The sequence below is a fragment of the Novosphingobium sp. BW1 genome, assembly GCF_008107685.1.
In the GTDB taxonomy this organism is placed as follows: domain Bacteria; phylum Pseudomonadota; class Alphaproteobacteria; order Sphingomonadales; family Sphingomonadaceae; genus Novosphingobium.
In genome coordinates, this window is record NZ_VIRF01000046.1 from 1 (window position 1) to 45,060 (window position 45,060).

Consider the following 45,060-nt stretch of genomic DNA (forward strand, 5'->3'; position numbering starts at 1 on the left):
CTATGAAAGCCTGCCCGCCGCCTCCGCCCCCGCCTTTGCCGAAAAGCGCAAGGCGGTGGTCGAAAGCTTCCTCGGCTAGGAGCTCAGAGCAGGCGCGGGCGCGTGATCGCGGCCCAGCGCCTGCAACCGCTCGCGTACCTGCGTTTCCACCGCAATCATCGCCTCGAATCCGGCGGGCGGCGCATCGCCGAAGGCGTTGGAAGGCCAGAGCGTGAGCGCACGGCGGTCCTCCTCGATCTGGGGCAGCATTCCGGCAAGGAGGTTGCCCGCCGGTTGGCTGCGCGCACGGCGCAAGCCCTCGATATCGATGGTAGAGAGGTGGAATTCGTCGCTCACCGCCGCGCCAATGGGACGTCCTTCATAATCCCAGGCCGCCGAGGCCAGCTCCCCTTGCGCGATGTTGGCCATGCCGAAATAGACCGCGTTCTCAAAAGCGCGCACCGGGCGGCACAGCTCGGCGCCCGGACGGTTGAGATAGTCGATCCCCTGCATCGCCGCGACCGGATTTAGGATCACTTCGGCGCCTTTGAGCGCCATGGCCCGGATCGGCTCGGGCCAGTGCGGCTCGGCCCCGATGGTGACGCCCAGCCCGCCAAGGGGTGTGTCGAGCACGGGCAGGAACGCCTCGTGCCCGAAGGTCTCAACAAAGCGGTCGTAGACATCGACCGGGCTCGTGCGCAGCGAGAGCGAGTAGTTCTTGCGGTAGGCAAGACCAATCTCACCCTCGGGCGTCAGTACCGCGACCGAGAAGAAATAGCGGCCCGGAAAGGCCTCGTGCTTCTCGGCAATCTGCACCGCAGCATAGACGCCCGCCTTGCGCGCTGCCTCCCCCAGCCGCTCCATTTCCGGTCCCGGAAAGGTGACCGCTGCCCCCAGCCAGGCCTCGGGGCCAAGCGGGGTATAGCCGGTCATCGCGAACTGGGGAAAGACAACCAGGCGCGTGCCGTGCTCGCCCGCCGCGCGCGCTATGGCGTCGCACGCAATGGCGATGTTGGCGTCGAGCGCCCCGTCGAGCGGCATACCGTCCGCGCCAAAGACACTGTCCGTCGCCGGACGGCACAGCGCCATGGTGTAGGGCGCAATCCCGCTCATGCCAGCGCCGCCTTGGCTGCGGCCATCTGCGCTTTCAGTTCCGGCACGAGCTCACGCCCGATCAGCGCGGCGTCGGTGTCCTGTTCGGGGCTGCGCAGGAGGAAGCGGGTGATACCAAGCCGCCGATATTCCATCAGGCTGTCGGCCACCTGCTGCGGCGTTCCAACCAGAACCGAATTGTTGCCACGCCCCTTGAAGGCCTTGTTGAGCCCCGTCCACAGGCAGCGGTCGAGGCGGTCGCCTTGCTTGGACTGCGCAAGCATGCGCTGGAAGGCGCCCGCTGCGGCCTTGTCCTCGTCCTTGTCGTGCTTGCCCATGACGATGCCGCGCTCGCCGTCCGCGATGCGCCCGGTTACCTGCTGCTCCAGCTTCAGGGCCCGCTCCCAGGCCGCATCCTCGGTCTCGCCCAGAAGGATCACCATGGTCATCAGCACCTTGATATCGCGCCCGTGGCGCGCGGCGGCCGCATGCGCTTTGCGCGCCAGCTCGCCCGCGCCCTCGAACGTGTCCCCACCTTGCGCGTAGACGTCGGCGACCTTGCCGCACAGGTCGAGCGCCAGATCCGAAGTGCCGCCCCAATAGACCGGCATGGAGCCGCCGTGCGGACGCACCATCGCGAAGGCGTCGCGATACGTGTAGAACTCGCCGTCGAAGTCGAACGGCTGCTCGCTCGACCAGACCCGGCGCATGACCTCGACGTATTCGGCGGCGATGCGGTAGCGCTCTTCCTTGGTGTTGAAGGCGCCATCGGCCTGGACCTCGCGGTCATCGGCCCCGGCGATGACGTGGACCGCCGCGCGGCCCTCGCTCAGGCGGTCGAGCGTCGCCAGATGACGCGCAGCGTAGGTGGGCTGCACCGGCCCCGGGCGATGCGCCATCATGAAGCCGAGCTTGGAGGTCACACCCGACAAGTGTGCGCCGATGGCAAAACTCTCGGGCATGACCGCAGCATTGGCGATCAGCACCCGGTCATAGCCCGCCGCTTCCTGCTCCAGCGCGGCCTTGCGGATATAGGCCGGATCGAAGTCAGTCCCCTGCGGTCCGCTCGCTACCGATCCGGAACGGTGGTTGACGATGCCGACGATCTCCAGATCGTCCTGAATATCCGCGTACATGGCTGCTCCCTGGCAATGGCTGAACGCTCTTGCTGCCAGAGAGATATCGAAACTCCAGTCGAATTATTCGACTCGATATACGCAAAGCGCATAAGCGAGATGCCCGCAGGAGGTTGATGTCGCGAACAGTACACGCCCCCACATTGCGGATGGCGAACTCCCGCGCGCGACTTCGCGTTCACGCCCAACCACAACGAGGCCGCCCGGCCGAACTTCATCGGCGGCTTCAAGAAGTTCATCAATCGCGATATCGAGGCCCCGCTCGACCGCCGCTTCGATGCGGCGTTGGCCCCGGCCTACCAGGCCGCGCACGGCGCTCCTCCCGCCGCCCGGGAGGAAGCGGTCGCTGCGGTCGAGAACGCCCCCTTGTTCCAGACCTGGTCCGCGCTCACCTTTCACAGCCAGAACCTGATGTGGGACGCGGTGCAAGACACGACCGACCGCAGGTGCGCTTGGCCCATGGGACGGCTGAGGCAAACGGGCTTGCCATCGACTTTCTCAAGGCCAACGCGGCGGACACCGGACTTTCCGACGAGAGCGTGGACTTCATCACCTCGATCACCATGTCCCACGAGACGACCGCGGCGCAGACGCAGGAGATTCTCAAGGAAGGCTGTCGCCTGCTGAAACCCCGCGGCCTCGTCCGACATCTCGATGTGCCCTACCACGCCCACCGCATCCCGCTCATCAAGCGGGCTACCAACGACGGGCAGGTGCGCCACAACGGCGAGCCGTTCTGGACCGGCTTCGTCGAGCTGGACATAATGGCCGAGCGGACCAGTGCCGGGGGCGATCCCGACCACGCCTATGCCGACTACGAAAGCGCGGGCGCGGCCACTTATTTCGTCTTCGGAGGGCGCAGGGCCTCACCGTTGCCAGCGGGATCGAGGACCTGGCACTCTCACCGGAAGAGGACGATGCCCGCCGCGCGATGCGTGAGAAGCTCATCGCGGAGGTGATCGACCCGATCATCGAGCGGTCCATCTTTTCGCGATATGAACATCTGCTCCACGCAGCGTTTCCGCACGGCCCAGACCACGCCAAATCGGCCTCATCCACAACGACACATGATAAAGGGTAGAGTGAAAATGGCGCAGTATCTGAAGCGCGGCGCAAGCGCCGAGACACGGGCCGATGCCGACCGCAAGGTCCGCGATATCGTCGAAGCTGCGCTTGCTGACATCGAACAACGCGGCGATGCTGCCGTGCGCGACAGGTCAATCCGCTTTGATGGCTGGGACCGCGAGGACTATCGCCTGACGGACACCGAGATCCAGGCCTGCGTCGACAGCCTGACCCCGCAGGAACGCAAGGACATCGAGTTCGCGCAGACGCAGGTGCGCAACTTCGCGCAGGTCCAGCGCGCCTCGATGAAGGACGTCGAGGTCGAGACCCTTCCCGGCGTAATCCTGGGGCACAAGAACATCCCGTTGAACTCGGCAGGGTGCTACGTGCCAGGCGGCAAGTACCCGCTGCTTGCCGGCGCACACATGTCGGTGATCACCGCCAAGGTTGCGGGCGTGAAGCGCGTCCTCACCTGCGCCCCGCCGTTCCAGGGCCGCCCGGCCCGCGCCATCGTTGCCGCACAGGCGCTGGCCGGTGCCGACGTGATCTATGCTCTGGGCGGCATCCAGGCGGTGGGCGCCATGGCCCTCGGCACGGCCTCGATCGATCCGGTCGACATCCTGGTCGGCCCCGGCAACGCCTTCGTCGCCGAAGCCAAGCGCCAGCTGTTCGGACGCGTGGGCATCGACCTCTTCGCAGGTCCCACCGAGACGCTGATCATCGCCGATGAGGTAGGCTGCGATCCCGAGATCGCCGCGACCGACATCCTGGGCCAGGTCGAGCATGGCCCCGACAGCCCGGGCGTCCTTCTCACCAATTCGGAAAAGTTCGCGCGCGAGACCATGTCCGAGATCGAGCGCCTGCTCCAGATCCTGCCCACGGCCGACCATGCCCGCAAGGCCTGGGACACCTTCGGCGAGGTAATCGTGGCCGACAGCACCGAGGAAATGGTCGCGATCGCCGACGAGATCGCCTCCGAGCATGTGCAGGTCATGACCGCCGATCCGCAATACTTCCTCGACAACATGACCAACTACGGCGCGCTTTTCCTGGGCAGCCGCACCAATGTCAGCTTCGGCGACAAGGTCATCGGCACCAACCATACGCTGCCCACCAGGAAGGCCGCGCGCTACACCGGTGGCCTGTGGGTCGGCAAGTTCCTGAAGACCTGCACCTACCAGCGTATCGAGACCGACGAGGCCTCCGCGCTGATCGGCGACTACTGCTCGCGCCTCTGCGCGCTCGAAGGCTTTGCCGGGCACGGCGAACAGGCCAACATCCGCGTGCGCCGCTTCGGCGGACGCGAGGTGCCCTACGCCGGTCAGACCGAACCGACGCCCGAAACCGCAGCCTGAAAGTCACAAGATTGGATTGCGAGGGCTATCGCCCTCGTAATTTCCGAACTGTCGACCTCACCTTTCTCACGGCATCCTGGATCGAGAAGGGAGAGGTCGCCGATTTCGGGGTCTAGGGGCGATGGCTCCTTGAAGGCCTGTTTCCTGTTTGCCTCCTTTCCGGCTCATCCGAAGTTCGCGGAACCGGAGGCAGCTGCTCCTCCCTTCCTTCGTTCCGCGAACATTGCGAGCCTGAAGAATTGATCGGCGCGACCTCGCGCGATCTGATGGGCGCATGCCCTTCATACGCATTACCGGCTCGTATGTCGTCACCCCCCCTCCAGGCGCCCGAGCACACGACGTCCAGACCGGCAAACTTCTGACCACCTTGCTCACCTGGAACGGGGGCACGATGGGCCATGGCCACAAGGTCGAGATGCCGGTCGAGTACCTGGCGAGGAGGACATGCACGTGCCCGCGGGCACTTTTACCTGCCATCATTTTTTCTGGCGCACAGACGACATCGGCATCTGGGTCACGCGCAAGGGCGCGCTGATGGTGCGCATGAACGGCTATGCCAGAGGCCACGCCTCTGTCCCCGCGCGCTGCGAGGAAACGGTCTTTCCCGACACCAACGAATTCGGCGACTACTGAGCCCCCGAACAAAAAGGGCCACACCCGCATCTTCGGAAAGGCGCGGGCGCGGCCCTTTTTTGCGTCTCTTCCGGATCAGACGCCGAGGCGGCGGATCGGGGTGTCTTCCAGCGGGATCGAGGTGGTCTTGGCCTCGGTGAAGAAGTCCGCGCAGTGGCGTGCGCCATCGCGGCCGATGCCCGATTCCTTGTAGCCGCCAAACGGGGCGCGCAATTCGCGCATCATCGGCGTGTTGACCCAGATCGTGCCCGCGCGGATGCGTGCGCTGCAGGCCATCGCGGTGGCAAGGTCGCGCGTCCAGACATAGGAGACGAGGCCGAACTCGGATTCGTTGGCCATCGCGATCGCCTCGTCGAGGTCGGAATAGGTGAGGAAGGTCGCGAAGGGCCCGAAGATCTCCTCCTGGCAGATCCGAGCGGCATTGCTGGGCGCGCGCGCCACGATGGGCTCCATGAACCAGCCTTGCTCACGGGCTTCAGGTACGGTGCCGCCGTGCAGGATCTCGGCGCTGTCCTCGCGCGCCACTTCCAGATAATGCTGCACGTGCGCGCGGTGCGCCTCGAAGGCAAGCGGGCCCATCTCGGTCGCCGGATCGCACGGATCGCCGATGCGGATGGCCTTGGCGCGCGCGACGAAGGCGGAGATGAATTCCTCAGCAATCGATTCGTGGACGAGGATGCGCGAGCCGCCCAGGCACTGCTGGCCGTTGCTGGCGTATATGGCAAGCAGCGTGCCGTCGAGCGCACGTTCCAGGTCCGCATCGGGCGCGACGATGGCCGCCGATTTGCCGCCCAGTTCCATCGTCACCGGGGTCAGGCGCTCACCCGCTGCGGCCATGATGCGCCGCCCCGTGGCCGTGCCGCCGGTAAATCCGATCATGTCGATGTCCGGGTGGGTGGTAAGCGCCTCGCCGGTCACGCTTCCCCGGCCGTTGACGACATTGACGACGCCCTTGGGAAGGCCCGCCTCGTGCATAAGTTCGACCATGCGCAGGGTCGACTGGGGGGTGTATTCGGAAGGTTTCAGAACGCAGGTGTTGCCAAAGGCGATGCAGGTCGCAAGCCGCATCGAGCCCAGCGCCAGCGGCGCGTTCCAAGGCGCGATGAGCGCGGCGACGCCCTTGGCTTCGCGGGTGGTGTAGGTGAGGTATTTCTCGTTCTGCTGGAAGGTCTCGCCCACCATCATGCTGGCGACCTCGGCAAAGCGCTTGAAGTTCTCGGCGGCGCGGTCGATCAGCGGGCGCACGCCCGAGATCGGAAGGCCCGAGGTCCGCGCTTCCAGCTTGGCAAGTTCATCGCCGTGCGCGCGCAGCTTGGCGTCGATGGCCTGGAGCACATTACTGCGCGCCTCACTGCCAAGCGCACTCCACGCCCCGAACGCGGCGCGCGCGGCCTTGACCGCTGCATCGACCTCACCCGCATCGGCCTCGCGCAGGGCGCTCGCCTGCTGGCCACTCGTCGGATCGAATACGGGAAGCTCGAAGCCGTCCCCGGCCGGAAGGAAGGCGCCGTCAATGAAACTGGTGGCGGTCGTGGTCATGGCTCGAAGATCTCGACATCTAGCGGGAAATAAACAGGCAGGTGTGGCGAGCCCCCGCGCAGGGGCTCGCCATGAGCGATCAGAATTCGCTCATCAGGCGGCCAAAGCCCATCAGGCGGTCCTGAATGCCATTGGCGCGCAGCGCGTGCCAGTAGGTTGCGGTGTTGATCGCGATGACCGGCTTGCCCAGGTAAAGCTCGGCCGCAGCGGCCGCGCGGATACCCGAGATGTTGGTGCCGACCTGGATCAGCGCGTCCACGTCATCGCCATCGAGCGCCTTGAAGGTGTCAATGGTGCGGCGCTCCTCGACTTCGGCGATGGCCAGCCAGGAGGGGCACTGCAGCGGGATATCGCGCACCGTCTCGTAGCCATGATCGGCAAGGAAGTTCTTCACTTCCGCGTTCGCGGTCGGGAAGTAGGGCGAGAAAAAAGCGACCTTCTTGATCCCCGCCCCATAGGCCTTGAGCGCGGCAACAATCGAATCCGCGCCGGTCGAAACGCCAAGCCCTGAAATCTCCTCGACATTGCGACGCCACTTGTCGGCTCCTTCGGCCCCACCGAAGAAGGTCACTGCCGACATGCCCATGACGAGGTAGTCAGGTGCGCAGGTAAGCACGCCTTTGACCGCATCCACGGTGTTGTCGCTGATCTCCAAGGCGCCCGCCATGAAGGTCTCGTTCGAGACCGCCTTGGCGTTGTCGACGACGATGCGGCTGTAGTGATTTGTGACACCGGGCACGCGCAGGTCGTCAAAATCGGGCTGGACGCTGGTGTTGGTCGAGGGGCCCAGGACACCGAACTTGCGGCGGAAGCCCAGCTGGTCGCGGTTCACGCGTCCCGGTACAGTATCAATGCTCATGCAATTTTCTCCGCGTCGGCCAAACTTGGGAACATGGCCTGTTTCAGAAGGTATTCGCGGCACCTGACCGGATCGTTGGCGATCCCGGCCATACGTGCCAGGCGGGCGGTGTGGGCCTCTCCCGGAGCGTGCTCCATGAAGCTCTTGTTCTTGATCGGCTGGGCCTGGATGAAGGCCCTGGTGATCCCGGGCCGCCGGAGGTCGAACAGCGCAAGTTGCTCGCAATCGCCTCATCGCGCAGCAGGTCCTCGTCGCTGACGGCCTTGTCGCCGGGAACGAGGATGCGCCGCCCCCGGGCACGGCCAGCAACACGAGCCATTCCTCGGGATCGGCGATGTAGTTGACGAGCGCGATGTCGCGCAGGGTCTCCTCGATCGGATGCGCGGTCGCGCCACTGGAGAACCGGCGCTTTCAGGCCCTTGGCAATCAGCGGCTCGGCAGCATCGAGCATCTCGAGCGTGGCGGCGTGGATCGTGGAGGCGCGATGATCGCTCGCGAAGCTCTCGGTCTGCTCGCAGCACAGGACATCGATCTCCATGCTGGCAAGGTGCACCGCACCAATCGCGCCCACCGGCCCACCACCAACAATCAGAACTTCGGTTTCCCGCACGCATATCCCCTGTTGTCACGCATCTCGTCTTGCGAGCCCCAGGAATGCGGGCCGGGCCTGCGTGATGCCAGCTTCGGGAAATACGATGTTCGTGAAATGAACAATTTGGCTTGCATGTCTCGCCCGAAACACGACAAGATGTCCTTCATTCCAGAACGCTAAAACCTTAAATCCGAGAAGCCATTGACCGCCGATTCTTCAATACGCGTGATTGGCCGCGCGCTGGAAATCCTGCGCGTCATCAATCTGAAGGGCTCGCCGAGCCTCTCCGAAATCCAGCGTTCGGTGGACCTGCCCTATCCCACCGTGCTGCGGCTCGTGCGCGCGCTCGTGGAGGAGGGCGTGGTGGAGCGCGAGCCCTCGCGCAAGCGCTACCGCCCGACCCCGCTTGTCCAGGCGCTGTCTTACGGCTTTCAGGGCCACGACGCGCTCGTCACCGCCGCGCGGCCGCACATCGAGGCGCTGACCGGCATCGTGCACTGGCCGATCAGTGTCGTCACCCGCATGGGCAACATGATGGTCGTACGCGATTCCACCAGTACCCAGACCCCGCTGACCTTCAACCACTATTATCCCGGCTGGCAGGTGCCTCTGATCCAGTCGGCCTCCGGGCGGTCCTATCTGGCGCATGCTGCGCCCGATTCGCGCGCCTCCTTGATACGGCACGTGGAAGCGACCGGCTCGGAAGGCGACGTGCAGATGCTGCGCGTCTTCGAGAACAGCGGTGAGGCCGAGAAGATCCGCAAGCAAGGCTATGCCGCGATCTCGCGCACTGCCTATTCGGCCAATCCGGGGCGCACATCCTCCTTCGCGGTGCCCATCTTCGAGGGTGACACGCTGCTCGGCACGCTGACGCTGGTGTTCTTCGCCACGGCCATGACGGTCGAGGATGCACTGGCGAAGTACCTCGACCCGGTGCTCCAGACCGCACGGCGCATCGGCGAGGATATGGGTCGGAGTGTGCACGCAGGCGCCGCCTGATCCGCTCCCTCCCGCCCCACTTCCATCCGGGCTCGGCCCGTGGCTTCGATGGAAAAATATTCACCGCGCGATCATCAAGGTTTCGTGACTCGCAGTCCGACACCGGCCACGCAGTCTTTGCCCCAAGCCAGCAAGGCACCAGATCCAGGCTCGACAAGCCGAGACAACATGATCGACGGGTTCGGTATCATTGTGGTCAGAGCAGGCACGGCAGGCGTTCCAGCAGCGGCAGCGGCCGCCGTGGGCGTGGCCGAAGATGCCGACACTCATTTTGCCGACGCCATGCGCATCAACCACGCCACGGGCGACCACGTGTTGCTGCGCGACTGGATCGAACGCGCCCCCCGAAGCCATCGACTGGCTGTTGGAAACGGGCTGGAACTGTACACCCTTCGAGACCGTCTTCGCGCCCGAGCACGACCTCTACACGACGCCGCGAACCTACCGCAGCACCGAGCAGGGCCTCTCGCTGATCAAGGCCTACCGCATCGCGATTGCGCCCGCCATTGTAGCCGGGATCCTAGAGCTCTTCCTCAAGACCCGGGTCGAGGACGTGATCGACGAAGACGGCGTCGCCAAGGGCGTTGTCGCCACCCACAAGGGCAAGGCCGTGGTGCTCACCACCGGCGGCTTTGCCGGCAGCGACGAGCTCTGGCAGGAGGTCCACAGCGTGGTGCCGCTGCCCTACCACATCGACACTGTCGTCGGTGACGGCCTCAAGCTAGCCTGCAAGGCGGGCAGCACGAGCCGGTTCGCGGACACGCTGCTCCCTTCATTTGGCGGCACACGCGATCTGGGCGCTCCGGCCCGCGGCCTGGGTCCAAGCTTGGAAGAGCTGGCCAGTCGCTGCTCGCCTGATGGCTGCGGGCCGCGCAGCCCCCACGCCGGGGCTATGTCGAGGGGTCCCTTCGGGCCGATGCACTAGCGCCGTAGCGGCACGGGCCGCCCGCTCGTGCTGGTGTACCAGGCGGCGATGGAGCCGCTCACCTCGATGGGGCGGATCGAAAATGGGGAGTGCTACTTGCGCGCCGGTTTCCAGTCTCAGACGATCAACCAGCAGGCCTTTGTCGAGATCCTGGGCGATGCCTTTGAACAAGCTGACTTTCCGGCTGGCCGTCTCGACTGGTGGCGCGCCGATCTCGACATCCCGGTCGAGACCTACAGAGGCATTGCCAACAACCATACCGTGCCCGCCAAGGAGATCTTCGTCGATGGCCTTGCCCGGGCAGAAGGCCGATCCGGCTGCCTTTCGCCGTAACCTTCTTGCCGAGCATCCGCATGCAGCTGGGCTGCACGCTGGCGCAGGTCTTGTCGTTGAAGGCGTTGATGACAAAGCCCTCGAAGCCGACACCGTTCGAACGCATGCCAAGGCGGAAGTTGACGACCGCGGCATCGTCCGTCGTCGCATAGCTGCCTTCGCTGGCGTGGACGCCGTGCCGATCATCGTCTGGCAGAAGGCGCACGAGCCGCGCTCGATCGTGCTGTCGTTGATGGCGCCAGCCAGGAACTTCGTCAGCTCGTCGGTCGGCTGCGCGGTCACCATGTTGATCGCGCCGGCAAAGGTCTGGCGGCCGAAGTAGGCGCTCTGCGGGCCTCCTCCTGAAGGGGGTGGAAAAAGTACCGACTTTCACAGGCCGCCCTGATCTCTATGCAAGGGAAAACACCAGAGGAAGAGGAGAGGAACATGGCCCAGGACGCAATCCGCATGGATGGAAAGGTCGCCATCGTCACCGGCGGTGCGGGCGGGATCGGCGGCGCGACCGCACGCCTTCTGACCGCACGCGGCGCCAAAGTCGTCATTGCCGACATCGCCTTTGCCCGCGCGATCGACCTCGCGCGCGAACTGCCCGATGCGCATGCCATCGAGGTCGATCTGGAGACCCCGGAATCGATCGAGAACATGGTCGAGGAGGCACTCTCGCACTTCGGGCGCCTCGACGTACTGCACAACAATGCCGCGTTGCTTGGTCCCGACGTGGCGATGGCCGATACCGATGTCGAGAGCATGGACACCGATTTCTGGGACCGCACCTTCGCGATCAACGTGCGCGGCACCATGATCGCCTGCCGCACCGCGCTGCCGCACCTGCGCGCGAGCAAGGGCAACATCGTCAACACGGTCACCAACCTCGCCCTGCAGGGACATATCGTGCAGGCCGCCTATTCTTCCTCGAAGGCCGCGATCATCCAGATGACGCGCGCCATCGCGGCGAGCCACGGCATCCATGGCGTACGCTGCAATGCGGTTGCCCCGGGGATGACGGTGACGCCCTCGCTGCTCGAGGCGTTCCCCGCGGGTCTGCGTGAAACGGTCGAGGCCGAGACCCTGCGCGACCGGCTCGGCGCGCCCGAGGACATTGCCGAGGCGGTGGCTTTCCTTGCCTCGGACGCGGCGCGCAACGTGACGGGCGAAGTGCTGGTCTGCGATGGCGGGAGCACCAGCCACGTGCCCGGCCTTGCCCCTTTCCGCGCATTCCTGGCCACAGGCGGCTGATCGCGGCACGCCAGACAGCCTCCGGCGGGGCTGTCTGGCTTTTGTCTTGCGCAAGCCGGGTCAGACGGTCTCGAGCAGCATCGTGGCCGCCGCCGTGTTCGAGATCGGGATGTGGTAATTGCGGTGCGTCTCGCGCGCAGGCACCTCGCCCAGCGCGCCGCGTGCGGCGATCCAGTTGAGGATCTCCACACCTTGCGACCCTGACTTACGAACGATTTCCTTCGTGCTGTCGACGCAGATCGCCTCAGGGTTGGCGGCAAGACTGTCCATGCAGAAGCGGTCGTACTCGGGATTGACGAAGCCCGCACGTTCGCCGTCAAGCTGGTGCGAGAGGCCGCCTGTTCCGATCACCACGATCTTTTCAGCCCCCTGCCAGCTTGCCAGCGCGCGGTGAACCGCGCGACCGAGCGCGAGGCAGCGCTTGGCCGAAGGCAGCGGGTACTGCACCGTGTTGATCGCGATCGGCACCAGCTTCAGGGGCCATTCCTTGGCTTTGGGATAGGCGAGCTCAAAGGGGATCGAGAGCGCGTGGTCGACCAACATCGACTGGCAGGTGGTCACGTCGAACTCATCGCCCACCAGCTGCTCGATGATGTGCCAGCTGAGGTCCGGGTGGCCCGAAAAGGACTTGAACAGCGGCAGGCCCCAGCCCTCGTCCTCGTTGCGGTACTCGTGCGCCGCGCCCACCGCGAAAGTCGGCATCTTGTCGAGGAAGAAGTTGAGGCCGTGATCGTTGTAGAAGCACACCGCAACGTCGGGACGTTCGGCGCCGAGCCAGTCGCGCACGGGCGGAAAGCCGTCGAAAAACGGCTTCCAGTAGGGCTCCTCCTGATCGCCGCGCACAATAGCGCCGCCGATGGCGGGGACGTGGCTGGTGAAGTAACCTCCGATGATCCGGGCCATGGCCTCAGTCCTCCCCCGCCTTGCGGCCCTGCGCAAGCAGCATCGCCTTGAATTCGTCCACGCTCATGCCGGTCTGCTGCGCGCCCACGTCCTGCACGTTGAGGCCGAAGATGCCCGCCAGCTTGGCGAGGTAGTAGATGTTGCCGCCCGCCTCGATCATGGCGAGGACATTGCGCGCGCGCACCGCGGCAAGCTGTTCAGAGTTCAAACCATAGCGCTGGCAATAGGCGTTCTCGTCGGCGAGAAAGGCCTCGCGGTTGGCCGCTTCGTTGAAAGAGAAGCACATGGCGTTGAGGGCGTAGCCCCTGACCGCCGCGCAGCCGTCGAACAGGTGCGTGCCGAAGATCGGCGCGGTGTCGCCGGGCGGCGGCGGGGTATCGGGTGCTCGGGTCATTCGGGCTGTCCTCTTGTCCGGTCCTGCTAGATCGGAGATGAAGATAGGCGCTCGGCAAAGCCCCGTTTTTGATCGCAATCAAGCGCCTCGCAAAGACGCGCTGGATCGGATAATACTTAGGCTGAACTTATAGCTACTCAGCGGTCCACCCACCGTCCACGACAAGGCTTGTTCCAGTCATCATCGCCGAGGCATCGCCCGCCAGGAACAGCACCGCGCCCATCAGGTCCTCGGGCACGCCGATGCGGCCGATCTTGATCTTCTCCAGCACACTGGCCTTGAACGCGGGGTCCTCGAAAAAGGGTCTGGTCATGGGGGTTTCGATGAAGGTCGGGGCAATCGTGTTGGAACGGATGCCGTAGGCGGCCAGATCCAGCGCGAAGGCTTTGTTCATGCCCTCCAGCGCCCACTTGCTGGCGCAATAGAGCGATCGGTTGGGGCCGCCTACATGCCCCATCTGCGAGCCCATGTGGATGAGGCTGCCCTTTGTGCCCGTCGCCATCATCCGCTTTACGCAGGCCTGCGCGACAAAGAACGCGGCCCTGACATTAAGGTCCATGACCGCATCGAAATCCGCCTCGCTCGCCTCCCACATCGGCTTGGGACGGTTGGTGCCCGCGTTGTTGAGGAGCACATGGAACGGTTCGCGCGCGGCGAAGAAGGCGCGCACGGCTTCTGTGTCCGAGACATCGAGCGGTGCGGCTTCGGCCCGGTAGCCTGCCTCGCGCAGTTGGGCGGCAACCGCCTCGATCTCGCGCGCCGTGCGGGCGGCGAGAGTGACTTCGGCCCCCGCCTCGGCCAGCCCGGCGGCGGCGGCAAGGCCGATCCCACGTCCCGCCCCCGTCACCAGCGCGCGGCGCCCGTCGAGGCGGAAGCTGGGTGTTACAGGAAGCGACGTGGAGGGCGGGGTCATGACGGGTCCTCTCGTTCGGGCAGGGGCAATGGTGCGCGCGGACCGCCCTACCCCGGACGGCCCTTCCTGTCAGGCTCTGCGGGCACAGCTGTCCGGAATGCGAATTTCTCCCGCTCACGCGAAGGCAAGATCGACCACTGTGTGCCTGGTGCCCTGCGCGATCTCCAGCGCAACCCGTCCGCGCAAATCCACATCGCGCGCCGCCCCGTCAATGCGCAGCCCACGCCCCTGCTCCTGCCCGAGCGTAAGCAGGCTGGTGCGCGCAGGGCCCGCCGCGTGTTCGAGCACGAAGCGGCACCGCGTGCCAGAGGGCGCCACTTCGATGGCCTCCTCGCGCGCGAAGCGGACACCCGGCGCCAGCTGCACATCGAACGCAGCGTCCTGAAGCCGGACGTGGAAACGTCGACGCACCCCGTCGCGCGGGACCACGCGCACTCTCTCCTCTGCCTCCTCAAGGCTTCCGCCATGGGCGATGCGCCCCAGCAGCGGATCGTCGGCAAGGGTCGTTGCGGCCGCGCGCAAGGCGCCGCAGAACCCCAGGTCGATCTCGCACGAATAGTACCACGAGCCGTGCCAGTGGGGCTGGTCGAGCCAGGTCTGCCCGACCGCTGCGGGCTCGAACCCACCGCCGGCCGCGCCGTCGTTGGCCTTGCCCGGATACCAGTAGCCATGGTCGCTTTCGGGTGTCCCGCTGTTGAGCAGTGCCCAGCTGCTCAGCGTCGAGGCATGGCCGAGGCGCAGCAGCGCGTGCGGGTCCGGCGCATCATGGAGCGCGTAATCGAGCACCCCCCAGCCGCCCATCTGCGCCATGTAGGTCAGCGTATAGGCATCGCCGCCCTGGCCGCGGTAATCGCTGCCAAGGTAGTAGTAGGCGGGCTCGAGCCAGCCCCGGCAGAACAGATTGGCGGCGAACTGGCGCTCGCGAAAGGCGCGGGCGCGTTCGGGAGAGAACGTGCCGGGCCGCTCCAGCGCGTAGCGGGCCATGGCCTGCGTGGATTCAAAGCCGGTGGAATCAAAGGCGTATTCCGAGACGAACAGGTCCTCCACCTCCTCCACGAAGTGGCGCACCTTGTGCTCCCAGAAGCCGCGCAGCTGGCCCGCCCAGGCCTCCTTGCCTTCCGCTTCGAGCGCGTCGATGAGCTCGGGCAGGACGATCTCGTTGTAGTAGCCGATGTTGTTCGCGTCCCAGCCGACCAGCGTATCGGGCACGGTGAACATCGCGCGCGCGGTGCCAAAGGCGCGTTCAAGGTAGTCCCCCGCCGAAAGCCGTGTCGCGACGCCCGGATGAAACCGCGCGGCGCGGTACATCCCGAAGTACATGACCACGATGTGCGGATAGTCATAGGTGCGCCACAAATGCTCGCGCCCCTTGGGGCCGGGGTCTTCGCTCTCGCGGTTCCGCTTCCAGTCAAGGATACCGTAGATGCCATAAGGCCAGGGCTCCTCGGTCGTCTGCTGGAGGCCGCCCCAGACGAAGTGCGCGATATAATCGTCCAGCGCGTCGATCTCGGCCTGGACCGGGTATTCGGCGAGCTTGGCGCCAAGGAACGCAGGCTTGGAAAGGCCCGGGTCATCGCAGGTCACCTCGTAGATGCGCCAGCCCCCGATGCGGTCGTAGTTGTCGGGACCGAGCAGCACCTCGCACTGCATGTTCCATTCAGCCAGAAGCCCGTTGTACCACTTGGCGGGATCGGTGTGGCGGTGGCCGGCAATGAAGGCGCCGCGCTTGGCGATCATCGTCTCGACCGGCTCGGTCGCGAAGAATTCGAGCGTCGTGCGCGCGCCGTTTTCCTGCACCAGCGTCAGGTGGTTCTCACCCAGCCGTGCAAGTTCCACGCGGTAGAGCTGACGCCCCGCGCGCGTTCCCAATGCGGTGATCTGCGTGTCGTCGGGGTGCTCGGCCTCGATCTTGGCCACCGGAATGCGCGAGCCCAGCGAGAGCGTGACCGCAAGATCGCTGGGCACGGTCATGCCCGGACTCAGCTCGACATCGACAAGGCCGCGCTCCGCAATTGCGTGGCGCATCTCGGCATAGCCCTCGACCAGCGCAAAGGTCACGCCACGCTGCGCGCGCGCGCCTGCGGCAAGGTGCAGCGAGGTCGCGGGCAGGCGCCAGCGCGAATGGGCCTTGCGCACCTCCCCCACCGCGCGCGCGGCGTGGAAATAGACGTGGTAGCAGGGGCCGTTGCGGCGAAAACCCTCCCAGTATTCAAGCGCACTGCCTTCCTGCGGAAACATCGCCAGCCAGGGCCTCGCGCTGTCCTTGCGTTGCCAGAACACGTGCGAGCCCGCCCCGGAGATGAAGCTGTGCTTCAAAAGCCCCTGCGGGTCCTTGCCCTCGCTTGCCTGCAGTTCGTTGATCGCAAGGCCCAACGCCAGATCGCCCAGTTCGAGAGCCTCACCACCCGTGTTCGCCAGATCGAGCGTGAGGGCAAGGTCACTCCCCTCCAGCGCAAACCGCACTGTCAGGACAAAGCCTGACCCCAGCGCGTACCGGGTGGCGAGCGTGTTCGCCGTGGCCTCCTCGACTTCGCCCGCCAGCGCCGCCGTCGCGAAAGTTCGCCATTCGCCTGCGCCGAGGCGGAAGGTTCCGCGAACCTCGCCCAGACGTCCGCCTGCGAGGATGAAGTCGCCCAGCGCCTCGTGGCCTGAGGCGAGCAGGCTGGTGACACAACCGCCCTTGCACCCGGTTACGAAGGCCGCGCCCTCCTCTGCCAATGCGCGACCGACGCGGCGCACGCCCGGCTCGGCCGCGCGGGCGATGGACGGGGCGAGCGCGGGCAGCGCCAAGGCGCCGATACCACTTTTCAGAAGCGCGCGGCGCGTTTTCAGGAGCGCGCGGCGCGCGGCCGACGACGGGCGAGCACAGGCGCCCAAAGGTGCGCGGGGGGAAGTCATCCGGGCATCATTCATGTCTGCCAGGCAAGGGGGGCTACGTCCCCGTGCCTGTCGGGGAGAGGTCAGGCGAAACGGGAAAGGTCGAAGGGCGCGAGCGGCAGGCTGGTGCGGCGCCCGTCAAGCATTTCGGTCACGAGCCGTCCGGTGACAGCGGCCAGCGTCAGCCCCAGGTGCTGGTGGCCGAAGGCGTAGTAAAGATTGTCGGCCAACTGCGACCGGCCGATCGCGGGCAGGTAGTCGGGAAGGGTCGGGCGCGCGCCCATCCAGCGCTGGAAGGGCCCGGTGATCGGCAGGCCAAGCTCGGCGATATGGCGTTCCAGCCGCGCCCACTTGCGCGGGTCGGCGGGGGCATCGGCGCGCGCGAATTCGACGAAGCTCGCCGCCTGCACGCACGTACGGTAGCGCGTGACGATCATCGCGCGCTCCTCGTAGACGACGGGCGGCAGGTCCTCGGGCCAATGCTGCGCCTCGGCGCGCACGTGATAGCCGCGCTCGGCGATGATCGGCACCTTGTGGCCGACCGGCGCCAGCAGCGCGCCCGAACGTACGCCCGCGCAGACCACCACCTGGTCACACTCCACGCCCGCGATGGCAATGCGCCTGCCTTCGCGCACCAGACGCCCCTCCCCCTCGATCCGCGTGCCACCGCGCACGGCGAAGGCGGCGAGAAGCGCCGTGCGCAATTCATCAGGATCGGCGATCTGGGCGGTGCCGGTAAAGCGCACGCCACCGGCCGGTTGCGCCACCGCCAGGGCCGCAAGACGCGCCAGATCGGCTGCCGACGCGGGCGCGGCCCTGGCGGTGCCCGTGTCGGCCGACGCGAGATCGCGCGCACCTTCACGCGCGGCGCGCTCATCCCGCCAGGTCACCAGGTGCCCGTCTTCACGCAGCAGGTCAGGTGCGCCGATCTCCTCCACTTGCGCGCGCCAGGCCGGAAGCGCCTCGGCCAGTAGCCGCGACAGGGCCCTGCGCCCCGCTTCGAAGCGGGCCGCGCCCGACGCGCGCAAAAGGCGTGCGGTGAAGGGAAGCCAGGTCCCGATCTCACGCGGGGGCAGCGCGAGCGGACCGCCTGCGGCGAAAAGACGTCCCGGTACGCTGCGCACTTGCTCCATCGAGGCCAGCGGGGCGACCTGCTCGACCGCGATGTGCCCGGCATTGCCCCAGGACGGTGCGGCGGCACCGGGATCGTTGTCCAGGAGGGTTACGCGGTGGCCCGCCTTGAGCAGCGCCAAGGCTGCGGACAGGCCCACAACACCGCCCCCGATGATCCCCACGTGCCCCATCAAAAACTCCGTTGACCACAAGCTTATTTCGTATACGGTATATCTAATTCCATAAGGCAGCAAGACTCAATGACCTGCAAATTGTCCCTTCCCGCAACTCGGCCTGACCAGGGCGGAACCCTGATCAAAGGTTCATTTGCGGGCGCAGGAACATCCGTCTATATTATACGGTTGTCGCATGCCGCCTGCGGGCGTGATGCATTCCTGGAGATTTGAGTCGTGACAATTGTAGTTCGGACACTGGCAGAGCGGATTTTCGAAGTCATCCGCGAGAGGATCATCGAAGGCAAGCTTTCGGTCATGGAGCCAGTCCGGCAGGACGCGCTTGCCAAGGAGTTGGGGGTCAGCAAGATCCCCCTGCGCGAAGCGCTCGCCCGCCTGGAGCATGAGGGCCTCCTCACCAGCCAGCCCAACCGGGGCTGGTTCGTCCAGCCGATGACGAGCGACCAGGCCGAAGAAATTTACGAGCTGCGCCTCGCCTTCGAGCCTGTCGCCGCCGCGCGCGGTGCGCGCATGGCCACCGAGGAAGACCAGAAGGCGGCCATCGCCGCGTTCGAACGGCTCGATACCGCGGCCAATTCCGCGCTCAGTGAAGTGGGCGTGCGCAACCGCGAATTCCACGTCACGCTGGTGCGCCCTGGGCAGCGCCTGCTCACCACCCAGCTGACCGAGCGCCTCGAAGTGCTCGCCGAGCGCTATGTCATCGCCCATCTGGAGCCCGCTGGTCGCGGCAACCGCGCGCACACCGAGCACAAGGGGCTGCTCGAGGCCTGGCTCGCGCGTGACGAGGACGCCGTGCGCGCCCAGCTTACACATCACATCGCCAACACGCTCGAAGACCTTCGGGCCCATTTCGCCGTCAGCCCGACCGGCTGACGCACTGCACAGCAAGGGGACTGCATGCTCGGACCGAGAAAGACACTCGAATCTCTCGCTCATCGCGAAACCGGGCATAGCCTTGCCAAGACCCTGAGCTGGCCGCACCTCGTGGCCCTGGGTGTCGGCGCCATCGTCGGCACGGGTATCTACACGCTGACGGGCGTGGGCGCCGAGCGGGCGGGCCCGGCGGTGATCCTGGCCTTCGCCATTGCCGGCGCGGTCTGCGCCTGCGCGGCGCTCGCCTATGCCGAGATGGCGACGCTGATCCCGGCGGCGGGCAGCGCTTACACCTTCAGCTACGCGGCCATGGGCGAGACTGTCGCCTGGATCGTGGGCTGGAGCCTGATCCTCGAATACTCGCTTGCCTGCTCGACCGTCGCTGTGGGCTGGTCAGGCTATCTGGTCGGCTGGATCCAGTCGGCGGGCGTGGCCTTGCCCGAACTGCTGCTGACAGGACCGTTCACCGGCGGCCTCATCAATCTGCCCGCGGTCCTTGTTGCGCTCGCCATCATGGGCATGCTGATCGGGGGCACGCGCGAGAGCGCGACGCTCAACATCATCCTCGTCATCATCAAGCTTGCCGCGCTCAGCGTCTTCGTGGCGATCGCCCTTCCCGCCTTCCAGGCCGACAATCTCCAGCCCTTCATGCCCTACGGCTTTGGCAGCAGCGAGATCGGCGGCGCCAAGCGCGGGGTCATGGCGGCGGCGGCCATCGTGTTCTTTGCCTTCTACGGCTTCGATGCCGTGGCGACCTCGGCCGAGGAAGCCAAGAACCCGGGCCGCGACCTCACCATCGGCATTATTGGTTCGATGCTGGTGTGCACGGTGATCTACATGGCGGTGGCCTTTGCCGCCGTGGGGGCCCTGCCCTTCCAGGAACTGGGCCACAGCGCCGAGCCGCTGGCGCTGGTGCTGCGCGCGCTCGACCAGCCCTTTGCCGCGCATGTCATCGCGCTCGCCGCGATCATCGCCCTGCCTTCCGTCATCCTGGTGATGATGTACGGGCAGAGCCGTGTGTTCTTTGTCATGGCGCGCGACGGGCTGCTGCCCCGCGCGCTTGCCCGGATCAACCCGAAAACCGGTTCGCCCACGCGCATCACGCTGATGACCGGCATCTCCATCGCGCTTGTCGCGGGGATCTTTCCGCTCGACAAGATCGCCGAGATGGCGAACGCGGGCACGCTCATCGCCTTCATCGCGGTCGGCGCGTGCCTGATGATCATGCGCCGCCGCGAGCCGTCGCTGCCGCGCCTGTTCCGCTGCCCGCAACCCTACCTCGTCGGCACGCTCGCCATTGCGGGCTGCGCCTACCTGCTCTTCAGCCTGCCCACCGACACGCTCATCCGCTTCGCCGCGTGGAACGTCGCCGGGCTCATCTTCTACTGCCTCTACAGCCGCCCGCGCAGCAGCGCCGGGCGCGATCTGGCCGCGCAGCGCGCCTGAACCTGCATACCGGGCCGGACGCGGCCACGCGTCCTGCCCCCGCCACCCACGAACCCTGAGGAGACCTCCCGTGTCACGTTCCGCCGTGATTGCCGCCGCGCTTGCCGCCGTGGCCCTTCCCTTTGCGCCCGCCGCGCAGGCCAAGACCCCGTTTGACGGCGTCTGGCTGTTCGACGAGGCCCCCGACCGCCCCGGCGTCACCATGATGGAGGTTCGCTCCAGGGGCGATGCCATCGAGGGCGAAGTCACCAGCCAGTGGTATGGCCCGGTCACGATGCGCAACGCGCGCATGGAAGATGGCACGCTGACCTTCGAGGCCAACAACATCAACGACTGGGACCACCCCACCCGCACCTGGCACGTCGCCATGGCGGACGGAAAGGTCCAGCTGACCGGCCAGATCTGGTTCAGCGAGATCGACGAGACCGGCCACAAGGGCACCGCGAAGGACGCGCACGCGCGCGCCTTCCAGTTCACCGAACTGCCCGAGATGGGCGCCCCGATTCCGGGAAAACTCGCCCCCACCCCGCCGATGGGCTGGTCGAGCTGGAACAAGTTCGACGAGCACATCGACGATGCCACGGTGCGCGCGATGGCCGATGCCATGGTCGCAACAGGCCTGCGCGATGCAGGCTACATCTACATCAACATCGACGATGGCTGGCAGGGCACGCGCGATGCCAACGGGGCGCTGCAGCCCAACGCCAAGTTCCCCGACATGAAGGCGCTGACCGACTACGTCCACGCGCGCGGCCTCAAGATCGGCATCTACTCCTCGCAGGGCCCAAAGACCTGCGCCGGGTACGAGGGCAGCTACGGCCACGTCCAACAAGACGCGCAGACCTTTGCTGACTGGGGCTTCGATTACCTGAAGTACGACCTGTGCTCGGGCGAGTGGTTCTACAATGACCGCGACACCGTGGTGCGCAGCTACTACGAGATGGGCAAGGCGCTGCGCGAAACGGGCCGCGACATCCTCTTTTCGCTGTGCGAGTACGGCCGTTTCGAGGTTGGCAGCTGGGGCCGCGATGTCGGCGGCGAGCTGTGGCGCACGACCGGCGACATCACGGACGACTACAAGACGATGGCCGAAATCGGCTTTGATCATAATGGCAAGCCCGAGCACGCTGCCCCCCACGGCTGGAACGACCCCGACATGCTGGAGATCGGCAACGGCGGAATGAGCGCGGATGAATACCGCACGCACATGTCGCTCTGGGCCATGTCGGCCGCCCCACTGATGATGGGCCATGACCTGCGTGAGACGAGCGCGGACATGCTGGCGATCCTGGCCAACCGCCGTGTCATCACGGTCGATCAGGACACGCGCGGCATCCAGGGCCAGGCTGTACGCACCGAGGGCACGACCCAAGTCTGGGCCAAGCCGCTCGCCGACGGGTCGGTGGCGCTGGCCCTGTTCAACCGCGCCGAAAAGCCGATCTCCGCGACGATGAGCGCGGACGATGCGGGGCTCGCCAGCGTATCGAAGGTCGAGGATTTGTGGTCGGGCGCGGTCACTTCGGGCCTTTCCGGACGCTACGAAGTTCCCGCCCACGGCGTGGTGATGCTGCGCGTCACGGCCTAAGCGTACGAGGGGGCGGGCTGCCCGCCCCCTCGCTGCACATCAGAGCGCGGCCGCTTCCGCGCCGTGAGTCTGGAGCGCGTCTACAAAGAAGTCGAACTGGCGGCGCGTCACGTAGTCGATGGGGCCGCTTGAACGGCCGGTCGAATGCTCGCCCCCCGGCACAACCAGCAGGTCGAAGTCCTTGTCCGCCTTGATGAGCGCATCGACCACCTGCATCGTCGAGGCCGGATCAACGTTGCTGTCCTGCTCGCCCACCACCATGAAGAGGCGACCCCGAAGCTTGTCGGCGTGCTCCACGCCCGAGGCCGCGAGGTAGGACGCATCGACCGGCCAGCCGAGCCACTGCTCGTTCCAGCTGATCTTGTCCATGCGGTTGTCGTAGCAGCCCGCGAGTGCAAAGCCGGCCTTGTAGAAATCGCCATGGAAAAGGAGCGCGTTGAGCGTGCTCTGCCCGCCCGCCGAAGCGCCGTAGATGCCCACGCGCGAGATGTCGTAGGAAGGATCGCGCGCGGCGAGCGCGCGGTGCCAGGCGATGCGGTCGGGAAAGCCGGAATCGGCCAGGTTCTTCCAGGCGACGTCGTGGAACGACTTGGAGCGGTTGGCCGTCCCCATGCCATCGATCTGGACGAGAATGAAGCCCAGGTCCGCGAGCGCCTGCATCCCTATCACCTTGTCCCCGCCCGAATGGTAGCCAAAGGGCCAGAAGTTCTTGGGCACGAAGCTGTCGTGCGGCCCGGCGTAGATGTTCTCGATGACCGGGTACGATTTGGCCGGGTCATAGTCACGCGGGCGCACGACGAGGCCCCAGATATCGGTTGTGCCATCACGCCCCTTGGCGGTGAATACTTCCGGAGCGTGGAAGCCCGCCGCGGTAAGGCGTGTGATGTCCCCGCGTGCGATCTCGGCCACTTTCGCGCCGTCCTCGGCGCGGCGCAGCACGGTGACTTCGGGCGCATCGACGCGTGAATAGGTGTCGACGAAATGGCGCATATCAGGCGCGAAGCGGGCCTGGTGGTTGGCTGTCTCGGGCGACAGCGCGACAAGATGGCGCCCGTCGAAATCAACCCGGTAATAGTGCACGAAGTAGGGGTCTTCGCCCGGGTTCATACCGCTCGCGGCAAACCAGATCCGGCGCGCCGCATCGTCCACCCGGACAACCTCGCGCACGACCCAGTCGCCCTTGGTGATCTGGCGGGCCAGCTTGCCGCTCTTTCCATCGACAAGGTAGATATGGCGGTTGCCATCACGCTCGGAAGTCCAGATCAGCTCCTTGCCAAGACCATCGACGTCGTGGACGAAGCGCTTCTCGCCAAAGACGAAGGTGTCCGCCGTCTCCCTTACGGCGGCGTGCGCGCGGCCCGTGGCGGCATCGACGGCGATCACTTTCGCCTCCTGGAAGCCGCGCTGCATGTAGTCGAACTCGGCGCTCTGGCCATCGCGGCGCCAGCGCGGGGCAGACAGTTCGTAGGGGTCGGGAAAGAGTGCAGGGTCGATTTCGGTCACCGTGCCGGTTGCCACATCGACGAGCACCGGCTGCTCCTGGTCGATGGCATCGCCGGGCTTAGGATAAAGCTGGGTCTGAAGGCCCGGTTGCAGCTGTCCCGCAGGGGCCGCCTCGACCCGCAGGACCTGGCGCGCGAAGCCCGGGCGCACGCGGTAGATCATCAGGTGGCGGCTGTCGGGCGACCAGGCGATGGTCTCGGGATCGTAGAAATCGCCCTCGGTCCCTGTCGCCGTGCGCAGGCGCACCTCACCCCCTTGGGCGCTGCGCACGAGGAGGTTGCTGTCCTCGACCAGCGCCTCGAACGCCCCATCGGGCGAGACACGCGGCGTATTGTCGGCAGGCACCGAGAGATCGCGCACCACGCCAAAGCCGCGCGGACGTCCCGGATAGGCAATCTTGCGGCAGGTGTAATCGGCAAGGCCGCATTCGTAGGGCGTGTAATCGATGTAGAAGCGGATCGTCTGACGCGCGGCATCGGTGAAACTGAACTCGCTGAACGGCAGGTACAGCGGCGCGATCTGGTTGCCCAGCAGGCGGCCCAGCCCTTCGGCAAGGCGCGCGTGATCGAAGGACGGCGCGCGGGTCAGGTCCTCAAGCGTCACCGTCTCGAAGGCGAAACCACCCTCGACCGTGCGGCGGTAGGAGAAGGCCGCGCTGTCCGGCGTCCAACTGGCAGGCCAGGCGATGCCGCGCGTCAGGTACTGCCAATCCTCGCGCAGGTGCACCGAACGGGCGATCTCGGCGCGGGTCGGCTCGGCCTGAGCCGGAGAGGCGAGAAGCCCCGTCGCGAGCGCGGGCACGGCAACCGAGAGCGCCAGCGCAAGGCCAAGGAGCGGGGAACGGGACGTCGCGGACATGATGGGCAACCCTGTTGTCTTTGTGATGTGCCGGGCCCGCCAGCCGGGCCCGCTCTACAAACGCCAGGCGGGGGCGAGGTCATCCCCCGCCCCCGCCGTACTCGGATCAGGTGACCTGGAAACCGTCCCAGAACCTGTCCTCGCGGTCGATCCAGATGGTGTTGAACCCGGTGGCTATGGCCGAGCCTTCGATCGAGGGCACGATGGCCGGCGTGTCGCCCAGCATCACCTCCTTCTCGACGCGTCCGATGAACTGGCTGCCGATGTAGCTTTCATGGACAAAGCGGTCCACGACCTTGAGCTTGCCCTGCCCGACCAGGTGGGCAAGCCGCGAGGACGTGCCCGTCCCGCAGGGGCTGCGGTCGATGGCCTTGTCGCCGTAGAACACCGCGTTGCGCCCGTCCGCGCCTTCGCCGCGCGGAACGTCGGTCCACAGCACATGGCTGATGCCGCGGATCGTCGGGTCGAGCGGATGGACCGGCTCGAACTTGGCGCACACGGCCTCGCGCACGCGCGGCGAGAGGGTGAGGATCTCGCTCGCGCTCATCGCCTCAAGGCCCGTATAGGCGCCCTGTGGCTCGACGATGGCATAGTAATTGCCTCCGTAAGAGACATCGACGGTGAGCGGGCCGAGCCCTTCCACGTCGATCTCGATACCGCGCGCGGCGACATAGGACGGCACATTGGTAATGCGCACCGACGTGACCTTCGCGCCCTCGACGTTGTAGGCGATCTCGATGAGGCCCGCGGGGACCTCCACACGCAGGCTCCCCGGCGTTGCGGGCTGGATCAGGCCATGCTCGAGCCCAAAGGTGATGATGCCGATGGTCCCGTGCCCGCACATCGGCAGGCAGCCCGAGGTCTCGATGAAGAGAATGCCGATGTCGTTGGCGGGATCGGTCGGCGGATAGAGGAAACCGCCGGACATCATGTCGTGGCCGCGCGGCTCGAAGCACAGCCCGGTGCGGATCCAGTCAAAGCGCTCCAGGAAATCCTGGCGGCGCTCGGACATCGTGGCCCCTTTCAACAGCGGAGCCCCGCCCGCGACAAGGCGAACGGGGTTCCCGGCTGTGTGACCATCGATGCAGAAGAACGTGTGTCGCATCGAGGTTCCTGTATCAGGCGACGAGGGGATCGGCGAGCACGGGCCGCGTCGCGGCCGCCTTCTCGACCATCGCGATCACCTCGGCGCGGCGCGCACCGACCAGCGGCTGGCGCGGGGGCAGAACACGCTCCGAACCACGGCCCATGACCTGCTCGGCCAGCTTGATCGACTGGACGAGGTCATGCTCGGCATCGAGGTGCAGGAGCGGCATGAACCAGCGGTAGATCTCCAGCGCCTTGGCGTGGTCGCCGCGCTGGAAGGCATTGACCAGTTCCACCGATTCGCGCGGGAAGGCGTTGGTAAGGCCCGAGACCCAGCCCTGCGCGCCCAGGTACAAACCTTCGAGCGCCACATCGTCGAGCCCGGCGAAGAGCACGAAACGATCGCCGCAGGCGTTCTTCACGTCGGTGAAGCGGCGGCTGTCAGGAGCCGATTCCTTGACCGCAACGATATTCCGCACATCGACCAGCGCTTCGAGCACCTCGGCGGTGATCTGCGTGCGGTAGGCCGGCGGGTTGTTGTAGAGCATGATCGGCAGGCCGGTGTTGTCGGCAACGCCCTTGAAGTGGGCGACCAGCTCGTGCGGCTGGGGTACGTAGACCATGGGCGGCAGCAGCATGAGGCCGTCCGCACCGATCTTCTCGGCCTGCTGGGCCCAGCGCGAGGCGCGGCGCACGTCGTATTCCGAAACGCCGGTAATGACGGGAACGCGTCCATTCACGGACTCGACGATACCGGTCAGGATCTCGACCTTTTCGTCGAATTCCAGCGAGTTGTTCTCGCCCACCGTGCCAAGGGCGATGACGCCCGTCACGCCGTCGCGAATGAGATCGTCCACGACGCGCTGCGTATCGGCGACGTCGATCGACAGATCCTCGCGCACCTGCGTGGTAACGGCCGGGAAAACGCCCTTCCAATCAATTGACATGAAAACTGTTCCTCAGGGGTCGGTTAGGTTAGTTGAAATATCGTATACTATATTACTTCTACCTTGGCAACGAGTCTTTTGCACATGCGAAAGCCCGACCCGGACAAAAAAGGGGCCGCACCTTTCAACCGGTGCGGCCCCTCCTATGGTTCGGTGCTAGGCCAGTGCGCGCATCAGAAACGGAAGCGCACGCTGGACTGGATGGTGCGGGCAAGCGTGCGCACGCCCAGCGGCAGCAGCGCCTGGTTACCGTGGTAGCGGTACACATCGTTACCCAGGATGTTCGACGCCTCGACCGAGAGGGTCATGAACTTCACAGGGGTGTAATTGATCGCCGCGTCCAGACGCTCGGTCGCGTCCTGATAGGGCGAATATTCCGGATTCTGGTTCCAGATCCCCATGCGGTAGGACGAACGGTAGTTGTAGGCCACGCGCGCGCTGAACTGCGGGGTGTCGTAGAACAGCGCGGCGTTCGCAGTCCACTTCGAGGTGTTGGGCGAATCGAAGGCACCCGGGAAATCCTCAGGGTAGGGATACTCGATGCGCGCCTTGAAGATGTGGCTGGCATTGAGGCTCACACCAAAGTTGCGCAGGATGCCCGGGGCAAAGTCGAAGAAGGTCTGCACTGTGCCTTCCAGGCCGATGAACGTGCCATCGCCCGCATTGCGCTGCATCTCGACGTAGCCGAAATCGGAATCGAAATCGTCAAGGTCGATGCCGTAGTTGAGCATCTCGGTCGCATCCGCATTGTTGCGGTCATAGTACAGGAAGTTTGACGCCTTCTTGTAGTAGCCCGCCAGCGAGATCTGCCCGCCACGCCCGAAGTAGTATTCCGCACTCGCGTTGAACGACTGCTCGCGCTGCTGCTTGAGCGAGGGGTTTCCGGCGAAGACGATTGGCGGTGAGGCGCGCGTCTCGGCGAAATAGAAGGGACGCGAATTGTAGAAGCTGGGACGGAACACATTGGTGCTGTACGACAGGCGCAGCTGGACCTGTGGGTCGAAGTGCAGGATTGCAGTCGCGGTCGGCAGGATCGCGGCGTAGTTGCCCTTGCCCGGCGAGACCTGGACGATGTCGAGCCAGCCATTGTCCTCGTTGCCGGGACGGTAGTTGTAGCTGGTGGACGTGCCCCAGGTGTTGGTGAAGCGCGCACCAGCGAGGCCGTCGATGGGAATGCCCGCGAGCTCGAAGCCATAGTTGACCTGCGCGTAGGCCGCGAAGTTCTTCTCGTTCGATTTGAAGGTCTGGCCCTGATCGCTCGGCGGGTAGAGGCTGGAGAAGCGCTGCGCGTTGCCCGGATCGTACTGCTGAATGTACTCGCGGATCTCGGCGACGTTGGCGCGGGTGATCGCGCCCGGAATGCGGTACCACTCCATGGTCGAACCGCCGATGTCGGGTCCGATCATCGAGGCATCGCCAAAGCCCGGGAAGGTTTCGAAGGGCGCGAAGGTGCCATCGACGCGCGGGAAGCCGTCGCGGTAGCCGTAGTAACGATCCACCTTGCGCTGGTTGAAGCGGCCACCGACCTGCAGCGTGCGCAGAAAACCGTTGTCACCCAGCTCGATCGTCATGTCGGCCTGGGCGGCGAATTCCTTGTTGTTCGAACCGCCGCGGTTGTCCTGGAAGCGGTCAACGACGTACTGCGAAGGATCGGTCAGGTCCACGTTGTTGAAGGCAATCGAGGGCGCGCCGCGGCTGTAGATGTCCGAATTGAAGTCGACGTTGGCCGACGTCAGGTTCTCGGGCCGCAGGATCGTCTCGACGAAGTAGTTGCCTTCATTCGACCAGTTGTACTGGACGCTGCCGTGCAGGGTAACCCGGTCGGAGTGCCAGTTGGCCTCGAAGTTGGTGGTGTAGAGATTGGAGTGGAACGAGTTGTACTGCGTGTCGATGCCCGCGGGCAGGCCGTTCTCGTTGCTTACCGTGGCCGAGGCGACGGTGCGCCCATCGTCCATCAGCACGACGTTGCTCAGGTCCTGGACCTGCATGTCCTGCACGTAGAGACGCTCAACCGAACGCTGTTCTCGCGAGCCCATGTAGCCGCCCTCGAAGACGAACTCGAGGTTGTCGGTGGGCTTCCACTGCAGCACGCCGTTAATGGAGGGGCGTTTAGTGTTGCCGTTCTCCAGCCCGTAGTACGCACGGTAGGGGATGACCCCCATGGAGCCATCGGGCAGTTCACGCTCGAAGGGCGATTCGCTCTCGATGTAGTTCTCGCGGTAGATCGTGCGGGTCCACGAGGCGTTCACGAGGAAGCCGATTTCGCCGATGCCGGTATCAAAACGATTGGCCAGCAGCAACGAGCCGTAGGGGCTGACCTTCTCGGAAATGTCGTCGTAGGACCCGCGCACGCTGCCCGCGATGGTCCATCCATCCTCGAGGTCGAAAGGACGGCGCAGCTCGACGTTGACGGTGCCCGCGATGCCGCCTTCGACCTGGTCGGCACTGCGGGTCTTGTAGACGTCGACCTGCTTCAGGAGTTCAGCCGGGATGTCCGCGAGGTTGAGCGAGCGCCCGTCACCCAGATTGGTCTGGTTGCCGTTGACCGTGGTCTGAATCTCGGAAAGACCGCGAATGGTGACGCTCTGCCCCTGCCCCCGCGCGCGGTCGATCTGGACGCCGGTCACGCGGGCAAGCGCTTCAACAACGTTGTTGTCGGGCAGCTTGCCCACGTCCTCGGCGACAACCGAGTCGACAATCTGCTTGGAGTTGCGCTTCTTGTCGGTGGCCTCCTCGACCGCCCCGCGCACGCCGTTGACGATGATCGGATCATCGCCTTCCAGGCTGGTCGCGCCCTCGGTGACATCGGCTGCGGCCGCCTGCGCGACCATCGGCACCGACGCCATGGCAACCAGCGTCATTGCGCTCGTTACTTGCAGAAATCCCCTGAACCTCATTTTCATTCCCCTTCACCGGAGTATTCCTGTTACCCCTATATATCGTATACGAACTATAATATTTGGTATGAGTCAAGGGATTTGTCATGCTTGAGAAACACGCTCCGGCATGTCTCATGCCCCGTAGATATCCTTGATTTTCAGAAAAATGGCGGAACCGGTGTGTCCAGCCCCGCCATCTTCATGCTACCTTCAGGCAAAATTTTGTCCGGCAAATAGGATCAGCCGCAGGGCTCCGGCGCCGGGGCGTCCGCCGCACGCGGACGTGGCAGCGCGGCCTTGGGCGCGAGTGCCTCGAACTCCTGCACGGCAAGGCCTGCGTGTTCGGAACCCTCGCCCGAGGCCTGCAGGACCGCGCGCAGGCACCGCGTGGTGACGGGCGCAAAGGCGACCTCCTGGAAACGGCCCGGCTGCGTGCCGTAGGGCCCCTCGGCCTTGACCGGCGCCCAGCCCTTGCTCGCCGCGTCCCAGTATTCGAGGTGCCAGCTTTTAGGCGGTGCAACGCCCACGGACGCACCGGCGGGCTGGTCGTTCCAGAACCACAGGCGCGCGCCGTTCAAAGTCACCGGCGTGTCCCAGGCATAGGAAATCCACTGGCTGGGCGGATTGTCCGGACGCCAGCTGCCCCACATCTCGGGCGGCAGCGGGTTGGCCCTGGCCATCCCGTCGTTGAGCGCGGCAATCCAGTACTGGACCGGAACGGGCGTGTTCGAGGCTCCTGGCGTCGCGGCGGCCGCCACGTTACGCGTGGGCACAGGCGCGGGGCCTTCGCGGCGGGTGGGCACGACCTCGCGGATGCGCGCCGGGCTGACACTGTCGTCCCACTCCATCGGGTCCAGCGCGACCGAGCGGCGGAAGTGCCCCCCCCCTTGCGCATCGGCGGTGTGGTAGGCGAGATACCACTGGTCCTTGAACTTGACCGCACCCGGGTGCGAGGTGGTGGAGGAGACGGGCCTCAGCACCACGCCACGATAGGTCCAGGGCCCGAAGGGCGAAGGCGCCGAGCCATAGCCGATGCAGGCGTGGTAGACCGCCGGTGTGCAGTCGGAATCGGGGCCTGCCCGGTTGCCCGCGTAGAGCATGTAATACGTACCCTTGCGCTTCAGGATCCAAGGCGCCTCAAAGAAGCCGGTAAGCCCCGTGATCTCGCGCTCGGGCCCCTTGGTGTGGACCATGTCCTGTTCCAGCTCGATCCCGCGCACCTGCCCGAACGTGCCCCAGTAGAGGTACACCTTGCCATCGTCGTCGATGAGGACGGTGGGGTCGATGTTCTGGATGTTGTTGGCCACCGGCACGCGCTGCGAGATGATCGGCCCTTCGGGGTGCGCGTCGCGCCAGGGGCCGGTCGGGCTGTCGGCCACGGCGACGCCGATCGCGAAGCGGTCCTTCGCGTCGGAATCCTTCTCCAGGACCGGCGCATAGAAGTAGTAGCGCCCATCTGCTCCGGGCACGATCTGGCCGGCGTAGGCGCGCCCTTCCTCGGCCCAGTCGAACACCGCATGAGGCCGCGCGATGGCCGGGTAATGCGTCCAGTCGCCCGAGGCTGGGTCCTTCGTGGTCAGCAATTGCCATTCGGGCATGATGAAGTCGTTGACCTCGGGCTCGGCCATGTCGCGTCCGGCGAGGATCCACAGCGCATCCTCGGCCACGAACGGGGCCGGGTCGGTCGAATAGTAGTCGCCGTCCGCCAGGATCGGGTTGCCAGGAACATGCAGTTCGCGCGGCGCAGGCACGGTGGCGGTGGTCGGCGCGCGGACGGGTGCCTGCTGTGCGCAGGCCGGCAGCGCCAGCGCGCTCGACAGGAGCGCGCCCACAAGAGCGGTACGTATCATGGTGTCATTCCTCGTCGGGATAGGGGCCCACACCGCCGTCGGCGATGAGCTGGTCGACGCGCGCGTCGATGAGCGGAAGCGGCACCGAGCCGATCTCCAGCACGGCATCGTGGAATGCGCGGATGTTGAACTTCTCGCCCAGCGCCTCCTTCGCCTTGGCGCGTGCTTCAAGGAAGGCCAGTTCACCCATGTAATAGCTGAGCGCCTGCCCGGGCCAGGAGATATAGCGGTCGACCTCGGTCTCGATCTCGTGGTTGGAAAGCGCGGTGTTTTTGCGCAGGTAGTCCTGCGCCTGTTCGCGGGTCCAGCCCTTGGCGTGGATGCCGGTGTCGACCACCAGCCGCGAGGCGCGCCAGGCCTGGTAGCTCAGCATCCCGAACAGGTCGTAGGGCGTCTCGTACATGTCCATGTCCTCGCCCAGCGCCTCGCAGTAGAGCGCCCAGCCCTCGCCATAGGCCGAGAGGTACGTGTCGCGCCGGAAGGCGGGAAGCGCGGTGTTCTCGGCCGCGAGCGGCATCTGGAAGGCATGGCCCGGCGCGCTTTCGTGCAGGGTCAGGGCGACCTGCGAATAGAACGGGCGTGAGGGCAGGTCGTAGGTATTGACGAGATAGATACCGGGACCACCGCGCCCGCCGGTGTAGAAGGGCGCGATATCATCGGGCACCGGCTTGATCGCAAAGCGGCTGCGCGGCAGGCGCCCGAAGAACTGCGAGGCCTTGCCGTCAAAGCTCTTCGCGATCCAGGCCGCGCGATGGAGGAGCTCCTCGGGGGTCTTGGGATAGAATTGCGGATCGGTGCGCAGGTGCTCGAAGAATTCGCCCAGCGTGCCCTCGAAGCCGACCTTGCGCATGACATCATCCATGCGCGCACGGATCCGGGCCATCTCGGAGAGGCCAAGCTGGTGGATCTCCTCGGGGGTCCTCTCCAGCGTCGTGAACTCGCGGATCTTGGAGAGGTAGTAGGCGCGCCCGTCAGGCAGTTTGTCCGCGCCAATCGTGGTGCGCGCGGCAGGCGCGTACTCATTGCGCAGGAAGGCGAGCAGCTTGCCATGCGCAGGGATCACGTCGGCACGGAGCACGCGCAGCGCTTCCGCCTCGATCTGGGTGCGGGTGGCTTGGGGAATCGTGTCGGGCAGATCGGCAAAGGGGGTGAAGAAGACGTTCTCTTCGCTCGCCCCTGCCGCGATCACCTGTGCGATGCCGTCATCACGCCCCGCCAGCGTGACGCGCGGCGCGGTGAAGCCCCGCGCAATCCCGGCGCGCATGTTGACGATCTGCTGGTCGTAGTAGCGCGGGATGTCGCTCAGCATATTCAGCATCGCGCGCGCGCCCGGCTCATCCTTCACAGGTTCGCGCACGCGGCTGGCAAGGCTGCCCCAGAAACTGGTGTCGGCGTTAAAGGGCTTTTCATAGTCGCGGTACTGCTGCGCGGTCAGCAGCGCGTCGATCTGATTGGCGTAGACCGCATAATTGATCCGGTTCTCACGCGAAAGCGCGGCGGTGTCGATGGCGGAGAGCTTCGCCTGGACCTTGCTCCAGCGCGCCAGCTTTTGCGCCTGCGCCTTGGCCCCGACATCGGGCAGCGCCGGGGTATCCTGCGGGTTGTCCTCGTCCGGCCCCCACAAGGAGCGGCGCCACTCCCATTCGCTTGTATAAAGCGCTTCGAACGCCGCGTCGGCAGCCGATGCACTTTCCTGCCCGGCTTCGGCGGGCACAGCGGCCTCAGTCGGCAGCGGCGCCATTGCCAGTGTCGTTGCCACCAGAAGCAGCGCGCGCAGGGCCGGTCGTTGCATGGGTCTTGCCTTTTTGCAGGAGGTCGAGAAGTTCAGCGTGGAAGGCGGCCGGGATACGAAGGCCCCTCTCCATGGTTTCGCGGCGCGCGGCGATGCGCCGGGCCCCCGGGAGGCGCGCACCCTGCCCTTCGATTGCCGCGAACATGGTCTCGCCGTGCGCCAGGTATTCCTCGACACGGTCGCCGAGGAAGCCCGCCGGATCGATCGCGATGAGAAGTTCGCCGCCCAAGGGCGAGCCCCCGCGCCCGGCATCGCTCGCGAGCGATTGCGCGCTGGTCATGTCGCCGATGAGCGGCCCCGCGATCAGTTCCACCATGGCCGCCAGCGCCGAGCCCTTGTGCCCGCCGAAGGTGCGCATCGCCCCGTCGAGGACGGCCTTGGCGTCGGTCGTCTCGCGCCCCTCGGCGTCATAACCCCAATCGGCGGGCACAGGCTTGCCCGCACGCCGGTGCAGTTCGATGTCGCCGCGCGCGATGACGGTGGTGGCAAAATCGAAGACGAAGGGCTCACGCCCGGGCCGGGGCCAGGCGAACGCGATGGGGTTGGTTCCAAAGACCGGCTGGGTGCCGCCCGCCGGAGCGACCCAGGCGTGGTTGGGGGTGAAGGCGAACGCCACCAGCCCCTCGCGCGCCAGCGCCTCGACCTCGGGCCAGAGCGCGGCAAAGTGGACGACGTTGTTGAGCGCCATCGCGGCCACGCCCTTGGCCCGCGCCTTTTCCACCAGCAGCGGCAGACCCCGCGCGAAGGGGAGCTGGGCAAAGCCCCCCTTCCCGTCCACCCGCACCAGCGCCGGGGCAGGCTCGCTCACCTCAGGCTCGGCGTCGGGCGTGACCACGCCCTTCTCCACCGAAGCGGCCGCCACCAGCAGGCGGTAGAGGCCGTGCGAGGTACACCCGTCGCGCTCACCCGCCACCATTGTCGCGGCGACGGCGGCGGCGTGATCGGGCGCCAGGCCCCAGGCCTCCAGCACGTCGCGCGCCAGGGCATCGGCCTCCTCGAGGGTCAGGTCTACGGTATCGGTCATGGAAAGGATGCGGGCCTTGTTCGTGGCAGCCTGCAGGCTGCGGTTACGTCGCGGTGCCGGGCTTGGCGGTGAAGAGGCGAACCCCGAAGACCGGCCCTGCGGTGTTGCGCTCGTGCGGCACGAAGCGCACGCGCACGCTGTCCTTGTCCTTCGTCAGTGCCTGCGGGAGCGGGTACTCGACATCGAAGAACTTGCCGGGACGGTCTTCGCCCAGAACCTGCGTTGCCACCTTCACCCCGTCAACGAGGATATCGAAGGCACGGCCACGCTCGCTACCCCAATACGTCGCCTGGAGCAGAAGCGGTCCCGGCTTCACCTTCATCGAGAATTCGAAGAAGCCACCCGAGCGCGCATCGCGCCCGTTGCGCCCGCGATAGGCGGCGGGCCAGGAATTTTCCGAGATCAGGTTGTGGTCACGCTCGGGCTGCATTTCGCCCAGGTGCATGACGTCGATCGAGCGCGCCGCAATGTCCTTCTGGCGGGCCTGTTCAGCAAGATAGGCGGCCTCTTCCTGCTTCCACTGCCCTTCGGTGAATCGCTTGAAGTAGACCGCGCTGCGGCGCTCGTACTGGCTGTAGAACGGCACGAAGTTGCGGTCGCCCGGGCGTACGATGCCGCGCGTGACATAGCGCGGGCGGTCCGAGACGATGGGATAGAAGGCCTCGAGCGGGTTCTCGCCGACCATTGCGGGCTCGACGTCCTTCCACTCCATCTCGACCGGCCCCAGATCGGCCGCCATGACCATCGGCCCGCGCAGGACCGAGACCACCTCAGGCGCACCGGGCGCGGATTCGAGGCGCAGGTCGAGCGGCAGCGAATAGTCGATCACGTCGCCCGCCTTCCAGCGCCGATCGATGCGCACATAGCCGTTCACCGGCGTGACCTGCGCCACTTCGCCATTGATACGCAGCGCCACCGCGCCCTGGCTCCAGCCCGGAATGCGCAGCGCGAGGGCAAAGCGCGAGGACTTCACCGTCTCGAGCGTCAGGCGCACGTCGCCCTCGAAGGGGTAATCGGTCGCGAGATTGAGGGCGACGCCCTTTTCCTTCCAGACCGCGCGCGAGGCGATGAACAGGTTTACGAAGAGCGTGTCCTCGCCCTGCCAGTAGATCGAATCGCCGTGCTTGGCGTGGCTCTCCATCCCCGAGCCCACGCAGCACCAGAAGCCTTCCTCGCCCGGCTGCGAATAGCCGCGCTCGGCCCCGCTCATCATCGGCGTCATGTAGGTGAAGCCCGCGTTGTGCGGGTTCTGCGCCGAGAGCACGTGGTTGAGGTGCGCGCGCTCGTAATAGTCGAACAGCGCCGCCTCGGGCTGCCAGGAATAGAGCTGCCGGGTCAGCTTGAGCATGTTGTAGGTGTTGCAGTGCTCGCAGGTGGACTCGGTCAGGTGCTGGGCGATGGTGTCGGGCTCAGAGAAGTATTCCCGGTCCGCATTACCGCCGATCACGTAGCTGTGATGCTGCGTGACGGTATCCCAGAAGAAGCGCGCGGCGGTGGCAGGCGCCTGTTCGCCGGTCAGCTCGTGGATGCGGGCCAGGCCGATCAGCTTGGGGACCTGCGTGTTGGCGTGGAAGTTCGCCAGCTTGTCTTCCTGTGCGACGAGCGGGTCGAGCACGCGCTTGTCGTAGATGCGCTTGGCGATCTGCATCCAGCGCGGATTGCCGGTGCGCGCATAGAGCTCGGCGTAGCTTTCGTTGAGGCCGCCGTATTCGCAGCCCAGAAGCTCCTGCATCTGCGCCTCGTCGAGCGCGTCGAACATGTCCGCAAAGTACGCGGCAAGCCCAATCAGGACATTGAGCGCCTTGTCGTTGCCCCAGGCTGCATGGATGTCGAGCAGGCCGGCGAACATCTTGTGCACCGTGTAGAGCGGCGACCACGAGCCATTGAGGTCGAACCCGCCCGACTTGATGATGCCCTCGCGCACCTCGTCAAAGACGGTGATGCCATCGACGATCTCGCCGTCCTTGGTCTTGCGCCCCAGCGCGCCGATGTAGCCGTTGCCGCGCGCGGCCTGGCAATCGGCCAACTCCTCAACGATGTAGTCGGCGCGGCGGCGGCATTCAGCGGTGCCGCGCTGCTGCCAGGTGAGGACCAGCGCGGTCATGTAGTGACCCAGCGTGTGCCCGGCGATCGTGTCCGATTCCCATCCGCCGTAGATCTCGGCCTTGGGCTCAAGCCCGGCGTACTTGCGGAAATTGTGCAGGAAGCGGTCCGGGCTGAGCGAGAGCAGGTAGCCCTCGTTGACCTCGACCGCGGTCGCCCAGTCGGACGCGGTGAGGCGCACGTCATTGAGGGGAAGGGGCGTCGCCCGCAGGGGCATGACCGGCTTCACAACCGCAGCGAACCCGCGCGGCGCCACCCCGCACAGCGCAAGCGCGGCAACCCCAGACATCCATTGGCGCCGACTGGCTTTCATCCCGAAACACTCCTATCGAATATCGTATACGTTATTGATAGCCTGAGTGATCGCCGAGTCAATCCCCTGCGGGATCCCTCCCAAGTGCGCTCCAACCCCGCGAAAATAAAGGAGCCGGTCGCACACGCAGAGACCAGATCCCCGCATCACCTCTCCACATTTACTCCGATTATATATCGTATATTTTTCTTGACGCCCCTCGCTGCAACCGTCATCCCAAGCCCAAGAGACCCGAGCCTGGCTGGCATCGGCCGCAAATGAGGACCTGACATGAACCGCGTACTGCGCCCCCTCCCGCTGCTTGCCCTGGCCATCGCCACGGCGGCCCCCACCGTGCTTCCTGTCGCCCCCGTCCAGGCCCAGGACGAGAAGCCCAAGAAGGTCTACGCGCCGATCATCAAGACCGAGATGACGACGCAGGACTTCAACCTGGCGCTGCGCGCGGACACCCAGACGCTGGCCAGCCTCGCACCCAAGGGCGTGAGCGGCTTCGACTTCGTGCCCGCCGGGCGCGAGGCCGAGCGCGCGGCCAACGGTTATGTCCATATCGGTGACCTGCACCTGCGCCTGCGCACCGGCGGCGGGGCCTGGCAGGACCACAATTCCTCCAGCTTTCGCAAGCAGATCACCGCGCTGCGCGGCGGCAAGGGCGTGCTCGCCGCCGCCGACATCACCAATTCGATGGGCGATGGCATCCCGCTCAAGGTCGAGCGCCGCTGGCTCAACGAGGACGGCGTCCTGGCGATGCGCTTCACGCTCGAGAACACCAGCGCCGAGGCGGTCGAGATCGGCGTCCTGGGCATGCCGATGGTCTTCGACAACATCATCCTCGACCGCGACCTCGACGCCGCGCACCAGGAGGCCAGCTTCGTCGATCCCTATATCGGGCGCGATGCCGGCTACCTGCAGGTGACCCGCCTTTCGGGCGAGGGTCCGGCCCTGCTCGTCCTTCCGGAAAAGGGCACCCCACTCGAAGCCTACAAGCCGATCTTCCAGAAGGCCTGGGCCAAGAAGGACGACAACTTCACCGACAACACCCCGCGCAGCCAGGTGTTCGAAGGCTTCTACGACTGGACGGTAGCCAGCAAGGGCTTCGCCGAGAAGGAATGGGCCAAGGCCGGGCGCCAGTGGAACGAGCCCACCAGCATCACGCTCCAGCCGGGAGAGCGTCGCAGCTTTGGCGTGAAGTTCGCGACCTCGCCCAGCATCCGCGCGATTGAAGACACGCTGGTCGCCCACAAGCGCCCCGTCGCGGTCGGCATTCCCGGCTACGTCCTGCCCACCGACCAGAGCGCCAGCCTGTTTCTCAAGGCGCCGAGCAAGGTCACGGGGATCGAGAGCTTCCCCGAAGGCGCCCTGTCGCTGAGTGAAGAGAGTAGCGGCGAAGGCTGGGCACGCTATCAGGTCAAGGCCAGCGGCTGGGGCCGCGCGCGCCTGACGCTGACCTATGCCGATGGCCAGAAGCAGACGGTGAGCTACTATATCACCAAGCCGCTGGAGCAGGTCACGGCCGATATCGGCCACTTCACCACCCACCAGCAGTGGTTCGAGGGCAAAGGCGATCCCTTCCACCGCACCCCCGCAATCCTTTCCTACGACCGCGAGGAGAACAAGATCCTCACCCAGGACGGGCGCGTGTGGGTTGCGGGCATGAGCGATGAAGGCGGCGCAGGCTCGTGGGTCGCGGCCGCCATCAAGCAGCTCGACAACCCCGATCCCGAAGAAGTCGCCCGCATTGAGCGCCTGGTCGACGAGACCGTGCTCGGCACGCTCCAGCTTGACGAGGGTGAGCACAAGGGCGGGGTCAAGAAGAGCATCTTCTACTACGAGCCCGAGGAGTTCCCCGGCTACTACGATCCCCAGATCGATTGGTCGAGCTGGACGGCGTGGAACAAGGAGCACTCCAACGACCTGGGCCGTACCTACAACTACCCCCACGTCGCGATCGGGCACTGGGTGCTCTACCGACTGGCCCGCGATACCGAGGGGCTGGTCACGCGCCACGACTGGAAGTTCTACCTCAAGTGGGCCTACGTCACGACTGTCGCGATGATGCGCGATGCTCCCTATTACGCACGCTTTGGCCTCATGGAGGGCGATGTATTCCTCGACATCCTCAAGGACCTCGAGCGCGAGGGCATGAGTGAGGAAGCGGCCAACATGAAGCGGCTGATGACCGAGCGCGCGGACCACTGGCGCTCGCTCAAGTACCCGTTCGGCTCGGAGATGGCCTGGGATTCCACTGGCCAGCCCGAAGTCTACGCCTGGATGGACCACTTCGGCTACCAGCCGCAGGCCGAGGCCACCCGCGAGGTCATCCTGGGCTATGACCCGACGATCCCGAGCTGGGGCTACAACGGCAACGCGCGCCGCTACTGGGACTTCCTTTATGGGGGCAAGGTCAGCCGCATCGAGCGCCAGATCCACCACTACGGCTCGGCGCTCAACGCGGTGCCGCTGTTCACCGCCTACCGCAAGAACCCCAAGGACTTCCACCTCCTGCGCGTCGCTTACGGCGGCATGATGGGCGGCATCACCAACATCGACCAGGAAGGCTTCGGCTCGGCCGCGTTCCACTCCTATCCCGACATGATGCAGTGGGACGCGATCACCGGCGACTATGGCATGGGCTTCTACGGCCACGCCATCACCGCCGCGACCTACCTTGTCGATCACCCCGAGTTCGGCTGGCTGGGCCTGGGGGGCAAGCTGGAAACCCGGGGCGACACCATCCATGTCGTCCCCCAGGACGGCGCGCGACGCCGCCTCTTCGTCGCGCCTGCGGGCCTGTGGATCACGCTGGAGGCGGGCAAGATTGCCTCGGCCGACTACGACACGAAGACCGGCGAGGTGCGCCTGACGCTCGACCCGGCAAGCGCCATGACCCCGCGCGCGCGCCTGCTCTTCGAGACCACCACGAAGGACGGCAGGCCCTACGCCAGCGACACCGGCTCGCTCGAGCGCGGCGCCCATGCCTTCGACCTTGGCAGCGGACCCAAGGTCGTGACGCTCCGCCCGCGCTGAGCGCCGCGCGCCATCCGGGGCGGTCGGGTCCCTCCCGACATTGCCGACCGCCCCGGACCATGACAGGAGAAGGGCTCCCCCCCTTCCCCCAGCTGCAGATGGACAGGACGATGACGACGATGATTGGCGGATCCAACCGCGAGACCGAACTGGCCCGGTTGGGCCGCTGGAGCGAATGGGCCCCGAAGATCACGCGCGCGGAATACGCCGCGCGCATCGAGGCGGCCCGCACGCGCATGATCGACGCCGGCGCGGACGCGATGGTCGTCAATGTCGGCCCGTCGATGCGTTACTTCACCGGCGTTGCCTGGTCGCCGACCGAGCGGCTCGTCGCTCTCGTCATCCCCCGCACCGGCACCCCGCGCATGATCTGCCCGGTGTTCGAGCGCGGCTCGCTCGACGCCGAACTCCAGATCGAGGCCGAGTACGTCCTGTGGGAAGAGGAAGAGGACGCGGTCGCCCTGGAATGCCGCGCGCATGGGCCTGCGACCTGCCTTGCGCTCGACCCGCTGCTCTCCTTTGGCCATGCCCGCCGTTTCATGGAACTGGTCGGCTTCACGATCGATGCAGGTGCGATCATCGATGGCGGCCGCATGATCAAGTCGCCGCAGGAACTGGCGCTTCTGCAGCAGGCCAAGACGATGACGCTGGAGGTCCACAAAGCCGCCGCGCGCATCCTGGCGCCGGGCATTCGGGCGAGCGAGGTGATCCGCTTCATCGACGATGCGCACCGCACGCTCGGCACCTCGGGATCGTACTTCTGCGCGGTGCAGTTCGGCCACGCCACCGCCTACCCGCACGGCCTGCCCTATGACCAGGAGCTGGAGGAGAACCAGCTCGTCCTCATCGACACCGGCTGCCGCGTCGAGGGCTACCACTCCGACATCACCCGCACCTACGCCTTTGGCAAGGTGAGCGCGCTCGAGGCCGAGACCTGGGAACTGGAAAAGGCCGCGCAGGCCGCCGCCTTTGCCGCCGTACGCCCCGGCGTACCCTGCGAGGAGGTCGACAAGGCCGCGCGCGATGTCATTGCCAAGGCCGGCCTTGGCCCCGACTATGCCCTGCCCGGCCTGCCGCACCGCACCGGCCATGGCATCGGTCTTGCCATCCACGAGCCTGCCTACCTCGTGCGCGGCGACACCACGCCTCTGCAACCGGGCATGTGCTTTTCCAACGAGCCGATGATCGTCCACCCCGAGCGCTTCGGCGTGCGGCTGGAAGACCATTTCCACGTCACCGAGACCGGCGCGGCCTGGTTTACAGAGCCCCAGCCCGCGCTCGAGCGCCCCTTCGCCTGAACCGCACGGCGCCGGTGTGCGCCCGCTCCCGCCACCGGCGCCGTCCCCTTTGTGGGCGGCCGCTCCAAACCTGGAAGATATCGACCTTGCGCCTTTCCTCGTTCCACCGCCGCGTGCTGAGCGTCCTTGCCCTGACCCTGCCGATCGTGGGCGGCGCGGCGCTTGCGGGCGCTGCGACGGCCAGCGCAGCGGACATCGTCGCCCCGCCCGCCGACCTCGCGCTCGATCCCTTTTACACCCAGGCCATCGAGACCGATGGCCTGTGGATCACCAGTTCCTCCAAGGTAAAGCCGGGCACCCTCGTCAAGGCGCGCAACATGGTCCACGCCATGCTCGCCCACCGGCCCGAGATCGCCCGCGAACTGGTGCGCCAGGGCTTTCGCATCGCGATCATGGCCGAGGACGAGACGACCATGGACCTTCCCGAGCAGCGCGACTGGGACAAGCCCGCGCGCGACGACATCGTGCTCACTCCTTTTGAGCGGGAGAACTACGACACCGAAATCGCACCGCTCACGCCCTATGAATACTGGGCCAAGCGCGCGCGCGGCATGGGAGGCCTCCTCACCAGTGGCGCCGAAGAGAACATCCAGGCCGTGCCCGGCACGCGCTATTTCGGCGAGACGATCCTCGTCCACGAGTTCTCGCACGCGATGTACCAGGCCCTCCTCGAAATCGGCCCGGCCTTTGATGCGCTGATCCACGCCGCCTATGCCAACGCGCGCCAGCGCGGCACCTGGAAGGACCAGTACATGGAGAACACCATCGACGAGTACTGGGCCGAGGGCACGCAGTTCTGGTTCAACAGCAACTTCCCTGCACAGATGGGCGACACGCTGGTGCGCACCGATGCCGAGATGGCCGCGCGCGACCCCGCTCTCGCGGTCCTGCTGGAGCAGGTCTACGGACCGATCCACCGCCTGCCCGACGATCCCTTCTGGATGCACAACGCCAAGGCCAAGCCCCGGAGCCCCGCCAAGGCCGATTGAGCGACAGCCGCCCGGCCCGGGCGTCATCCTGCCCTGACCCAACAGAGGCCTCGCGCACACGCGCGGGGCCTTTTTGGTCTGCGCGCGCCGTTTCGACTCGCATCCAGGTTGAACAGCGCCCCAGTCTATCCGGTAACCGAACAGTCTTTTGCAACTGAACAAACATTCAAAAAAATGTCACAATCACTGGAACCTTCCCGGACAGCGGGATGAGTGTGCCATTTAAGCCGCAAGATGCCTTATCAATCTGCATTTATGAAAATTGAACGGTTGAACAATCTCTCGCGAGCGCTATGAGCGCGTCAGCTCCCACCGAGCCCCCGGGTTGCGCAAGCGACGCCTCCGGGCACCACCCGAGCGGAACCGGACGGGCCTCCTCGCGCCGCGCAGCCCCTGCGCCTCTCGCGCCCACCAGGCCCCGGTACCGCGCCTTGCGCGTTTGACACGCGCGCTCTTGAAAACGGCAATTCTGCCGCAACGCATGAGGGATACGATGCGCTCAAATGCCTTTCTGAACGCCAGCCTGCTGGCGCTGTCATCCGTGCTGGCGACCCCGGCCCTGGCGGCCAACGACGCTGCGGACGCCGCCAGCGACGCAAGCCCCGCCACCGATGCCGCCACCTCCGCCGCCGCGCCCGCCGCCGCCGGTTCGCCCCGCAACGAAATCGTCGTCATCGGCACCGGCCAGACCCGCCAGGTCCAGGGCCTCACCGCCGAGGACATCGCTGTCGCCACGCCCGGCACCAGCCCGCTCGCCGTGCTCAGCAAGCTGCCCAGCGTCAACTTCCAGTCAGCATCCCCGCTCGGCACCAACGAGTGGACGACCCGCATCTCGGTGCGCGGCTTCACGCAGAACCAGCTGGGCTTCACGCTCGACGGCGTGCCGCTGGGCGACATGAGCTATTCCAACTTCAATGGCCTCCACATCAGCCGCGCGATCACCTCGGACAACATCGGCATGACCGAGCTGTCGCAGGGTGCGGGCGCGCTCTCGACGGCCTCGAGCTCGAACCTGGGCGGCACGATCGCCTTTGAAAGCCTCGATCCCAGCTACGACATGGGCCTCACCACCGCGGCCACCTTCGGCAGCAACGACGCCTGGCGCCTGTTCGCCCGCTTCGAGACCGGCGACCTTGGCGGCGGCGTGCGCGCCTACGTTACGGGCACCTACTCGGACACGCCCAAGTGGAAGGGCAAAGGCTCGCAGGAGCTGTGGCAGATCAACTCCAAGCTTGTCGCGCCGATGGGCGACCGCGGCGAGCTCAAGATCTTCGCCAACTACTCCGAGATGGCCGACGCCGACTACGCCGACCTGACGCCCGACATCCTCGACCGTCACGGCTATGACTGGGATTACCTGCGCTACGATTTCGAGACCGCGCAGGACATCGCCACCAACCTGCAGAACGGCGTCTACACCGACGACTATGCAGGCTACGGCACGCTGACGGGCGATGATGCCTATTACGACGGGTATGGCCTGCGCAAGGACCTGCTGATCGGCATGAGCGTCGACTACGACCTCACCGACGAACTGCACGTGCGCGTCTCGCCGTACTACCACAACAACCGTGGTATCGGCACCTGGTGGACGCCCTATGTCCCGACCCCCGGCGGCTCGAGCCTCTCGGTGCGTGGCACCGAGTACTTCATCAACCGCATGGGCGTCACCGGCAGCCTGTCGTACGACCTGTTCCGCGGCAACCAGATCGAAGTGGGCGGCTGGTACGAGGTCAACGACTACGACACCGCGCGTGACTACTTTGGCCTCGACGATGCCCCGACCTCGAGCATCTCGCACCACGAGTTCCCCAAGAACCCGTTTGCGTACGACTACTTCTACAAGTTCGACATCAACACCTACCAGTACTACGTGCAGGACACCTGGGAGCTGACCGACAGCCTCAAGGTCTCGGGCGGCTGGAAGGGCATCCAGGTCGACATCGACGCCAGCAACGACCCCTCGCGCACCAGCGCCAGCTGGGCCACGCAAGGCTCGCTCACGGCCAAGGACATGTTCCTGCCGCAGGTCGGCGTGAACTTCCGCCCGATCTACGAAGTCGAGCTGTTCGGCAGCTACGCCGAGAACATGCGCGCCTTCACCACGACCCCGTTCGTGACTTCGCCCGAGCAGTTCGCCGCGATCCGTGAGCAGGGCCTCAAGCCCGAGACGTCCAAGACCTTCGAAGGCGGCCTGCGCTTCCACCTGGGCGACCTCGAAGCCTCGGTCGTGGGTTACCACGTGAAGTTCAACAACCGCCTCTTCTCGGTCTCGCCCTGCTCGGCGATCGAGAGCTGCCCCTCGGTCCTTAACAACGTCGGCTCGGTCACGACCAACGGCGTCGAGGTCACCGGCCAGTACCGCATCACCCCCGCCCTCTCGATCTACGGCGCCTATGCCTATACCGATGCGTCGTATGACGACGACGTGCTGAATGGCGCGGGCGAACTGGTCGCGGCTTCGGGCGGCAAGTCGGTCGTCGACCAGCCCGAGCACCTGATCAACGGTGAAATCTCGTACGACGATGGCACCTTCATCGGCCGCGCCCACGTCAACTACCAGTCCAAGCGCTACGCAACCTACGAGAACGACCTCGCGTTCAAGGGCCGCGCGCTGGTCGACCTGACCATGGGTTATCGCTTCAACACCAACGACGCGCTCGATGGCACCGAGATCCAGCTCAACGTCACCAACGTGACCGACGAGAAGTACGTCTCCACCATCGGCCAGTCGGGCGGATACCAGGCCAGCTACGCCCCGGGCGACTGGCAGTACTTCATGGTCGGCGCGCCGCGCCAGTGGTTCGTGACGCTCAAGAAGGCGTTCTGATCGACAGACCAGCCCGATAACGGCACACGAGGAAAGGGGGCGACCGCAAGGTTCGCCCCCTTCTTTTTGGCCAGCCGACAAATAATCGCATGCAACGGCTGGCCGAACGAGAGAAGTGGCTCGGTTTGTCTGAACAGCCTTTGACGTTTGATAAGTGGATCGTCTGCGGTTTGGTTGTTCAAGCTGGCGCCTGCGGGGCGTCATGGAGGTCGGGCGTAGCCCGGCCGGAGTGACGCCCCGCAAGTCGCGGCCAATTCACGCTGCCACGGCCTGTGGCAGATTGTCAAAGTAGGTTTGATCGGGCGTACGTCCGCCGGGGCTCGAGTGAGGTCTCCGGGCGTTGTAGAAGCCCAGGTATCGGCCGATCGAACTGCGCGCTTCGCTGACGCATGCGTAGGCGTGCAGGTAGACTTCCTCGTACTTCACCGAGCGCCACAGCCGCTCGACCACGACATTGTCGCGCCAGGCGCCGCGGCCGTCCATGCTGATGGCGATACCCTCGCGCCGCAGCACGCCGGTGAAG

34 protein-coding genes are annotated in these 45,060 nt (G+C 65.8%); 15 read left to right on the forward strand and 19 right to left on the reverse strand.

Annotated features, from left to right (window positions below; all coding sequences use genetic code 11):
- Window positions 1-75: 75 nt before the first annotated feature.
- Together FMM79_RS03940 and FMM79_RS03945 are read right to left on the reverse strand one after the other, a co-directional pair.
- Window positions 76-1,092: a nitrilase-related carbon-nitrogen hydrolase gene (locus tag FMM79_RS03940; RefSeq protein ID WP_148626261.1), complete on the reverse strand. Its 1,017-nt coding sequence runs from the start codon at window positions 1,090-1,092 to the stop codon at window positions 76-78.
- Window positions 1,089-2,207: an LLM class flavin-dependent oxidoreductase gene (locus FMM79_RS03945; RefSeq protein ID WP_148626262.1), complete on the reverse strand. Its 1,119-nt coding sequence runs from the start codon at window positions 2,205-2,207 to the stop codon at window positions 1,089-1,091. The genes FMM79_RS03940 and FMM79_RS03945 overlap by 4 nt, the downstream gene beginning before the upstream one ends.
- 446 nt (window positions 2,208-2,653) lie before the next feature.
- Between FMM79_RS03945 and FMM79_RS21370 the strand changes: the two genes are divergently transcribed.
- From FMM79_RS21370 to FMM79_RS03960, 3 genes are all read left to right on the forward strand, one after another.
- Entirely contained in the window at window positions 2,654-3,166 is a 513-nt protein-coding gene (locus tag FMM79_RS21370) for a class I SAM-dependent methyltransferase (RefSeq protein ID WP_162528436.1), read from the forward strand.
- Window positions 3,167-3,295: 129 nt separating this feature from the next.
- Window positions 3,296-4,627, forward strand: a complete 1,332-nt coding sequence (hisD, locus tag FMM79_RS03955) for a histidinol dehydrogenase (RefSeq protein WP_148626264.1) — start codon at window positions 3,296-3,298, stop codon at window positions 4,625-4,627.
- Window positions 4,628-5,071: 444 nt separating this feature from the next.
- Window positions 5,072-5,260 carry a hypothetical protein gene (locus FMM79_RS03960; protein WP_148626265.1) on the forward strand — a complete coding sequence of 63 codons (189 nt, stop codon included), beginning with the start codon at window positions 5,072-5,074 and terminating at the stop codon, window positions 5,258-5,260.
- A gap of 75 nt (window positions 5,261-5,335) precedes the next feature.
- Here the strand turns inward: FMM79_RS03960 and FMM79_RS03965 are convergent, their stop codons facing one another.
- From FMM79_RS03965 to FMM79_RS22200, 3 genes are all read right to left on the reverse strand, one after another.
- Complete coding sequence (locus tag FMM79_RS03965) at window positions 5,336-6,799, reverse strand: aldehyde dehydrogenase (RefSeq protein WP_148626266.1); 1,464 nt, start codon at window positions 6,797-6,799, stop codon at window positions 5,336-5,338.
- A gap of 79 nt (window positions 6,800-6,878) precedes the next feature.
- Window positions 6,879-7,658, reverse strand: coding sequence for an arylmalonate decarboxylase (locus FMM79_RS03970; protein ID WP_148626267.1), 780 nt, complete (start codon window positions 7,656-7,658; stop codon window positions 6,879-6,881).
- A 43-nt stretch (window positions 7,659-7,701) separates the two neighbouring features.
- On the reverse strand, window positions 7,702-8,268 hold the full coding sequence (locus FMM79_RS22200; protein ID WP_162528437.1) for an FAD-dependent monooxygenase: 567 nt from the start codon (window positions 8,266-8,268) through the stop codon (window positions 7,702-7,704).
- Between the two features lie 183 nt (window positions 8,269-8,451).
- Between FMM79_RS22200 and FMM79_RS03980 the strand changes: the two genes are divergently transcribed.
- From FMM79_RS03980 to FMM79_RS04000, 5 genes are all read left to right on the forward strand, one after another.
- Window positions 8,452-9,249 carry a helix-turn-helix domain-containing protein gene (locus tag FMM79_RS03980; RefSeq protein ID WP_148626268.1) on the forward strand — a complete coding sequence of 266 codons (798 nt, stop codon included), beginning with the start codon at window positions 8,452-8,454 and terminating at the stop codon, window positions 9,247-9,249.
- Window positions 9,250-9,505: 256 nt separating this feature from the next.
- Window positions 9,506-10,174, forward strand: coding sequence for a hypothetical protein (locus tag FMM79_RS03985; RefSeq protein WP_148626269.1), 669 nt, complete (start codon window positions 9,506-9,508; stop codon window positions 10,172-10,174).
- 27 nt (window positions 10,175-10,201) lie between these two features.
- Window positions 10,202-10,507: a hypothetical protein gene (locus tag FMM79_RS03990; RefSeq protein ID WP_148626270.1), complete on the forward strand. Its 306-nt coding sequence runs from the start codon at window positions 10,202-10,204 to the stop codon at window positions 10,505-10,507.
- Window positions 10,461-10,829: a hypothetical protein gene (locus tag FMM79_RS03995; protein WP_148626271.1), complete on the forward strand. Its 369-nt coding sequence runs from the start codon at window positions 10,461-10,463 to the stop codon at window positions 10,827-10,829. Before FMM79_RS03990 ends, FMM79_RS03995 begins: the two co-directional genes overlap by 47 nt.
- A 104-nt stretch (window positions 10,830-10,933) precedes the next feature.
- Window positions 10,934-11,743, forward strand: coding sequence for an SDR family NAD(P)-dependent oxidoreductase (locus FMM79_RS04000; protein WP_148626272.1), 810 nt, complete (start codon window positions 10,934-10,936; stop codon window positions 11,741-11,743).
- Between the two features lie 60 nt (window positions 11,744-11,803).
- On the opposite strand, the gene FMM79_RS04005 is transcribed toward FMM79_RS04000, so the two are convergent.
- From FMM79_RS04005 to FMM79_RS04025, 5 genes are all read right to left on the reverse strand, one after another.
- Window positions 11,804-12,646 (reverse strand): class III extradiol dioxygenase family protein, encoded by an 843-nt coding sequence (locus tag FMM79_RS04005; protein WP_148626273.1) that lies wholly within the window; start codon window positions 12,644-12,646, stop codon window positions 11,804-11,806.
- A gap of 4 nt (window positions 12,647-12,650) precedes the next feature.
- Window positions 12,651-13,040 (reverse strand): protocatechuate 4,5-dioxygenase subunit alpha, encoded by a 390-nt coding sequence (locus FMM79_RS04010; protein WP_148626274.1) that lies wholly within the window; start codon window positions 13,038-13,040, stop codon window positions 12,651-12,653.
- Window positions 13,041-13,173: 133 nt separating this feature from the next.
- A complete protein-coding gene (locus tag FMM79_RS04015) occupies window positions 13,174-13,953 on the reverse strand; it encodes an SDR family NAD(P)-dependent oxidoreductase (protein WP_148626275.1) in 780 nt (259 codons plus the stop codon).
- A 114-nt stretch (window positions 13,954-14,067) separates the two neighbouring features.
- Window positions 14,068-16,851 (reverse strand): DUF5695 domain-containing protein, encoded by a 2,784-nt coding sequence (locus FMM79_RS04020; protein WP_148626276.1) that lies wholly within the window; start codon window positions 16,849-16,851, stop codon window positions 14,068-14,070.
- Between the two features lie 62 nt (window positions 16,852-16,913).
- A complete protein-coding gene (locus FMM79_RS04025; protein ID WP_148626277.1) occupies window positions 16,914-18,134 on the reverse strand; it encodes an FAD-binding oxidoreductase in 1,221 nt (406 codons plus the stop codon).
- A 219-nt stretch (window positions 18,135-18,353) separates the two neighbouring features.
- Here FMM79_RS04025 and FMM79_RS04030 point away from each other — a divergent pair, with 219 nt between their 5' ends.
- From FMM79_RS04030 to FMM79_RS04040, 3 genes are all read left to right on the forward strand, one after another.
- Window positions 18,354-19,010 (forward strand): GntR family transcriptional regulator, encoded by a 657-nt coding sequence (locus FMM79_RS04030; RefSeq protein ID WP_148626278.1) that lies wholly within the window; start codon window positions 18,354-18,356, stop codon window positions 19,008-19,010.
- A gap of 24 nt (window positions 19,011-19,034) precedes the next feature.
- Window positions 19,035-20,456 carry an amino acid permease gene (locus FMM79_RS04035; protein WP_148626279.1) on the forward strand — a complete coding sequence of 474 codons (1,422 nt, stop codon included), beginning with the start codon at window positions 19,035-19,037 and terminating at the stop codon, window positions 20,454-20,456.
- A 70-nt stretch (window positions 20,457-20,526) separates the two neighbouring features.
- A complete protein-coding gene (locus tag FMM79_RS04040; RefSeq protein ID WP_240338966.1) occupies window positions 20,527-22,041 on the forward strand; it encodes a glycoside hydrolase family 27 protein in 1,515 nt (504 codons plus the stop codon).
- A gap of 39 nt (window positions 22,042-22,080) precedes the next feature.
- Here the strand turns inward: FMM79_RS04040 and FMM79_RS04045 are convergent, their stop codons facing one another.
- The 8 genes from FMM79_RS04045 to FMM79_RS04080 all read right to left on the reverse strand — a co-directional run bounded on the left by FMM79_RS04045 (window position 22,081) and on the right by FMM79_RS04080 (window position 36,396).
- Window positions 22,081-24,402: a DPP IV N-terminal domain-containing protein gene (locus tag FMM79_RS04045; RefSeq protein ID WP_148626280.1), complete on the reverse strand. Its 2,322-nt coding sequence runs from the start codon at window positions 24,400-24,402 to the stop codon at window positions 22,081-22,083.
- Between the two features lie 106 nt (window positions 24,403-24,508).
- Complete coding sequence (locus tag FMM79_RS04050; protein ID WP_148626281.1) at window positions 24,509-25,507, reverse strand: 4-hydroxyproline epimerase; 999 nt, start codon at window positions 25,505-25,507, stop codon at window positions 24,509-24,511.
- Between the two features lie 13 nt (window positions 25,508-25,520).
- On the reverse strand, window positions 25,521-26,435 hold the full coding sequence (locus FMM79_RS04055) for a dihydrodipicolinate synthase family protein (RefSeq protein ID WP_148626282.1): 915 nt from the start codon (window positions 26,433-26,435) through the stop codon (window positions 25,521-25,523).
- Window positions 26,436-26,608: 173 nt separating this feature from the next.
- The gene (locus FMM79_RS04060; RefSeq protein WP_162528438.1) at window positions 26,609-29,296 is read right to left on the reverse strand and encodes a TonB-dependent receptor; all 2,688 of its coding nucleotides are present in this window, start codon (window positions 29,294-29,296) and stop codon (window positions 26,609-26,611) included.
- A gap of 257 nt (window positions 29,297-29,553) precedes the next feature.
- A complete protein-coding gene (locus FMM79_RS04065) occupies window positions 29,554-31,164 on the reverse strand; it encodes a family 43 glycosylhydrolase (RefSeq protein WP_148626284.1) in 1,611 nt (536 codons plus the stop codon).
- A 4-nt stretch (window positions 31,165-31,168) separates the two neighbouring features.
- Window positions 31,169-32,956 (reverse strand): DUF885 family protein, encoded by a 1,788-nt coding sequence (locus FMM79_RS04070; protein WP_205466463.1) that lies wholly within the window; start codon window positions 32,954-32,956, stop codon window positions 31,169-31,171.
- Window positions 32,886-33,980 (reverse strand): Ldh family oxidoreductase, encoded by a 1,095-nt coding sequence (locus FMM79_RS04075; protein WP_148626285.1) that lies wholly within the window; start codon window positions 33,978-33,980, stop codon window positions 32,886-32,888. The genes FMM79_RS04070 and FMM79_RS04075 overlap by 71 nt, the downstream gene beginning before the upstream one ends.
- Window positions 33,981-34,023: 43 nt before the next feature.
- Complete coding sequence (locus tag FMM79_RS04080) at window positions 34,024-36,396, reverse strand: glycoside hydrolase family 127 protein (RefSeq protein ID WP_205466465.1); 2,373 nt, start codon at window positions 36,394-36,396, stop codon at window positions 34,024-34,026.
- Between the two features lie 270 nt (window positions 36,397-36,666).
- Here FMM79_RS04080 and FMM79_RS04085 point away from each other — a divergent pair, with 270 nt between their 5' ends.
- The 4 genes from FMM79_RS04085 (at window position 36,667) to FMM79_RS04100 (ending at window position 44,537) form a co-directional block, all read left to right on the forward strand.
- A complete protein-coding gene (locus FMM79_RS04085; RefSeq protein WP_148626286.1) occupies window positions 36,667-39,420 on the forward strand; it encodes a DUF5695 domain-containing protein in 2,754 nt (917 codons plus the stop codon).
- Window positions 39,421-39,530: 110 nt separating this feature from the next.
- Window positions 39,531-40,718 (forward strand): Xaa-Pro peptidase family protein, encoded by a 1,188-nt coding sequence (locus tag FMM79_RS04090; protein ID WP_148626287.1) that lies wholly within the window; start codon window positions 39,531-39,533, stop codon window positions 40,716-40,718.
- Between the two features lie 86 nt (window positions 40,719-40,804).
- Entirely contained in the window at window positions 40,805-41,707 is a 903-nt protein-coding gene (locus FMM79_RS04095) for a glycoside hydrolase (RefSeq protein ID WP_205466467.1), read from the forward strand.
- A gap of 493 nt (window positions 41,708-42,200) precedes the next feature.
- Entirely contained in the window at window positions 42,201-44,537 is a 2,337-nt protein-coding gene (locus FMM79_RS04100) for a TonB-dependent receptor (RefSeq protein WP_162528439.1), read from the forward strand.
- Between the two features lie 255 nt (window positions 44,538-44,792).
- Here FMM79_RS04100 and FMM79_RS04105 read toward each other — a convergent pair.
- Window positions 44,793-45,060 (reverse strand): integrase core domain-containing protein (locus FMM79_RS04105; protein WP_148625005.1); only part of this gene is annotated, 268 nt, incomplete at its 5' end.

Bases quoted from the DNA above. Each gene is read 5' to 3' on its own strand.
- FMM79_RS03940 (WP_148626261.1), bottom strand. From the start codon at position 1,092: ATGAGCGGGATTGCGCCCTACACCATGGCGCTGTGCCGTCCGGCGACG.
- FMM79_RS03945 (WP_148626262.1), bottom strand. From the start codon at position 2,207: ATGTACGCGGATATTCAGGACGATCTGGAGATCGTCGGCATCGTCAAC.
- hisD (WP_148626264.1), top strand. From the start codon at position 3,296: ATGGCGCAGTATCTGAAGCGCGGCGCAAGCGCCGAGACACGGGCCGAT.
- FMM79_RS03960 (WP_148626265.1), top strand. From the start codon at position 5,072: ATGCACGTGCCCGCGGGCACTTTTACCTGCCATCATTTTTTCTGGCGC.
- FMM79_RS03965 (WP_148626266.1), bottom strand. From the start codon at position 6,799: ATGACCACGACCGCCACCAGTTTCATTGACGGCGCCTTCCTTCCGGCC.
- FMM79_RS03970 (WP_148626267.1), bottom strand. From the start codon at position 7,658: ATGAGCATTGATACTGTACCGGGACGCGTGAACCGCGACCAGCTGGGC.
- FMM79_RS03985 (WP_148626269.1), top strand. From the start codon at position 9,506: ATGCCGACACTCATTTTGCCGACGCCATGCGCATCAACCACGCCACGG.
- FMM79_RS03995 (WP_148626271.1), top strand. From the start codon at position 10,461: ATGGCCTTGCCCGGGCAGAAGGCCGATCCGGCTGCCTTTCGCCGTAAC.
- FMM79_RS04000 (WP_148626272.1), top strand. From the start codon at position 10,934: ATGGCCCAGGACGCAATCCGCATGGATGGAAAGGTCGCCATCGTCACC.
- FMM79_RS04005 (WP_148626273.1), bottom strand. From the start codon at position 12,646: ATGGCCCGGATCATCGGAGGTTACTTCACCAGCCACGTCCCCGCCATC.
- FMM79_RS04010 (WP_148626274.1), bottom strand. From the start codon at position 13,040: ATGACCCGAGCACCCGATACCCCGCCGCCGCCCGGCGACACCGCGCCG.
- FMM79_RS04015 (WP_148626275.1), bottom strand. From the start codon at position 13,953: ATGACCCCGCCCTCCACGTCGCTTCCTGTAACACCCAGCTTCCGCCTC.
- FMM79_RS04020 (WP_148626276.1), bottom strand. From the start codon at position 16,851: ATGACTTCCCCCCGCGCACCTTTGGGCGCCTGTGCTCGCCCGTCGTCG.
- FMM79_RS04025 (WP_148626277.1), bottom strand. From the start codon at position 18,134: ATGGGGCACGTGGGGATCATCGGGGGCGGTGTTGTGGGCCTGTCCGCA.
- FMM79_RS04035 (WP_148626279.1), top strand. From the start codon at position 19,035: ATGCTCGGACCGAGAAAGACACTCGAATCTCTCGCTCATCGCGAAACC.
- FMM79_RS04045 (WP_148626280.1), bottom strand. From the start codon at position 24,402: ATGTCCGCGACGTCCCGTTCCCCGCTCCTTGGCCTTGCGCTGGCGCTC.
- FMM79_RS04050 (WP_148626281.1), bottom strand. From the start codon at position 25,507: ATGCGACACACGTTCTTCTGCATCGATGGTCACACAGCCGGGAACCCC.
- FMM79_RS04055 (WP_148626282.1), bottom strand. From the start codon at position 26,435: ATGTCAATTGATTGGAAGGGCGTTTTCCCGGCCGTTACCACGCAGGTG.
- FMM79_RS04060 (WP_162528438.1), bottom strand. From the start codon at position 29,296: ATGACGCTGGTTGCCATGGCGTCGGTGCCGATGGTCGCGCAGGCGGCC.
- FMM79_RS04065 (WP_148626284.1), bottom strand. From the start codon at position 31,164: ATGATACGTACCGCTCTTGTGGGCGCGCTCCTGTCGAGCGCGCTGGCG.
- FMM79_RS04070 (WP_205466463.1), bottom strand. From the start codon at position 32,956: ATGCAACGACCGGCCCTGCGCGCGCTGCTTCTGGTGGCAACGACACTG.
- FMM79_RS04075 (WP_148626285.1), bottom strand. From the start codon at position 33,980: ATGACCGATACCGTAGACCTGACCCTCGAGGAGGCCGATGCCCTGGCG.
- FMM79_RS04080 (WP_205466465.1), bottom strand. From the start codon at position 36,396: ATGAAAGCCAGTCGGCGCCAATGGATGTCTGGGGTTGCCGCGCTTGCG.
- FMM79_RS04085 (WP_148626286.1), top strand. From the start codon at position 36,667: ATGAACCGCGTACTGCGCCCCCTCCCGCTGCTTGCCCTGGCCATCGCC.
- FMM79_RS04090 (WP_148626287.1), top strand. From the start codon at position 39,531: ATGACGACGATGATTGGCGGATCCAACCGCGAGACCGAACTGGCCCGG.
- FMM79_RS04100 (WP_162528439.1), top strand. From the start codon at position 42,201: ATGCGCTCAAATGCCTTTCTGAACGCCAGCCTGCTGGCGCTGTCATCC.